This window comes from Chitinilyticum aquatile DSM 21506 (assembly GCF_000430805.1).
Taxonomy (GTDB): domain Bacteria; phylum Pseudomonadota; class Gammaproteobacteria; order Burkholderiales; family Chitinibacteraceae; genus Chitinilyticum; species Chitinilyticum aquatile.
This window is the reverse complement of the sequence record NZ_AUMS01000004.1, coordinates 112168-168168: the sequence shown is the minus strand read 5'-3', so window position 1 is coordinate 168168 and position 56001 is coordinate 112168. Positions and strand designations below refer to the sequence as shown.

The 56001-nt window shown below is 61.1% G+C and carries 54 protein-coding genes (2 of these 54 cut by a window edge); 16 read left to right on the top strand and 38 right to left on the bottom strand.

The features are described 5' to 3' along the window. The 7 genes from H559_RS0103530 to H559_RS0103500 all read right to left on the bottom strand — a co-directional run. On the bottom strand, nucleotides 1-365 hold the 5' end (the start) of the coding sequence (locus H559_RS0103530; protein ID WP_051278888.1) for a CheR family methyltransferase. 469 nt of this gene lie to the left of the window's left edge; the window shows 365 of its 834 coding nt (coding positions 1-365); its start codon is at nucleotides 363-365; its stop codon lies beyond the left edge, outside the window. Continuing rightward, nucleotides 325-903, bottom strand: coding sequence for a chemotaxis protein CheW (locus H559_RS18730; protein WP_051278887.1), 579 nt, complete (start codon nucleotides 901-903; stop codon nucleotides 325-327). The genes H559_RS0103530 and H559_RS18730 overlap by 41 nt, the downstream gene beginning before the upstream one ends. Before the next feature lie 22 nt (nucleotides 904-925). After that, the gene (locus H559_RS18725) at nucleotides 926-3103 is read right to left on the bottom strand and encodes a chemotaxis protein CheA (RefSeq protein WP_051278886.1); all 2178 of its coding nucleotides are present in this window, start codon (nucleotides 3101-3103) and stop codon (nucleotides 926-928) included. A 4-nt stretch (nucleotides 3104-3107) separates the two neighbouring features. Next, on the bottom strand, nucleotides 3108-3386 hold the full coding sequence (locus H559_RS18720; RefSeq protein ID WP_034639578.1) for an STAS domain-containing protein: 279 nt from the start codon (nucleotides 3384-3386) through the stop codon (nucleotides 3108-3110). Nucleotides 3387-3406: 20 nt separating this feature from the next. After that, nucleotides 3407-3775 (bottom strand): response regulator, encoded by a 369-nt coding sequence (locus H559_RS0103510; RefSeq protein WP_028451550.1) that lies wholly within the window; start codon nucleotides 3773-3775, stop codon nucleotides 3407-3409. A gap of 21 nt (nucleotides 3776-3796) precedes the next feature. Further along, complete coding sequence (locus H559_RS0103505) at nucleotides 3797-4912, bottom strand: methyl-accepting chemotaxis protein (protein WP_034639576.1); 1116 nt, start codon at nucleotides 4910-4912, stop codon at nucleotides 3797-3799. A gap of 188 nt (nucleotides 4913-5100) precedes the next feature. Next, nucleotides 5101-5931 carry a MipA/OmpV family protein gene (locus H559_RS0103500; protein WP_051278951.1) on the bottom strand — a complete coding sequence of 277 codons (831 nt, stop codon included), beginning with the start codon at nucleotides 5929-5931 and terminating at the stop codon, nucleotides 5101-5103. 134 nt (nucleotides 5932-6065) lie between these two features. Between H559_RS0103500 and H559_RS0103495 the strand changes: the two genes are divergently transcribed. Further along, nucleotides 6066-6515 carry an anti-virulence regulator CigR family protein gene (locus tag H559_RS0103495; RefSeq protein ID WP_051278885.1) on the top strand — a complete coding sequence of 150 codons (450 nt, stop codon included), beginning with the start codon at nucleotides 6066-6068 and terminating at the stop codon, nucleotides 6513-6515. A 14-nt stretch (nucleotides 6516-6529) separates the two neighbouring features. On the opposite strand, the gene H559_RS0103490 is transcribed toward H559_RS0103495, so the two are convergent. The 8 genes from H559_RS0103490 to H559_RS0103455 all read right to left on the bottom strand — a co-directional run bounded on the left by H559_RS0103490 (nucleotide 6530) and on the right by H559_RS0103455 (nucleotide 15152). After that, entirely contained in the window at nucleotides 6530-7795 is a 1266-nt protein-coding gene (locus tag H559_RS0103490) for an Hsp70 family protein (RefSeq protein WP_028451546.1), read from the bottom strand. Between the two features lie 184 nt (nucleotides 7796-7979). Next, nucleotides 7980-9461, bottom strand: a complete 1482-nt coding sequence (locus H559_RS0103485) for an aminotransferase-like domain-containing protein (protein WP_051278884.1) — start codon at nucleotides 9459-9461, stop codon at nucleotides 7980-7982. 1 nt (nucleotide 9462) lies between these two features. After that, nucleotides 9463-10857 (bottom strand): cytochrome c oxidase accessory protein CcoG, encoded by a 1395-nt coding sequence (ccoG, locus tag H559_RS18715; protein WP_051278883.1) that lies wholly within the window; start codon nucleotides 10855-10857, stop codon nucleotides 9463-9465. A 105-nt stretch (nucleotides 10858-10962) separates the two neighbouring features. Next, nucleotides 10963-11943, bottom strand: coding sequence for a DUF4424 family protein (locus tag H559_RS0103475; protein WP_028451544.1), 981 nt, complete (start codon nucleotides 11941-11943; stop codon nucleotides 10963-10965). A 90-nt stretch (nucleotides 11944-12033) separates the two neighbouring features. Next, nucleotides 12034-12714 carry a hypothetical protein gene (locus tag H559_RS21355; protein ID WP_051278882.1) on the bottom strand — a complete coding sequence of 227 codons (681 nt, stop codon included), beginning with the start codon at nucleotides 12712-12714 and terminating at the stop codon, nucleotides 12034-12036. 309 nt (nucleotides 12715-13023) lie between these two features. Further along, nucleotides 13024-13716: an HAD family hydrolase gene (locus tag H559_RS0103465; RefSeq protein ID WP_028451543.1), complete on the bottom strand. Its 693-nt coding sequence runs from the start codon at nucleotides 13714-13716 to the stop codon at nucleotides 13024-13026. A gap of 179 nt (nucleotides 13717-13895) precedes the next feature. Further along, the gene (locus tag H559_RS0103460; protein WP_028451542.1) at nucleotides 13896-14564 is read right to left on the bottom strand and encodes a hypothetical protein; all 669 of its coding nucleotides are present in this window, start codon (nucleotides 14562-14564) and stop codon (nucleotides 13896-13898) included. 135 nt (nucleotides 14565-14699) lie between these two features. After that, a complete protein-coding gene (locus H559_RS0103455; RefSeq protein WP_028451541.1) occupies nucleotides 14700-15152 on the bottom strand; it encodes a YaiI/YqxD family protein in 453 nt (150 codons plus the stop codon). Between the two features lie 562 nt (nucleotides 15153-15714). On the opposite strand from H559_RS0103455, the gene H559_RS21350 reads away from it, so the two are divergent. After that, nucleotides 15715-17355, top strand: coding sequence for a methyl-accepting chemotaxis protein (locus H559_RS21350; RefSeq protein ID WP_051278881.1), 1641 nt, complete (start codon nucleotides 15715-15717; stop codon nucleotides 17353-17355). Nucleotides 17356-17411: 56 nt separating this feature from the next. On the opposite strand, the gene H559_RS0103445 is transcribed toward H559_RS21350, so the two are convergent. Next, nucleotides 17412-18470 (bottom strand): polysaccharide deacetylase family protein, encoded by a 1059-nt coding sequence (locus tag H559_RS0103445; RefSeq protein WP_028451540.1) that lies wholly within the window; start codon nucleotides 18468-18470, stop codon nucleotides 17412-17414. 116 nt (nucleotides 18471-18586) lie between these two features. Between H559_RS0103445 and H559_RS0103440 the strand changes: the two genes are divergently transcribed. Next, the gene (locus tag H559_RS0103440; protein ID WP_028451539.1) at nucleotides 18587-18787 is read left to right on the top strand and encodes a SlyX family protein; all 201 of its coding nucleotides are present in this window, start codon (nucleotides 18587-18589) and stop codon (nucleotides 18785-18787) included. Nucleotides 18788-18892: 105 nt separating this feature from the next. Here the strand turns inward: H559_RS0103440 and H559_RS0103435 are convergent, their stop codons facing one another. From H559_RS0103435 to H559_RS0103425, 3 genes are all read right to left on the bottom strand, one after another. Continuing rightward, nucleotides 18893-19378 (bottom strand): SixA phosphatase family protein, encoded by a 486-nt coding sequence (locus H559_RS0103435; protein ID WP_028451538.1) that lies wholly within the window; start codon nucleotides 19376-19378, stop codon nucleotides 18893-18895. Between the two features lie 178 nt (nucleotides 19379-19556). Then, nucleotides 19557-21638, bottom strand: a complete 2082-nt coding sequence (gene ppk1, locus H559_RS0103430; protein ID WP_028451537.1) for a polyphosphate kinase 1 — start codon at nucleotides 21636-21638, stop codon at nucleotides 19557-19559. Nucleotides 21639-21748: 110 nt separating this feature from the next. Continuing rightward, nucleotides 21749-22021 (bottom strand): oxidative damage protection protein, encoded by a 273-nt coding sequence (locus tag H559_RS0103425; protein ID WP_028451536.1) that lies wholly within the window; start codon nucleotides 22019-22021, stop codon nucleotides 21749-21751. Nucleotides 22022-22477: 456 nt separating this feature from the next. Between H559_RS0103425 and infA the strand changes: the two genes are divergently transcribed. Then, nucleotides 22478-22738: a translation initiation factor IF-1 gene (gene infA / locus H559_RS0103420; RefSeq protein ID WP_028451535.1), complete on the top strand. Its 261-nt coding sequence runs from the start codon at nucleotides 22478-22480 to the stop codon at nucleotides 22736-22738. A gap of 38 nt (nucleotides 22739-22776) precedes the next feature. Here the strand turns inward: infA and H559_RS22530 are convergent, their stop codons facing one another. From H559_RS22530 to H559_RS21345, 3 genes are all read right to left on the bottom strand, one after another. After that, entirely contained in the window at nucleotides 22777-22914 is a 138-nt protein-coding gene (locus H559_RS22530; RefSeq protein ID WP_155845275.1) for a hypothetical protein, read from the bottom strand. A gap of 131 nt (nucleotides 22915-23045) precedes the next feature. Continuing rightward, complete coding sequence (locus tag H559_RS0103410) at nucleotides 23046-23699, bottom strand: pseudouridine synthase (RefSeq protein WP_028451533.1); 654 nt, start codon at nucleotides 23697-23699, stop codon at nucleotides 23046-23048. A gap of 57 nt (nucleotides 23700-23756) precedes the next feature. After that, on the bottom strand, nucleotides 23757-24506 hold the full coding sequence (locus H559_RS21345; RefSeq protein ID WP_051278880.1) for a substrate-binding periplasmic protein: 750 nt from the start codon (nucleotides 24504-24506) through the stop codon (nucleotides 23757-23759). Between the two features lie 155 nt (nucleotides 24507-24661). Here H559_RS21345 and H559_RS18695 point away from each other — a divergent pair, with 155 nt between their 5' ends. Then, entirely contained in the window at nucleotides 24662-25087 is a 426-nt protein-coding gene (locus tag H559_RS18695; RefSeq protein WP_034639573.1) for a cytochrome c oxidase assembly factor Coa1 family protein, read from the top strand. 156 nt (nucleotides 25088-25243) lie between these two features. Here H559_RS18695 and H559_RS18690 read toward each other — a convergent pair whose 3' ends face one another. Further along, complete coding sequence (locus H559_RS18690; protein ID WP_162143289.1) at nucleotides 25244-26620, bottom strand: carbohydrate-binding protein; 1377 nt, start codon at nucleotides 26618-26620, stop codon at nucleotides 25244-25246. 310 nt (nucleotides 26621-26930) lie between these two features. Here H559_RS18690 and H559_RS0103390 point away from each other — a divergent pair, with 310 nt between their 5' ends. Both H559_RS0103390 and H559_RS0103385 read left to right on the top strand, forming a co-directional pair. After that, nucleotides 26931-27815 carry a helix-turn-helix transcriptional regulator gene (locus H559_RS0103390; protein WP_028451532.1) on the top strand — a complete coding sequence of 295 codons (885 nt, stop codon included), beginning with the start codon at nucleotides 26931-26933 and terminating at the stop codon, nucleotides 27813-27815. 110 nt (nucleotides 27816-27925) lie between these two features. After that, entirely contained in the window at nucleotides 27926-28537 is a 612-nt protein-coding gene (locus H559_RS0103385) for a PH domain-containing protein (RefSeq protein WP_028451531.1), read from the top strand. 93 nt (nucleotides 28538-28630) lie between these two features. On the opposite strand, the gene H559_RS0103380 is transcribed toward H559_RS0103385, so the two are convergent. The 4 genes from H559_RS0103380 to ychF form a co-directional block, all read right to left on the bottom strand. Then, a complete protein-coding gene (locus tag H559_RS0103380) occupies nucleotides 28631-29233 on the bottom strand; it encodes a YiiX family permuted papain-like enzyme (RefSeq protein ID WP_028451530.1) in 603 nt (200 codons plus the stop codon). 162 nt (nucleotides 29234-29395) lie between these two features. After that, nucleotides 29396-31885, bottom strand: a complete 2490-nt coding sequence (locus tag H559_RS0103375) for a S8 family peptidase (protein ID WP_028451529.1) — start codon at nucleotides 31883-31885, stop codon at nucleotides 29396-29398. Nucleotides 31886-31894: 9 nt separating this feature from the next. Continuing rightward, the gene (locus H559_RS0103370; protein ID WP_028451528.1) at nucleotides 31895-32878 is read right to left on the bottom strand and encodes an AAA family ATPase; all 984 of its coding nucleotides are present in this window, start codon (nucleotides 32876-32878) and stop codon (nucleotides 31895-31897) included. A 591-nt stretch (nucleotides 32879-33469) separates the two neighbouring features. Beyond that, the gene (ychF, locus tag H559_RS0103365; RefSeq protein WP_028451527.1) at nucleotides 33470-34561 is read right to left on the bottom strand and encodes a redox-regulated ATPase YchF; all 1092 of its coding nucleotides are present in this window, start codon (nucleotides 34559-34561) and stop codon (nucleotides 33470-33472) included. Nucleotides 34562-34723: 162 nt separating this feature from the next. On the opposite strand from ychF, the gene ltaE reads away from it, so the two are divergent. The 4 genes from ltaE (at nucleotide 34724) to H559_RS0103345 (ending at nucleotide 38909) form a co-directional block, all read left to right on the top strand. After that, entirely contained in the window at nucleotides 34724-35764 is a 1041-nt protein-coding gene (gene ltaE, locus H559_RS18685; protein ID WP_051278878.1) for a low-specificity L-threonine aldolase, read from the top strand. A gap of 153 nt (nucleotides 35765-35917) precedes the next feature. Continuing rightward, the gene (locus H559_RS21340; RefSeq protein WP_028451526.1) at nucleotides 35918-36829 is read left to right on the top strand and encodes a helix-turn-helix domain-containing protein; all 912 of its coding nucleotides are present in this window, start codon (nucleotides 35918-35920) and stop codon (nucleotides 36827-36829) included. Between the two features lie 108 nt (nucleotides 36830-36937). Then, nucleotides 36938-37843 carry a helix-turn-helix domain-containing protein gene (locus H559_RS21335; protein ID WP_028451525.1) on the top strand — a complete coding sequence of 302 codons (906 nt, stop codon included), beginning with the start codon at nucleotides 36938-36940 and terminating at the stop codon, nucleotides 37841-37843. 190 nt (nucleotides 37844-38033) lie between these two features. After that, on the top strand, nucleotides 38034-38909 hold the full coding sequence (locus H559_RS0103345; protein WP_051278877.1) for a methylated-DNA--[protein]-cysteine S-methyltransferase: 876 nt from the start codon (nucleotides 38034-38036) through the stop codon (nucleotides 38907-38909). Nucleotides 38910-39249: 340 nt separating this feature from the next. On the opposite strand, the gene H559_RS0103340 is transcribed toward H559_RS0103345, so the two are convergent. Then, nucleotides 39250-40410: a glycoside hydrolase family 18 protein gene (locus H559_RS0103340; RefSeq protein WP_028451523.1), complete on the bottom strand. Its 1161-nt coding sequence runs from the start codon at nucleotides 40408-40410 to the stop codon at nucleotides 39250-39252. 183 nt (nucleotides 40411-40593) lie between these two features. Further along, nucleotides 40594-41802 carry a nicotinate phosphoribosyltransferase gene (pncB, locus tag H559_RS0103335; RefSeq protein ID WP_028451522.1) on the bottom strand — a complete coding sequence of 403 codons (1209 nt, stop codon included), beginning with the start codon at nucleotides 41800-41802 and terminating at the stop codon, nucleotides 40594-40596. Between the two features lie 1261 nt (nucleotides 41803-43063). Between pncB and H559_RS0103325 the strand changes: the two genes are divergently transcribed. Then, nucleotides 43064-44038, top strand: a complete 975-nt coding sequence (locus H559_RS0103325; protein ID WP_034639570.1) for an ABC transporter substrate-binding protein — start codon at nucleotides 43064-43066, stop codon at nucleotides 44036-44038. Between the two features lie 164 nt (nucleotides 44039-44202). Here the strand turns inward: H559_RS0103325 and H559_RS0103320 are convergent, their stop codons facing one another. From H559_RS0103320 to H559_RS0103315, 3 genes are all read right to left on the bottom strand, one after another. Continuing rightward, a complete protein-coding gene (locus H559_RS0103320) occupies nucleotides 44203-44802 on the bottom strand; it encodes a GNAT family N-acetyltransferase (RefSeq protein WP_162143288.1) in 600 nt (199 codons plus the stop codon). A 194-nt stretch (nucleotides 44803-44996) separates the two neighbouring features. Continuing rightward, entirely contained in the window at nucleotides 44997-45299 is a 303-nt protein-coding gene (locus H559_RS22525) for a hypothetical protein (RefSeq protein WP_155845273.1), read from the bottom strand. A 153-nt stretch (nucleotides 45300-45452) separates the two neighbouring features. Further along, the gene (locus tag H559_RS0103315; protein ID WP_028451519.1) at nucleotides 45453-46247 is read right to left on the bottom strand and encodes a cysteine hydrolase family protein; all 795 of its coding nucleotides are present in this window, start codon (nucleotides 46245-46247) and stop codon (nucleotides 45453-45455) included. A gap of 74 nt (nucleotides 46248-46321) precedes the next feature. On the opposite strand from H559_RS0103315, the gene H559_RS0103310 reads away from it, so the two are divergent. Continuing rightward, nucleotides 46322-46651: a hypothetical protein gene (locus H559_RS0103310; protein ID WP_028451518.1), complete on the top strand. Its 330-nt coding sequence runs from the start codon at nucleotides 46322-46324 to the stop codon at nucleotides 46649-46651. Nucleotides 46652-46740: 89 nt separating this feature from the next. Continuing rightward, nucleotides 46741-47082, top strand: a complete 342-nt coding sequence (locus H559_RS18670; protein WP_155845272.1) for a hypothetical protein — start codon at nucleotides 46741-46743, stop codon at nucleotides 47080-47082. A gap of 61 nt (nucleotides 47083-47143) precedes the next feature. Here the strand turns inward: H559_RS18670 and H559_RS0103300 are convergent, their stop codons facing one another. After that, the gene (locus H559_RS0103300) at nucleotides 47144-48835 is read right to left on the bottom strand and encodes a DUF2813 domain-containing protein (protein ID WP_028451517.1); all 1692 of its coding nucleotides are present in this window, start codon (nucleotides 48833-48835) and stop codon (nucleotides 47144-47146) included. A 164-nt stretch (nucleotides 48836-48999) separates the two neighbouring features. Here H559_RS0103300 and gstA point away from each other — a divergent pair, with 164 nt between their 5' ends. After that, complete coding sequence (gstA, locus tag H559_RS0103295) at nucleotides 49000-49602, top strand: glutathione transferase GstA (protein WP_028451516.1); 603 nt, start codon at nucleotides 49000-49002, stop codon at nucleotides 49600-49602. Between the two features lie 115 nt (nucleotides 49603-49717). Here the strand turns inward: gstA and H559_RS21330 are convergent, their stop codons facing one another. From H559_RS21330 to glmU, 3 genes are all read right to left on the bottom strand, one after another. Beyond that, complete coding sequence (locus tag H559_RS21330) at nucleotides 49718-50326, bottom strand: UPF0149 family protein (protein WP_028451515.1); 609 nt, start codon at nucleotides 50324-50326, stop codon at nucleotides 49718-49720. 100 nt (nucleotides 50327-50426) lie between these two features. Then, nucleotides 50427-50786, bottom strand: a complete 360-nt coding sequence (locus H559_RS0103285; protein ID WP_028451514.1) for a rhodanese-like domain-containing protein — start codon at nucleotides 50784-50786, stop codon at nucleotides 50427-50429. 42 nt (nucleotides 50787-50828) lie between these two features. Then, nucleotides 50829-52232, bottom strand: coding sequence for a bifunctional UDP-N-acetylglucosamine diphosphorylase/glucosamine-1-phosphate N-acetyltransferase GlmU (gene glmU, locus H559_RS0103280; RefSeq protein WP_245579328.1), 1404 nt, complete (start codon nucleotides 52230-52232; stop codon nucleotides 50829-50831). Between the two features lie 131 nt (nucleotides 52233-52363). Here glmU and H559_RS21325 point away from each other — a divergent pair, with 131 nt between their 5' ends. Further along, nucleotides 52364-54685, top strand: a complete 2322-nt coding sequence (locus H559_RS21325) for an extracellular solute-binding protein (RefSeq protein ID WP_211230887.1) — start codon at nucleotides 52364-52366, stop codon at nucleotides 54683-54685. Nucleotides 54686-54762: 77 nt separating this feature from the next. On the opposite strand, the gene H559_RS21320 is transcribed toward H559_RS21325, so the two are convergent. Further along, nucleotides 54763-55575: a transporter substrate-binding domain-containing protein gene (locus H559_RS21320; RefSeq protein WP_028451512.1), complete on the bottom strand. Its 813-nt coding sequence runs from the start codon at nucleotides 55573-55575 to the stop codon at nucleotides 54763-54765. 360 nt (nucleotides 55576-55935) lie between these two features. Then, a protein-coding gene (gene proB / locus H559_RS0103265; RefSeq protein ID WP_028451511.1) for a glutamate 5-kinase crosses the window boundary here: on the bottom strand, nucleotides 55936-56001 show its 3' end. It continues 1065 nt past the right edge of the window; 66 of the gene's 1131 nt are visible here — the last part of the coding sequence; the start codon falls outside the window, past its right edge; the stop codon is at nucleotides 55936-55938.

The following is a 56001-nucleotide window of genomic DNA, read 5'->3' as shown; positions in this document are numbered from 1 at the left end:
TCTTCACCGGTCGAGCAGGCCGCGCTCCAGATGCGCAGCGGCAGCTCGAACTGCCGGCTGTCCAGCATCTGGCGCAGCCAGTCGAAATGCTTGTTTTCGCGGAAGAAGTAGGTCTCGTGCGTGGTGAGCAGATCAATGGCCAGCTCGCGTTCGTGCTGTTCATGCGGGTCCTGCAGCAGGCGCAGATAGGTATCGAAGTCATCGACACCGCGGGCGACCAGACGCTTGTGCAGGCGGTGCTCGAGCAGGGATTGCTTGTTGGCCGCCAGATGCACGCCGGTCTGTTCGCGCAGCCACGCGCTGAAACGCGTGAAGGTGGCCGGCTTAAGCGTCACGCGCTGGTCGGCCGGGATCCGGCTTGTCATTGCAAGATTCATGGGGCGAATAGTCCAGGGTGGCGAGCAGGGTCATTTCTTCAATCGATAGCACATGCCCGATATCGAGCAGCACGATAAAGAGCCCGTCGATCTGCGCCATTCCGGCGATGAAGTCGGTACGCAGGCGCTGGCCGAATTGCGGGGCAGGTTCGATGGCGCTGGCCGGGAGCGCCAGCACGGCGTCGACCTGATCGACCAGCATGCCGACGGGCTGCCCGCCTTCTTCATCGCCGGTGCCGGCTTCGACGATCACGATGCTGCTGCGCTTGCCCAGTGGCAGCGCGCCGCGCCCCAGCCGTGCCGACAGGTCGACGACGGGAACGACGGCTCCGCGCAGGTTCATGACGCCGCGTATGAAGGCCGGCATCAGCGGCACTTCGGTCAGGTGCTGGTATTCGAGAATTTCCAGGATGTTTGCGATATCGAGTCCGAACAGCTCGCCTGCGAGCCGGAAAGTTAGGAACTGGCGATCCGGTTCACGCGGGACGACTGGCCTGCTGGTGGATTGTTTTATGCTCGCATCCATTGGGTATTGGCCTGTAGCCCTTTTATTTTGTTGGTTGTGAGCTTATACCCAGCATGGCAAAGTCGTGGGTTAGGCTGAAGCGTGCGCTGTCGCGCAGCGTGACATGCTGGACGAGCTCGTTCACATCCAGAATCAGCGCGATCTGGCCATTGCCGAGAATGGTTGAACCGCCGATGACCTTGATGTGGCTGAACATCGACCCCAGCGGCTTGATGACCGTCTGGAATTCGCCCAGCAGGCCATCGACCACCAGCCCGACCTTGCGATCTCCCGTGCGCACGACCACGACGTTCTGCCGCGCGTTTTCCGCTGCCGGCACTTCCAGAAAACTGGCCAGCCGCAACAGCGGCAGCAATTCGCCGCGCAGGTTGAGGTGGTCGGCGTGGCTGGCATCGCGCAGGGCTTCGGGCAGCTCGATGCATTCGATCACGGCTTCGAGCGGAATCACATAGGTGGCCTTGCCGATTTCGACGAGGAAGCCGTCGATGATGGCCAGCGTCAGCGGCAGCCGGATGCGGAAGACGGTGCCGACATCGGGGGTGGAATCGATCTGTATCGTGCCGCGCAACTGCTCGATGCTGCGGCGGACAACGTCCATGCCGACACCGCGCCCGGAAATGCTGGTGACCTGTGCGGCGGTGGAAAAACCGGGCTCGAAGATGAGCGCGAAGATTTCCTGCTCGGTCAGCGCGGCATCGGCGGTAATCAGGCCGCGATCAATGGCTTTGGCCAGGATGCGGTCGCGATGCAGGCCGCCGCCATCGTCGCTGACCTCGATGAGAATGCTGCCGGATTCGTGGTAGGCATTCAGCCGCACGGTACCCCGCGCCGGCTTGCCGCGCTCGGTGCGTACCGCCACGGTTTCGATGCCGTGGTCGATGGCGTTGCGGATCAGGTGCATCAGCGGGTCACCCAGCTTGTCGATCATCGACTTGTCGAGTTCGGTGTCGGCGCCGACGATGTCGAGCTGGACATCCTTGCCAAGCTCTTTGGTGACGTCGCGCACGACGCGCGGAAAGCGGTTGAAGATTTCGCCGATCTGCACCATGCGCATCGACAGCGTGCCGGTACGGATCTGCTCGATCAGTGTGCTGATGCCCTGGCTCCATTCCTGCAGCGCCATGGCGCCATGCTGGCGCGCCAGCAGATTGCCCGCCGCGCCGGCAATCACCAGCTCGCCGATCAGATTGATGAGCGCATCAAGCTTTTCCGCCTCGACACGGATGAAGCGCCCTTCGCCGGCTTTCTCGGCCGTTTTGGCTTTCTTCGGGTTGCTGCTGCCGGCAGGGGGTGCCGCCACGGACGCAGCAAGGGGTGCAGCGGATTGGGCGCCACTGTCCGCTGCCTGCTCGGGTTCGTCGGGGCTGGCAGCAACGGCCTCATCGGGCGTCTGCATCCCCAGCGTGAGCCAGTGCGCATGGACTTGCGCCAGTTCGGTGTCGCCCAGCCCGGCTTCGTTGCGCGCCAGTGTGGCGGCGGCGCCAGCGAGCGGGGCGATGAGAATGTGGCTGTCTTCGCGGGCAAATTCGAAAACATCATGCAATGTGGCGAGGGTGGTTTCACCGCGGAAACGCAATGCCAGCTGCAGGTAATTCTGCTCCGGATCATAAGCCGTACCCGCCTGCAGGCCGGGCAGGAGCGGGATGACATGGCTCACTTCACCCAGTGTGGCGAGGTAGCTGAGAAAGCTGGCCGGGTCGAGTCCGTGGCGCAGCACATCGGGCCCGAAACCCAGATACAGCAGCCAGTCCATTGTTGCAGCAGTGTCTGCAGTGGCAGTGGCCGGTTCCGGTTCGCTGGCCGGAGTGCCGCCGGCTGTTGCGGTCAGGGCCGCCAGCTCGGCCAGCAATGCCGCCTGGCTCGCTTCATCCGGCCCATCGCTCTGGTTGACGAGCGCCTGCAGCATGGCTTTGACATGATCGTGGCAACGCAGCAGCAGGCTGGTGAGGTTTTCATTGAGCGTCAGTTCGCCACTGCGCAGGCGGTCGAGCGCATTTTCGACCTGATGGGTAAAGCCGACGATGCCATCCAGTGCGAACAGCCCGGCCGAGCCCTTGATGGTATGGATGGTGCGAAAGAGCGCATTCAGCAGTTCCGGGTCGGATTGCGTGGATTCGGCATCCAGCAGGATGTCTTCCATCTGCTGCAGCAGCTCGAAGGCTTCGTCAAAGAAGGCCTGGATGGCCTGGTCAAGATTCATGAGGCTACTCCGCAGGCGTGTACTGCAGGCGATCATCAAGGCCGAGCTGGCTGGTCAGGCGCAACAGGCTGGCGGACGGGGCGCGCAGCTGCAGGGCGTGATGCCGTTCCCGGCAGGACAGCTGCAGCCACAGCAGCAGCTGGATGAAGGCCGTATCGCATTCTTCAATGGCTGACAGATCCACCACCAGTTCGGCATCACCTTGCAGCGCGGCGCTGAGCTGGGCGTGCGTGGCGGCGGCCTGGTAGATGGTCTGTTCATTGTCCAGTTGCAGGACATTCATGGCATCGGCTCCGGGAATGATCAGGGCAGGACGAGCTTCTGGACGGCCATCAGCATCTGCTGCGGCTGGAAGGGCTTGACCACCCAGGCCTTTACGCCGGCATCGCGGCCTTCGGTTTTCTTTGCTTCGCTTGCCTCGGTGGTGAGCATGATGACGGGGGTGAATTTGTAGGCGGGCAGGTTCTTCATCTGCTTGACGAAGGTAATGCCATCCATGTTCGGCATGTTCACATCGGAAATCACCAGATGGATCTTGCGCCCGTCGAGCTTGGCGAGAGCATCCCTGCCGTCGCAGCCTTCGACGACGTCATAGCCCGCTCCCTTGAGCGCCAGTCCGACGACAGTGCGCAGGCTCGATGAATCATCAACAATCATTATTGTTTTTGCCATGATTACCCCTGTTTCGGCAGATCAGAAGAAGGTGATGGTGGATTCGGCGGGCAGCGCGCTCTTGTGGCGGTCGGCGATGTGCTGTTCCAGCGTGGTGTAGCTGCGGCTGAGTTCTGCCGACCATTGCTGCGGATCCTGCTCTGCGAGCTGGCGGCGCTCGGCAACGCTGCCTAGCTTCTGCATGTCGGCGCTGATGTGCGAGAGGATCTGGCTGACACGGTCCTGGAACTGCAGGTTGACCATCACTTCGCTGATGTCGGATTCGATGGCCTGGCTGGCGCCCCGCAACTCTTCCAGATCCTGAGCAAGCAGAGCCGAGGCTTGCTCGAATGCGCCGATGACGCTGCGGATGGTGTCGCCGCTGTCGCTGATCAGGCGCTGGTCGCGGCTGGCAAAATCCTGGCTCAGGTCCAGCATGGCCTGCATCGAGGTATTAACCGTTTCAACCTTTTCGCGGATGTGTTTGCCCGTTTCACCCGACATTGTGGACAGCTTGCGAACCTCGTCGGCAACGACGGCAAAGCCGCGCCCGGCTTCACCGGCACGCGCGGCTTCGATGGCCGCATTGAGTGCCAGCAGATTGGTCTGTCCGGCAATGTGTGCCACATCGCTGGCCATGCGTTTCAGCTCTTCGGTAAACGATGCCAGGCTGGTGATTTCCTGCTGGAAGCGCTGGCGTTCCTGAGCCGCCTGTTCGAGTGCGGCAAGGATGTCCTGCAGTTGGCGGTCGCTGCTGCTGATGACCTGCAATACCTGGCCCGAGCCCGGCTGGTCACCGTTCAATGCCTGTTTGAGGCGGACCATGATGGCGCTGAAGCGGCTGACCAGATCATCGGCGGCCTGCTCGGTCTGCTGGCGGGCCAGCGATACATTGTGATCCCACAAGGGCAGAATGGCGCTCAGCAGTGCATCGGCCTGCCCGGCCGGTGGTGTTGCTGGCGAGATGTCGGTGCTGTGTGCCGGGTGCCGCGGCCCGGTTTCTGCGGGGCGGCGATCCAGCAGCAGTGCTGCTATGCCAGCGATGAGGCAGGCTGCTGCCAGCAGCCAGGCCCAGATGCCGCTGGCCAGCAGCAGCAGGCCCAGGGTACCGCACAGCAGCGCGACGATGTGCAGAATCGTGGCAGGAATTGGCCGCATGACTCCTCCTGATTATCTGTCTTGAGACCGCTAGGGTCTTGCATGTCGGCTGCCTGAAAAGCACCGGCCAGTCGAATATTCAGGATAGAAAGGAATCAGGCCAATACAAGCGTTATCTGTTATAGCCTTGCGGCATCAGCCAGCAGTTGTTCTGGTTTGGTAAGCGTCCGAGTGAGGCCTGGCGGCGCTTACTGCCAGACATAGCCCGCGCCGACCAGCACGGTGACCTCGCCATTGTGCAGCACGATCGGGCTGTTGCGGATGCCGGAGGAATAGTGCTCGTAGAACACGCCGGCCATGGTCAGCCAGTCCCGGTTGATGCGCCAGGAGGTCAGCAGCGAGGCGCCAAACGAGAGGCTGTTGCCGACGTCGTAGGCGGGCCGGCCCGCTGTCGCCTCGCTGGCGGAGATGCCGCCGAAATAGTAGTTCGCGAGCTTGCTGTCGCGCCACATCAGGCCGGCGCCCGGCATCACCAGCAGCGTGCCGCGCTGGACGGGGAAATCCGCCCACAGCAGGGCTTCGCCGCCCTTGCTGGTGCCGGTGACGTCGGCGGAAGCCCGCGCGGTGAGCAGGGCATACGGGGTGACCAGATTGGCACCGATCCCCGCTTCGAATTCGCCCTTGCGCTTGTTCATGCCGTAGAACGCTGCCGCATCGGCCGGGTCCAGATTGCCGAAGCGTACGCGCCCGTAGGCATAGGTCGCGAGCGGGCCATCCTTGTAGAAGTAATAGCGCGCGCGATCGCCGAGATACATGAAGCGTTCGCCGAAATACACGAAACCCGGAATCGGCAGCACTTTCTGCTCCTGGGCCTCATAGCGCGGCGTGTAGGTCAGCCCGACCGCGCCGACCACCAGTCCCTGCGGGACGGGAGAGTGCTCGCCGGTCTGCTCCAGCATGTTCAGCGAGCCGAAATCGATTTCGGCCCTGGCGGGTATGCTGCTGCAGCCCAGCAAAATCAATAGCCCTGTGGCGATACGGGTGATGGTTCTGGTCGTGTGGCGCTGCAGTCCGGGCATGGTCATCTGTCTGTGGCAAGAGGAAGGATGGTTCAGTTTACGCCATTCGGCAGGCCTGCATTCGTCCGGTTCTGCTGCAGAAACGGGCGGTGTTGCATACGATGGTGTAGTGCAAGCACTCGGGAGACCTCAACATGCCGCTTCTCAAGCATCACCTGCACATTGCCTGCGCGTTGCTGGGCTGCGTGCTGGTCGCCACACCGGCGCAATCCGCTCCGCCTGAGGGCAAGGGCAAGCCGGACAAGGAAACCAAGCACAGCAATCAGCAGGGGAACAAGCAGGGCAACAAATCGGGTGGTGATGCCGAGATTGTCAGTCTCGGCATTTCCGCTACGCAGGCCCGCCAGATCGCCACCGATTACCGCTGCACGGGGTATGCCAGCCTGCCGCCGGGAATCCGCAAGAATCTGGCGCGTGGCAAACCGCTGCCACCCGGAATCGCGAAAAAACAGGTGCCTTCCGCCTGCCTGCAGCATCTGCCCGTGCGTCCCGGCCATGAATGGATCATTGCCGGCAATGATCTGGTGCTGGTCGCAATCAGTACCGGGCTGGTGGTTGATCTGCTGAACGAAGTGTTCCGCTAGGTTTTGCTGCTGCCTCAGTTGCCATAGCGCTGGCGGGCGGTCACGGCAAGGCCGCTGCCCACACTGCCGTAGGCGTCACCTTCCACGGTACGGGCCAGGGGAAAGGCGGCGGCCAGCGCGCGGCGCAGTGCCGGCATCGCCGAGGCGCCGCCGGTGAAGAACAGCGTATCGATGCGGTCCGGCTGCACGCCGCCCAGTTTCAGCGTGGCGTGCGCCGCCGCGCACACGCGCTCGATTTCGGCGGCAACGGCAATGTCGAGCGTGTCGCGGGCGATTTCCAGCGTGAAATTGTCTTCCAGCGCATCGAGTTCGACGTGCGTGCTGGCATGTTCCGAGAGTGCGATCTTGGCACCTTCGACAGCGATGGCGATTTCATGCGCGCGCTGCTGCTGCACCACGCGGGCAAGGCGGTCGTAACGGCGCACGTCGGCAATGTCGCGTGCCATGCCCTGCAGATCGCTCCAGCTCTTGCGCGTGTAGGCCAGGTGGATGGTGTGCCAGGTGGCGAGCTGGAAAAATACGCTGCTGGGAAACGGCTTGCCATCCTTCAGCTGTGCGCCCAGGCCCATTTCCGGCATGACCGCCGCGAGCGAGAGCTGGCGGTCGAAGTCGGTGCCGCCGATGTGCACGCCGCCGTGCGCGAGCAGATCGCTGCTGCGATCCGCCTTGCCGCGTCGTTCGGGCGAGAGGCGCACCAGCGAGAAATCCGACGTACCGCCACCGATGTCGATGACCAGCACCAATTCCTCGCGGGCGATGTCCTGCTCGTAATCGTGCGCGGCGGCCAGCGGTTCGAACTGGAAGCTGATGTCGCGAAAGCCGCAGGTGACGGCGATTTCGCCCAGCGTACGCTCGGCCTGCGCGTCGGCCGCGTCGTCGTCATCGACAAAGCGCACCGGGCGGCCCAGCACCACCTGGCTGAATGATTGCTGCGCCTGCTGCTCGGCGCGGGATTTCACTTCGCCGATGAAACGGCCAAGCAGTTCGCGAAAGCTCAGGTAACGCCCGGCCACTTCGGTGCCCGAATCCATCAGCGAACTGCCCAGCAGGCTTTTCATCGAGCGCATCAACCGGCCTTCATAGCCTTCGAGGTACTCGCCCAGTGCCGCGCGACCGAAGCTGTGGCTGTCTTCGTCCAGATTGAAGAAGATCGCCGAAGGCAGCGTGGCCTTGCCGTCTTCCAGCGGCAGCAGGCGCGCGCGCTCGCCATCGTGGATGGCGGCGGTGGAATTGGAAGTGCCGAAATCGATGCCGCAGGCTGGCAGAAGGGAGCGGGTCATGGGCGGGGAGGGGGAAAAGCGGGAAGGGGCGGAAGGCTACGCGCGCGCGGCGTGCCCGTCAAATCGGCAGGCCGGATGGCTGGCATCGCGCTGGCCGGCAGCTTGCTGCCCGGTCTGACTGCATTGGGTATAAGGCTGAAGCTCTTTTGGAGAAAGAGCTATGGCTCAATAGATACGCTCGTATTCAGAGATCGCCGGCGGTGTTGCCGAGCAGCCTGCCCAGCTGCTGCAGGCGCGGCTCGGCTGCCGCGGTATAGAAGCTGGCATTCAGGCGCAGCGTGTTGCAGGCACTGGCCGCTGTTTCCGGCAGGCACAGACTGCCGGGGGCGAAATGCAGGCCGGCGGCATGGACGCCGGGCAAGAGTGCAGCCAGATCGGAGGCCCGGGGCAGCGTAACCCACAGCAGATAGCCGCCGGCAGGCTCGCTGACCTGCGTGCCGGCCGGAAAGTGCGCCAGCGCGGCCTGGCGCAGCAGCTGGGTGCGCTGCTGCAGTTCGCGGCGCAGTTTCTGCAGCAGGCGCGGTACGGCAGGGCCGGCCAGCAGCTCGGCCAGCGCGAGCTGGCTGGGCAGCGGCGAGCTGAGCGTCGAGCACAGCTTCAGCGCCCGCACGCGATCAAGATAGCGGCCCGGTTCCAGCCAGCCGACGCGGTAGCCGGGGGCGAGTGTCTTGCTGAACGAGCCGCAGTGCAGCACCAGCCCGCAGCGGTCATGGGCCTTGAGCGGCAAGGGCGCCTGCCCGGCGAAGTGCAACTGGCGGTAGGTGTCGTCCTCGATGACCGGTACGTCGAAACGGTGAGCCAGATCGAGCAGCGCTTGCTTGCCGGCGTCGCTCAGGCTCTGGCCGGTGGGATGCTGGAAATTCGGCATCACCAGCAAGGCCGCCAGCGGGCGGCTGGCCAGCAGCGTTTCCTGTTCTGCCGGCGATTCGGGAAGCGCGACGATGGCAACGCCGAGCTGGCGCAGCAGGTTCAGCGCACCGGGAAAGGCCGGCAGCATTACGGCTACGCAGGGCGGGCGGCCATCCTGCAGCACGGCCTGGATGGCGAGTGCCAGCGCTTCCATGCCGCCACAGGTGATCAGCAGCGATTCCCAGTGCAGGTGCACCCCTTCGGCATGGTAATGCCGGCTGATTTGTCTGCGCAGGGTATCGAGCCCAAATACTGGTGAGTGAATGGCTGCAGAGCTATACCCGTGCATGGCACGGCTCAGTTCGCGGTTGAGCACGCGCATGTCGATCAGCGCCGGATTGACGAAGGGCGAGCCCAGCGGGGCGGGCAGGCGGCTGTCGAGCAGCAGGGCCTCCAGCGGCAGGGCGGCATCCGGCAGCGGGTGTGGCGCCGCGCCCGCCAGTACCCGGAAACCGCTGCGCGGCAGGGCTTCGATATACGCCTGCCGTTCCAGTTCGTGAAATGCCTTCTTGGCGGTATTCATGCTCACGCCGTGCGCCTGGCATACCGCGCGCAGCGAAGGCAGGCGGTCGCCCTGCTGGTAATCACCCTGCCTGATGGCCCGGATGAAGGAATCGCACAGCAACTGGAATTTATGCATCGTCACGCCCGGCAGCTCGGAATCAGCCGGCCGCATGCGGGCGGGCAGGCCTGCGAGTGTAATGCAAAGCGGGCCGGCGTCGCAGCCTGCCGGCAGCGTGACCACGCGGCAGGGCACCTCAGTGCCTGTCCGGCAGGCCGATGAAGCGGCTGGGCGTCTGCACCCGCCAGTGCGGGTGGCTGCGGCTTTGCGCGACCAGCGTGATCGGTACGCTGGGCTGGCTGGCGGGCGCCGTGAGCGTGATCGCCCACTGCGTATTGGCACCGGCTTCGATGCGCCTGACCGGTGCATGGCTCAGCAGGCGGATTCCGGCGGGAGCCTGCAGCCGCAGTTCCACATCCTGTGGCACGCCGGCGCTGTTGCCCAGCTGCAGCAGATAGCGGTTTTCCACCTGGCCATCTGCGGTCGCGCGGGCGAGCTGCTGGCGGTCGCGCGCGACATCAAGCTTGAGCGGCTGGCGCTGCGCCAGCGCGATGGCGGTTGCCAGTGTGACGGTCAAGAGCAGGGCGGCGTAGAGGCTGGCACGCGGGCGCAGCCAGTCGCGCAGCGTGAAGGCGGCCGGGCCGGGCTGCTCGCGGTGGGCATCGCTGCTGAAGCGGATCAGCCCGCGCGGCTGGCAAAGCTTGTCCATGACGATGTCGCAGGCGTCGATGCAGGCTGCACAGCCGATGCATTCGTACTGCAGGCCCTGGCGGATGTCGATGCCGACCGGGCAGACCTGCACGCAGATGCCGCAATCGATGCACGCGCCCTGCGCACTGGTGCCCTTGCGGTGTGCGCCGCGCGGCTCGCCGCGCGCGCTGTCGTAGTCCACCACCAGCGTGCGCGCGTCGAACATGCTGCTCTGGAAGCGCGCATACGGGCACATGTGCTTGCACACCTGCTCGCGCAGATGGCCGGCCAGCACATAGGTAAAGACACCGTAGCCGGCGATCCAGCCCCATTCGAGCGCGGAAAGCCCGGCCGGCAGCCGTGCCAGTACCTCGCGCAGTGGCACGAACCAGCCCAGAAAGGTGACGCCGATCCACGCACACAGCAGCAGCATCAGCGCGTGCTTGAGCCCCTTGCGCGCCAGCCACTCCGCGCTGCCACGCCGCGCCGCCAGTCTGGCGCGCGCGACGTGATTGCCCTCGACGAGCCGATCCAGCCACAGCATCAGCGTCGAATACACCGTCTGCGGACAGGCATAGCCGCACCATACCCGCCCGGCCAGTGTGCTGGCCCAGAACAGCAGAAAGGCACAGGCCATCAGCAGCGCGGCCAGATAGATGAAATCCTGCGGCCAGAAACTCAGCCCGAACACGAAGAACTGCTGGCGCGCCACGTCGAACAGCACCGCCTGCCGGCCATCCCAGTTCAGCCAGGGCAGGCCGAAAAACACCGCCTGCGTGAGGACGATCAGCGCCACGCGCCAGTTGTTGAAACGCCCGCGGGTCAGGCGGGGATGCAAAGCGGTGGCAGTACCGGGGACCGGTTGAATGGGGTGGATGGGAATGGTGCGGGTGGCGGGCATGGCGGAGTTCGCTGGGCAAAAACCACCTTATAGCGAAACGCCTGCCCCGCTCACAGGCACAGGGCAGGGGCAATCCATGGGTACAGACGCCCGCGCCAGCGCTGTTCAATCCGGTGTGTAGAACAGAATGTCCAGATCCTGCTGCGGGGTGAAGTCCGTTTTCACGGCTTCATACGCAGTGGGCGAAACCTTGCGGATGCCCTGCCAGCACAGCGAAATCTTCTCTTCGGGCCGGGCGGTTTCGATGCGCAGTCTGAACTGGCGGATGGGGCCGGCCCAGTTGGCGCCGGTTTTCAGGATATAGGCCACATTGCGGTAGGTGGGCGTGTGGCGGTAGCGCTTCTGCTCTTCCGCGCCCATGCAGTAGCGCTTCACATCCTGCTGCCAGCCTTCCTCCCACTCGGGCGCCGGGTCCGGCTTGCCGGGGCGGCGGGCCTCCGGCTGCAGGTAGTTGCTGTTCACCGCGCCACCGGCTGCCGGCTCGTAGCGGTGATGCACGCGCAGATCGCGTCCGGCGGGGAACTGCTGCTGCCACACATACACCCACTGCGTTGACCATTTCGTGCATTCATACTCGGCGCTGGCGAGACCGGCCTTCACCAGTTTTTTCTGCATGGCTGCTGGCAGTTTCGCGTAACCGGCATCCAGCAGCGCCGGGCTCAGCCCCAGTTTCTGCAGCGCCGCGCTGACGTCGCGCTCGCCGATGCGGGCAATGTACTGCGGCCGGCTGGCCACGGCCTTGTCGTCGACGGCAACCCGGAAGCTGTGGCGGTCGAAATCGGCATATTCGCCGTCGTTGCGCTCGCATTCGGCGGGCTCGACCGGCATCGGGAAGGCGATGGTTTCGCTGATGTCCTGCGCGGTTTCATTGCGGAACACATAATCGATCACGATTTCGAAAACGGAATCATCGCGGCCTTCCGGCTTGCTGCGGATGACGAGGTTTTCCTCCGCCATTACGATGGCTGTCGTCTGCTTGAAGCGCAGGCCGCCGGCAGACAGCGTGGCGGTGGAGTCGTTGGCGAGTGCCGGCGTGGCCAGCAGCAGGGCTGCGAGCGGCAGGAGCAATCCGGTCGGTGTGCGCATGATGATCTGATCCCCTGTTTCTTGGAGGGTATGTCGCCGCAGCCATTCATATAGAATGGCTGTGGGTGCATGGATTTAAGGGTATGTGGGCTAGCGGCTGTACACCATTCTGGGCTGGCCATTTCTGGCCGGTACGACCAGCGTAGCGCCCTCGCGCTGCAGTTCCAGTGTCGTAAAGGCGGGTTGCTGCAGATAGGCCGGATCATCAACCGCAAAGGCGGCAATGCGTTCCTGCGCACGTTTGGCCGGCACGTCCAGCCATTGCCAGGCGTCCTGGGTGCCGGCGCGGCGCAGCCCGGCTTTTTGCCAGCGCTGCTTCGGGTCTTTCGGCACGAGGATGGCATCGCCGTTGGCGACCGTCGTGGCCTGCCCGACCTCGCCCTGTGCGGTTGCGAAGCGCACCTCGATGTTGCCGAGCGGCCCCACGCGCGGCACGCCGACGACCGCAATCCAGGTCCCGGTTTCTGCCGGGCGCTTCAGGCGCAGCTCCTCTTCGGCCATGACACGGAATTTCGGCGCCGGCAGCGGCTTGCTGGTCAGCGTGAGGGCCTTGCCCTGTTGCTGCCAGCTGCCGCTGGTGTAGCGGTCCACCGCGCCATAGGTCGTACTCATCTCGAACGTGTGATCACTTTTCAGCAGCAGAACCGAGCCGACTTCACGCACCCCCTTCAGGTAGTAATCCCCGGCAATGTCGTTGTCAGCGGGGCTGGCGGCAAAGGAGGTGGCAGCAATACCGAGGGCAAGGCAGCAGGCAAGGAAGAGCGGGCGCATGGCGAATCCTGGAACTGGTAAAGGCAGCCAGTATCGCCGATCAACTTCGTGAAGGCCATTTGTAAGCTATTGGCGACGGCATCTTTGTGAACCTGCCCACCACTCCGGGCGGCATGGCCATGCTGCTGTGCACTTCTCGGGCTGGCCAGCCGCAGGCATACATGAATTGGTATGTGATTGCGGAATAAATATTTGAAAGGTTGTAGAGGCATACCCTTCCACATCTTGCTTGCACCTGTTCCGGAATGCCGTTTCATGCCTTGGCCGACGCAGGATTGACTGTGCGGCAGGCGGGGCCGAAAGCGTTCCCTAGTGCATGTCCGGCAAATCCAGCGTGTGGCACAGGCGGCGGCACAGCTCGGCCGGGGTCTGCGCGATCACTTCTTCCGGCACGCCATATTTGCGCGTGAGGCGCTGGAAATCCTCGAAGCCATAGGACACGATCAGCGGATGAAAGCCGGCCGCGAGGCTGGCGGTGTAATCCTTGTGCTCGTCCCCGCAGGCAAAGGCGCGGGCCGGGTTGATGCCGAGCTGCTCGCGCGCCTGCTTGAAGTGCCAGGTTTTTTCCATCTTCAGCGGAATGCAGGCGAAGAAATCGAAGGACGCCAGATCCAGATCGTGGCGCGCGAAGAGCTGGCGCAGGGTTTCCTGCGGTTCGTGCGTGATGTTGCGCGTGACCATGCCGACGCGGATGCCCGGCGTGGCCTGCAGCGTGCGGATCAGCCCCACCACGCCGGGGTAGAGCTGTGCCGTTTCGCGATAGACACCGGTCAGCGTGGTGATCAGCCCCTTGCGCTGCTGTGGCGTGGTCTGCTTGACCACGTTCTTCGGAAATTCTTTCAGGCCACCGAAATACTTGAACAGATTGCGGCGTTTCTGGAAGCGGTCGAGGTCGCCGATATCCATGCCGTGCGCGGAAAACGTAGCGGCAATGGCGTCAAAAGCATCGATGATGGTGCCATCGGCATCGAACATCACCAGTCTGTCGCGGCTCGGGTACATGAGTTGCCTCCTGTGGCGTAGCCGCAAGGGGCGCGACTATTGCCGCATTCTGGCGTGCGAATGCTGCATGACGATGATGTGGCGGTTTTGTTGCGCCGAACAAACACTGCCGCGGCGGCACTCTACCGCGAGAATCGAGTGCCGCTGCCTGTCAGCCATTCATGTTCGGGCGCTGGGGCTTACCAGTTCGGGCGCAGCGACTTCAGGGTGTCCTTGGGCAGGAAGCGGCCTTCGGTGCGCAGTTCGCATTCCAGTTCGGATTTTTTCTTGTCGGTGGCATCTTCCGACAGCATCAGCACCAGATAGGGCTTGTTGCCGTCGACCTTGCCTTGTCCGACGATCGCCCAGCCGGCATTCTGCTGCTGGCGGAATACCGTGCAGATGCCGTCTTCGCATTGCCACGGCAGCTTGCCGGCTTTGTCCAGTGCGCTGCGCACCTGCTTGGGCGAGGCCAGCAGGTTCAGTTTCCAGCGGTAGAGTTCTTCCTTGCCATTCTCATGGCTTGTAAAGCTGCGCGTGCTGCGGAAATGGCGTTCGCTGTAATAGTCGGCACCGATGCCTTCGGGGAAGAGGACGGGCGGCTGGAATTCGACATCGCGGGCGAATTCTTCCATGCCCTTGGTCAGTTCTTTCATTCCCTCGGTCTGGTCTTCCATCGGGCCCAGTTTGAAATTCGCCATCCCGTCCTTGCTGACGAGATTCGCGTTTTTCAGCAGTTCTGGATTGCTGCCGAGCAGGCGGTAGAAACTGGCATCGCATTTGGCAAATTCAGCCAGAGGCGAGAGCGCCGGCGCGGCAAATGCGGGCAAAGAGAGGGTGGCAAGCAGGGCAAGGCTGGTTAGTTTCATGACAGGACTGGCGCGATTAGAAATGGGCCGCACAGTATATTGTCATTACAAGTGGGGTCAATTTATGTCGCCTGATGGATTTGCTCCGGTGTGAGGTGTTCCACAGTGTGGCGGCGAGGTGGACTCGGCTGAGGATCAGGCTGCCGGTTTGCGCGCCAGAATGTGGTCGAGCGCGGCGGCGAAATTGCGGCTGTCAGCGGCCGAGAAGCCCGCCGGGCCGCCGGTTTCCACGCCGGCATCACGCAGGCCCTGCATGAAATCGCGCATCGACAGTCGTTCGCGCACATTGGCGAGCGTCAACAGCTCGCCGCGCGGGTCGAGCACGCGCCCGCCCTTTTCGATCACCAGTGCCGCCAGCGGAATATCCGCGCTGATGACCAGATCGCCGGCCGCCACGCGGCGCACGATTTCCGCATCGGCGACGTCGAAGCCTTTCTCGACTTGCAGCGCCCGGATGTGCGGTGACGGTGGCACGCTCAGCAGCTGGTTGGCGACCAGCGTCATCGGTGTTGCGGTGCGGTCCGCGGCGCGGAACAGAATGTCCTTGATGACGCGCGGGCAGGCGTCGGCATCGACCCAGATGTGCATGTGAGCTGGCCTGATGAGGGAATGGCGGAAGTATGCCTGAAATCGGTGCCAAACCCGCCGCAGAGTTTGCGAGGCATTTGGGATGATTGCGATGCTTTTTCGGTGCAGAATGAAGGCGTAACATATTTGTAATAATTTGAATTTTGCGAAGCCATTTTCGATATACTCGTTCGACGTTTAGCCCGATATGACAAGACTTTGATAAGGGTGGCGACGCTGAGAAGCCGCTTGCTTTGATGCGGGACATTGCGGCTCTTCATTAGCTGATTATCTCTCTGTTTCAGACGCGTCATTCCAGCGAAAGGGGGAATCCAGATAGCGGCGTGAAGCCAAGCTCTGCTCTGGATGCCTGCCTACGCGGGCATGACGAAAAAGGGCTTGCTGAAAGAGAGACATAATCAGACTTCATTATTAACAGGGAGTTGAAAAACAGCAGCTCTGCCGGCAAAAAACGCCCGGTTGGCCCGGGATGGCCTGTCTGTTGTTTTTCATGCGTTTTTCCGGCCTTGCCGGAAATGGGAATGCAGTCTGATGCTCAACAGACTGCCGGGGAGCAATAATCATGTTTGGCAAAATATCATCGCGCCTGATCACGGGTTTTTCACTGTTATTGCTGTTCCTGCTGGGTATCGCGGGTTTGGGTTTGTATAGCGTCAACAGCCTGCACTCCGGTACCCGGGAGATTCTGGCGACCGAAGTGGCGATTGGCGATGCGGCACTGGATATCCGCTATGCGATGACCCGTGCGCGGCAGAAGGAAAAGAGCCTGTTCATTTCGATTGGCAGCACGACCGACGATAATCCGCCTGTCAACAAGGCCGAACTGGACGAGATGCTGGTCAATCTCGACGAATCAATTGCCCGTTTCAAGCAATTGCCGCTGGATGCCGACATGGCCGCGCTGGCCAGCAAGATGCCGGATCAGGTCAAGGTATATCGTGAAGCGGTGAATAGCATTTATCAGCAGATTCAGGCGGGAACCATTACTTCGCCGTTTCTGGCTGACGAAGCGCTCAAGCCGTTCAAAAAGCCGATTTACGAACTCAATACGACGGTGAATGACATCGCCAAGCAATCTGCCGAGCGCACGAAAGTCCGCGCCGCAGAGCTGGAGGCCGAGTCCAGCCTGATCGAAAAACAGCTCTGGGCATTGAGCCTGATCGCCGTGCTGATTGCCGCAGCATCCGCCTGGCTGATCGCCCGCTCGATCATCCGCCCGATTCACAGCATGAGTGAAGACATCGCCCGCATTGACCGTGATAATGATCTGAGCAGGGGCATCCGTTATCAGGGCAAGGATGAAATCGGCACGATGGCTGCGGCTACCAACCGGCTGATTGGTACGCTGGCTGGAACGATGAAAGCGCTGCAGCAGCAATCCGTCGAGCTGAAAACCTCCGCACAGCAGTTGGCTGCCGCATCCGATCAGGTGCGTCGTGGTTCGGAGCAGCAAGCCGACGAAAGCACCTCGATGGCCGCCGCGCTGGAGCAGATTTCGACCAGTATCAGCCATATCTCCGGCTTGAGCGACGATGCGCGCGCCCGCTCGATCGAATCCGGGCAGGCCGCCGAAGAAGGCTCGCGCCAGATCAATACCATGGTGGCCGATATCCGCACCATTGCCGACGCCATTCAGCTGGCTGCGCAATCGGCGGAGGAGCTTGATGCCTCGTCTGACCGGATTTCCGGCATCACCTCGGTGATCAAGGATGTTGCCGACCAGACCAATCTGCTGGCGCTGAATGCCGCGATTGAAGCTGCACGCGCCGGTGAACAGGGCAGAGGCTTTGCGGTGGTAGCCGATGAAGTGCGCAAGCTGGCTGAAAAAACCGGCCACTCGGCGCAGGAAATCGCCAGCATGATCAGCAGCATCCAGCAGAGTGCCAAAAACATGGCCGCGCAGATGCGCCGTTCAGTCGATAGCGTAGAAGCGGGCATGCAGGTCACCCAGCATGCCGGCGACGCGATCAACACCATTACCGGCAGCGCCGGTGCGGTGGTGCACATGATCGAAGAGCTGAACAACTCCCTGCGCGAGCAATCGGCGGCAAGCCAGATGCTGGCGAATCGGGTTGAACACATCGTGCAGATGGTTGATGACAACTCGCGCAGCACTAGCACCGTCGCGCATACGGCGCAAGAGCTGGATATGCTGGCTGATCGCCTGCGCAATGATGTCTCCCGCTATCGCGTAAGTGCTTGAGTGCAAACCGGCAAAGCAAAGCCCCGTCATTCTGACGGGGCTTTTTCTTGCGTGACTCAATCGAGTTTCAGCACCCCATCAAGCGGGCTGGCATCGACCAGCCAGCGCTTGTCGCCCGCAGCTTTTACCGCCAGTGTCTTGCCGTTCTGGCTGACCTTTGGCGCAACGCTGGCTGTCAGTGCCAGTGTTACGCGGGTAGCATAGCGCTTGCAGTCCGGGGCCGAGGTATCAAAGCGGATCTCTTTGTCGGTAAGGGTTGCAGGACAATACCTGCGTGTTTCCCGGTAGCGGATGATGTCGGTCGGTGTGGCAACCCACAGTTTGCCGGCGTCGACCTGCTGTTTCAGGTAGTCGGCATAGGCGGTATATTCGGCCAGTGGCACGGCTTCCCAGCTGCCGTCGGCCACACCGTGCATGGTGCGGAAACTCCAGCTGCCGCTGTTGATGGCCGCTTCCGTATGCTGGATCAGAATGCTGCCGGCTGCGCCCGGTTTGTACAGCGACCATTTGCCATCGGTCCAGTACACGTCCCATTTGACGAAATAGGCGTCATCGTCCGGGTAGTTCAATCCGGCCATGCTGCCGTCGTAGATGTGTTTGCCGGCGCGTGCGCCCAGATAGTCGGGCTGCTCTTTGACCAGTTTGCGCGTTTCCGGTGTGGCAAGGTCATAGGGATAACCAATGAAGGTATAGGTGTAGCCGGTCTGTGTTTTCATCAGCGCGTGCGCATCGAGAATTTCGCGCCTGGCATCCCAGCCCGCTACCGGTTTCAGCGTGCCGGCTTCCAGTTCGCCACTGTGCGTCAGCGTGTGGTTGAACGGTTCGTGGCCCTTGGCGATCAGTTCTTTCAGCCGCGCCCAGTCGGCAGGCTTGCACTCTTTCGCAATCACGCCGAGCGCGGCTTTCAGTCCGCGCGCTTCCAGAATCGGCAGGGCGTATTTTTCGATGCCGGCTACACCGGGGCTGCAATAGTCATCGTGGGCAATGGTGTGCGCACCCCTGGCATCCCCGCGCCAGGGCGTGATGCTGACTGCATCAACGGCCGCGCAGGCGCTGCCCGCCCATAGTGCGCCCAGTGCCGCTAGCATGGCCAGCAATATCCGCTTGTGTGTCATTGCTCATCCTCCGGCTCGCCCCTGCGAAGGGCGGGCATATCGTTGTTTTTCGGGTTTTCCCGTGTGAACAAGGTATCCTTGCCGCCAGGTCAGGACAAGTGAATTGGGAGGAGTGTATGGAAGACCGCATCACCGAGCTGGAAATCCGGCTGGCCCTGCAGGACGAGCTGCTCGAATCGCTCAACAGCACGGTGGCCCAGCAGCAGATGCAGCTGGCACGCCTGCAGCAATTGTTTGCGGAAATGCAGGGCCACATCTCCCAGCTTGAGCTGGGCCCGCGTGCGGCCAGCCAGCAGGAGATCCCGCCGCATTACTGATGTCGTGCGCTTACTCTGGCAGGTGGAAAAAAGGCCATGGGTATATGCCCATGGCCTTTTTGCTTAAATGGCTGCAGGCCAATACCTGAGCCTGTATTGCGCGGGCTATTCTTCCATCCCGGCGAGCAGATCCGGCGTGACCATGGCGCGCAGCAGGAAATCGATCCTGCCGTCGCGCTCGCGACGCTGCAGCCACCACACGCCGGCCTTCTTCACGCTGGTTTCCTGTTCGACGCCGGACAGCAGCAGGCTGGCGGCGCGGCCGATCATCGGCTGATGGCCGGCGATGATCACGACCTTGTCGCCGGCCTGCGGCCATTTGCTGACTTCCAGAATGTGTGCCGCCGATGCCAGGCCGGGGTTCAGGCGTTCGTCGATGGTCGCCGGCCAGGGCAGCGCGGCGGCGGTTTCCTGGCTGCGCCGTGCCTGGCTGACCAGCACCGTGATGTCGGCTTCACGCCCGGCGAGCTGGGCTTTCAGCCATTTCGCCATGCGTGCCGCCTGCTTCTTGCCCTTGGGCGTGAGCGCACGGGCGAGGTCGGTGACGGCGCTGTCTTCGGCTTCGGCGTGACGCCAGAGAATCAGATCCATGACGGTTTCTCCGCTTAGCAGGGTGTTGAAAAACACCCTGCGTCTCGTTTTTTCCGGCAAAGCCGGGAAAAATGTATGAAAAACAAACGGCAAGTCGTTGATTTATCAAGATGTCATTTGCGCCGGGCTTTGCCCGGTGCTTGATGTCACTGGAGAAATTGATTTTATCAACAGCCTGTTAAACCGGGATCATCTGCGAGCCCAGCTCGGCCAGCATCATCTGCTGCGCACTGCGGGCCTTGTTGCCGCGTACGGCCTTGCGGCGGTAGCGGCCGTCCGACAGCATTTCCCAGGCCTGCGTGTTGTCGACGAGGAAGGGGCGCAGCGATTCGCGGATCACGCGGCGCTTGATGCGCGCGTTTTTCACCGGGAAGGCGATTTCGATGCGGCGGAACAGGTTGCGGCCCATCCAGTCGGCGCTCGACAGGTAGACGTTTTCCTCGCCGTCATTGAAGAAGTAGAACACACGGTGGTGTTCGAGGAAGCGGCCGATGATCGAGCGCACCTTGATGTTTTCCGAGATGCCCGGCAATCCCGGGCGCAGCGCGCACACACCGCGCACGATCAGGTGAATCGTCACGCCGGCGCTGGACGCTTCATACAGGCGGTCGATCAGCGACGGCTCCAGCAGTGCATTCATCTTGGCGATGATGACCGCCTTGCGGCCCGCCTTGGCATGCTCGATTTCGCGCTCGATCGCGCGCACCAGGCTGGGTTGCAGCGTGAAGGGGGCCTGCCACAGCGCCTGGTGGTCGCCCGCCTGGCCCAGGCCGGTGAGCTGCATGAACACGTCGTTGACATCGTTGGTGATGTCCTCGTCGATGGTCATCAGGCCGAAGTCGGTGTAGAGCTTGGCGGTGCGCGGGTGATAGTTGCCGGTGCCGACGTGTGCGTAGCGGCGCAGACGGCCTTCCTCGCGGCGCACGATCAGCAGCATCTTGGCGTGCGTCTTGTAGCCGTAGACGCCATAGACGACGTGCGCGCCGGCGCGCTCGAGCTTGGCCGCCCAGTTGATGTTGGCTTCTTCGTCAAAGCGCGCCATCAGCTCGACGACAACGGTGACTTCCTTGCCGCGGGCGGCGGCTTCCTGCAGCGCATCCATCAGCGCCGATTCGCTGCCGGTGCGGTAGACCGTCATCTTGATCGCCACCACGTGCGGGTCGCGCGCGGCCTGCAGCAGCAGGTCGACCACCGGCGTGAAGCTCTGGTAGGGGTGATGCAGCAGGACGTCGCTGTGGCGGATGGCGGCGAAGAGATCGGTCTGCTTCTTCAGCTCCGGCGGCAGGCCGGGGAAGAAGGGCGCGAACTTCAGGTCGGGGCGGTCCACCTGGTCGGGCACCTGCATCAGGCGCACCAGATTGACCGGGCCGTTGACGCGATACACGTCCAGATCGTCGAGGCCGAACTGCTCGCGCAGAAAATCCTGCAGATGCTTCGGGCAGTTGTCGGCAACTTCCAGGCGCACCGCGTCGCCAAAGGGACGCTGCGACAGTTCGCCTTCCAGCGCGGCACGCAGATCTTTCACCTCGTCGTCATCGACCGACAGGTCGGAATCGCGCGTCAGGCGGAACTGGTAGCAGCCCAGCGCGTTCATGCCCATGAACAGTTCATCGACATGCGCGTGCAGGATCGATGACAGGAACACGAAGCCGTTGTCGACGCCACTGACTTCCTTGGGCATCTTCACGAAGCGCGGCAGTACGCGCGGCGCCTGTACGATGGCGATGCCGGAATTGCGGCCGAAGGCATCGCGGCCTTCCAGCTCGACGATGAAATTCAGCGACTTGTTCAAGAGCCGCGGGAAGGGGTGCGAGGGATCGAGCCCGATCGGGGTGAGGATGGGCATCAGCTCGCGGAAAAAGAAATCGCGCACCCACTCGCGCTGCGCGTCATTCCACACGCTGCGGCGGAAGAAATGGATGCCTTCCTGTGCCAGTGCCGGGAAAATCACTTCGCGCAGCAGGCGGTACTGGCGCTCGACCAGATCGTGGGCCTCGCGGGCCACGAGATTGAGCACCTGCGGCGTGGTCATGCCTTCGGGCAGGAGGCGCGTCGGATTGTGCCGCATGCTTTCCTTCAGCCAGGCGACACGGACTTCAAAGAACTCGTCGAGGTTGCTCGACACGATGCAGATGAACTTCAGGCGCTCCAGCAGCGGGTTGCTGTCATCCTCGGCTTGCGCCAGCACGCGGCGGTTGAATTCAAGCAGGCCCAGTTCGCGGTTCAGCATCAACTGGTTGTCGGCGGGTTTGTAGGTCATTGGCATCGCTCGTCTAATTCTTTTGCGGATGTGTCAGGGCTGGAACGGCGGGTCCGGATGGCATGATCCAGACGCATCAGGCCGCATGATGCGGCCTGATGATGACAAAATTAGTGGCTCGGTGGCACAAAGCCGGCGATCTGGTCGGCGCCGGCGCCGAAGAAGTAGTTTTCCATCTGCTGCTGCAGATACTGGCGGGCACGGATGTCGGCCAGATTCAGGCGGTTTTCATTGATCAGCATGGTCTGGTGCTTGACCCACGCCTGCCAGGCTTCCTTGGAAACATTGTCGAACAGCTTTTTGCCCAGTTCGCCCGGTACCGGCGCAAAATCCAGACCTTCGGCTTCACGACCCAGCTTCACACAGTGGACAGTACGGCTCATGCAGATGCTCCAATCAATAAGGCAGTGAAATAATGGCGCCTGTCGCGCCACCTGATGCCGCATTGTAAACCGAGGCTGCGGCGGTGGTCAGCCTGCCGGAACGGATTTAGGCGCCCTTTGGTCGGTATTTTGCAAAATAGCTATTCTTTTTTCATGGATTTCCGGTATATTGCGCGGTTGAGCCAAAAGCACTCTGCATTTGGCCGCGCCTGAACCACAGTTCACAAGCCCTTTTGCCGCTTTGGCGTGCCTTTCGACCTCACGCGAAAGCGCCTTCCCTTGATGCCGCCGAGCTTGTTCTGTCTGGCCCCCTCGCCCAGACCGCTGTACACACAGGCGAATCGTGCTTCGCTTGGCCTACCAACTCTCATTCAAAGAACCTGGTTAGTCGATGCTGACGCGCATTGTTTAAATCTGCGTTGCCGTCTGGTATGGCAGCGCTAGCGGAGGTTAATCATGGCCAAAGAAGAAGGCATTGAGTTTGAAGGCACCGTCAGCGAAGTTTTGCCGGAATCGCGTTTCCGCGTGACGCTCGACAACGGCGTGGAAATCCTCGCCTACGCATCGGGCAAGATGAAAACCAACCGAATCCGTGTTCTGCAGGGTGACAAGGTCAAGGTGGAAATGTCCCCCTACGACCTGACCAAGGGTCGCATCACCTTCCGCTATGCCACGGCACCGGTTGGTGGCGCACCCTTCACACCGCGCCGCCGCTAGTATTAATTTGAATAGGTAATACATTGATCATTAAAGAGTTACAGCCGGGTGATTTCATCGCCCAATCCCTGAATGGCCAGACCGTTCGTTTTGAAGTCATTGGCATCAAGCATGCCGGTCGCCAGGTTCAGGTTACGTTCCGCAGCCCGCTGGGCATCAGCAGTGCCGATTACCATGGCAATGCCTACATTGCGGCAACACGCCACTGAGTAGTGCCATCGCCGTGAATCGCGGCGATTGAAATCAAGGGTATTGCCCTGCGGACCTCTGAATCAGAGGGCTTCAGGCCAATACCCTTTTTTTGTGGTCAGAATGGCGCAGCGCGCAGCCATTCCAGCCGCTCGCCACTGACCGGATGCGGCAACGCCAGAAATTCGGCGTGCAGGCACAGGCGTGGTGACTTGGCCAGCCCTGCCGGCGTGGCGTAGAGCGTGTCACCCAGAATCGGGTGGCCGATGGCCAGTAGGTGCACGCGCAGCTGGTGCGAGCGGCCGGTGACGGGCTCCAGCGCGACGCGGCTGGCGTCGAGATCCGCGTCAAAGCCCAGCTTCTCGAAGCGCGTCAGCGAGGGCTTGCCCTCTTCGAAATCGACGCGGTGCTTCGGCCGGTTCGGCCAGTCCACGTTCAGCGGCAGGTCGATGCTACCCGAGTCGTGCGCCAGATTGCCTTCCACCAGCGCCACATAGCGTTTGTCGACGTGGCGATCCATGAAGAGGATGGACAGCGCACGCTGCATCTCCGGCCCGCGGCCGAATACCAGCAGGCCCGAAGTGTCCATGTCGAGACGGTGCACCGTCATCGCATCGGGAAAGTCCTTCGCGACCCGCGCCAGCATGCAATCGGCCTTGTGTTCGCCGCGCCCCGGCACGGAGAGCAGGCCGGCGGGCTTGTTGACGACGACCAGGTGCGCGTCGGCGAAAACCAGATCGAGGCCGGTATCAGGGGGCGGGAGATAGGTCATGGTGCGGTGCTCGGGAAATAGGCGCGCGCAGTCTACCATGCCGCACGCCCCACCGCGTCAGCGCAGGTATTTGCTGTGCAGGGCCCGCAATGCGCCTTCCTTTTCCAGCTCGCGGAAAGCCGTGTCGAAGCGGCGGAACAGCTCGGGGTCGACGGCCGGATTGAAGGCAAAGTAGCAGCCACCGCCTTTCTGCAGCGTATACGCCGACGCCAGTTCGCCTGGCGGCAGGCCGTGCATGCGTGCCTGGTAGGCAAAGCTGAGCTTGATGCCCGAGGCCAGGTCGAAGCGCTCGGCATACAGCATGCGCACCACGCTGGCCGAAGGCGGCGTGCGTTTGATGCGGCTGTCAGGGAAACCCAGCCTGGTCAGTACTTCCGAATCCGCCCCGGCTACGGGGATGCCGATGTTGTAGCGGTAGGCATCGCTGAGCGAGTCGATGCGGATATCCTTGCGTTTTTTCAGCCGTACCAGCTCCAGATTGCAGGCGTCGATCGGGCCGACCCACAGGTAGCTGTTTTCGCGCTGTGGTGTGCGCACGGTCGTGAACAGAATGCTGTTCGGGTCGGCCGCGTTGTCGTTCACGGCACGCTGCCAGGGCAGGAAGGAGAGCTGGATGTCGAGCCCGGCCCGTCCGGCGATCAGCCGCAGCAGCTCGACCGATATGCCGGATTCCTGCTGTTCCTGCAGATTGTTGAAGGGCGGGAAATTTTCGGTATAGGCGCGCAGGTCGGCGGCCTGCAGGCTGCCTGCCAGCAGCGCCATTCCGGCCAGTGCCGCCTGCCAGCGGATGTGCTGTGATCTGCCCATTGCCTGCCTCCTGCAATGCCTTGCCTGCCTTGCAGTATGGGCGAAATGTCACGGCTTTGCCGGTGTGGCCGAAGGGCGGCATGACCGCCGTCATTGCGACTGTGTGCGTTGTGCTACAGTCAGGAACAGGACAGATTCCGGCACAGGGAAGCACGATGACAAGCACACCGCAAACCGCTCCGGGCTGGTGGAGCCGCAACTGGAAATGGGCCGTACCGCTGGGCGGAGTCACGCTGCTGGCGCTGATGCTCGCCTTTGTCGCGCTGCTGCTGATGCTGGTGTTTGGCATGCTGCGCGGCACCGAGCCCTATCAGCATGCCGTCGCGCAGGCAAAGGCCAGCATGGCATTGCGTCAGGCACTGGGCGAGCCGATTGAGGAAGGATTTTTCGTGTCGGGCAATTTCAGCAGCAACAATGCGTCAGGCGATGCGAGCTTCAGCATTCCGCTCTCCGGCCCGCACGGCGCGGCCACGCTGTATGTCGAAGCGAGCAAATCAGCCGGCGTGTGGTCGTACTCCGTACTGCTGGTGCGCATGGATACCAGCGGGAAGGAAATCAACCTGAATCCGCCCGCGCCCTGAAGCAGGCCTGCGCTGGTCAGTCGCGCAAGCCTGCCGCCAGTCATCCGGCACAGTCCGGTAGCCTACTTGATACATGGTTGGGTAGTGGCTTGTGGCTTTTCAGGATATTGGGCTGCATGCAGATACCCATGCTGATGCAGCCCTGTCAGCGCCGCCTTACCAGCTCAGGCCACTGCCATCGAGTACCGTCTGCAACTGCGCGGCGATGCTCTGATGGTCCTGCACCGACGGGTGCCACTGGCAGCCCATGAAGTCGAGCCCGCCAAAGCCGAAGTAGACCACGCGCTGGTCGCCCGCCGCCTTGCGTTCAGAAACGATTTCCTGCACCGACGGGATGAAGTCATCGGCCTGCCACAGCGCGGTAGCGCTGAGGACCAGCAAGGTTTCGTCGCCGTATTGCTGGCGCAGCTTGCCGAGGAAGTCGTGATAGGCCTTCTTGTATTCCGCCTTGCGGGTGACGGTGGTCCACGCCTCGCCGGCCTTGACCGGCGTGTTGTAATCGTTCGCACCCAGCCCGATCACCACCACCTGCGGCTTCCAGTCACCCTTGTTGAGCCATGTGCTGCCGGCATCATTCAGCAGCGCGCGGTCATAGTAAGTGCGGTAGTTGCTCGGGTAGAGATTGCCGTCGTAATTGCGGATCATGCCCAGGCCGGAATAGCCGTTGATCTGGTAATCCGCGCCGTATTTCGCGGCGGTGAGCGCGCCGAAACTCAGGTTGGCGTTGGTCGTGGCAGTGATTTCCGCCTCGGTGCATTCGCGCTTGCCGCTGGTATTGCCCATGCCGACGGTCAGCGAATCGCCGATGAATTCGATCTGTCGGCGCGCTGCCACTGGCGGAGCCAGCAGCTTGCCGCCCGCGCCGGCTTCAAAACCGAGGAAAGCGCCGCTGGTCTGCGTTGATTCGGTGCGCTTGGCGACCCGCACGCTGTGTTCGCCGGCGGGCAGATCCCTGATCCAGACGGTGGTCTTGCCCGGTGCGGCTACTTCCTGCACGCGTTTGCCGTCCACCAGCACATCGAAGTGGTTCACGCTGTCGTCGAATTTCAGGCCGATGCTGCTGCCGCTGAAGCGGGCATCGAAATACACGCCCGGCCAGCTGAAGCGGGCGCTGTCGCCATCGAGCTGAATGCGTCCGCCGCTGTGCACCGCAGCCATGCCGCTGAGTGGCGGCTCGACCGGGCCCAGCAGCAGCCACACGCCACTGGCGCTGCCGGGCGCTTCACCCTGCGTCCACCAGCGGGCCTGATAGCGCATGCCCTTGTATTCTGCCTTCTCGCCGGCCTTGTAGGCGCGCGTGCCTTGCCAGTCGTCGCCGGCGCTGTTGCCGGTTTCCACCCAGGCACCCCAGGCCTTGCCCGGGGCATCGCCCTGGTTCCACCACTGCGCCTGCCAGGTCCTGCCCTGGTAGGTCACGGTGTCATTCTTGTTGTAGACACGGCCGGCTTCCCAGTCCGTGCTTGCTGCGCAGGCAGTCTGCATGCTTATCGTCAGCCCTGCGGCCAGCAGCATTCGGGTCAAAGTCCTGTTCATTTTTCTCATTCCTCCGGTCAGTGGCTGCGATCTGTGCCGCAACCCCGCCTGCCGGCGGTTGCCGGCAGGCAGTGATGACTGTACCGCTGCCCTCCCGGCATGAGAATGACATAAACAGGCGTCCGGCCTTGGCCGAATCGAGCATGTTGCCGTGTATACCCATCTATGTATAAAGATGTGGCCATTATCATATAAGGGTATTCTGAATATACCCGTGCTGTGGCGTGAATGCCGCACGCTGTAAGGCAGGGGCGACAAGGCGGCGGCCGGGTGTCAGAATCTGGCTTACTCAGCCGGAATGGCCTGCTGCATGAGCAATATCTACCTTGAGCGTTTCGACGTTGACCCGGCCAACCGTCAGATCAGCGTCGGCAGCCGCATCTACTTCCATCCCTGCCTGCCTGCCCTGCAGCAGTCCGGCATTCTGCTGCTTGGCGCCTCCGAGATTACCCACCCCTACCGGGTCGAGCGGGACGGGGCACCATTCCATGTCGTGGTGTGCGCCGATGCCGGCGAAGGCTGGGTTCTGGATGGAGACCGGCGCCTTCGCCTGCGCGCCGGCCAGCTGGCCATTCTGCCGGCCGGCGGGCGCAGCGGGCTGGAGCGTGATCCGGCGCAGGCGCTGTGGCGTTTCAGCTGGTTTCTGCTGCCGCAGGACGAGCGCTGGCAGGCGCTGGATCATCCGGCGGTAACCCTGCGCGATTGCCCGGACAGCGCCGCGCTGTTCATGGCCGCCACGCTGCTGGCGTCCGAGGCGCGCCGCCCGCTGCATGCCGCCCCGCAATCCAGTGCGGCCCGTGCGCTGCTGACCGGCCTGCTGCAGCGCACGCTGGCACCGCCGCCGGCCGATCCGCTGCGCGCCAGGCTGGACGTGCTGTTCGCGCCCATTGACAGTGATCCGGCCGCAGACTGGCGGGTCGATCATTTTGCCGCCCTCTGGGGGGTGAGCCATTCGCAGTTCCAGCGCCTGTGCGTGAGCGTACTCGGCCATTCTCCGCGTGATGAAATCGTCGCCCGCCGCATGCGCTGCGCGCGTGAATGGTTGCTGCAGCGGCGCGGCAATGTCAGCGAGGTGGCGGCCATGGTCGGCTATGCCGAGGTCTCCAGTTTCTCCCGCCGCTTCACGCGGCATTTCGGCGAAGCGCCCGGCGCGATCGTCCGCTATCTGGAAACGCAGCCGCTTCAGCTGCCCTGATGTGCGGTCGCCGGATTGTCACCGGCATGCGCTATAACGCAGTGGACTGTCCGGCAGATCCCGTTCCGGCGAGCCCGCCGCCTTCATCCCCTGACGCAAGGAGAGTGACCATGTTTGGCAAACTGGCAGCCGACGCCCTCGGCTTGAGCGATATCGGTTCGGTGATCGGCCCAGCCGATTTCGACAAGGTGGATGCCGATGATTACGTGATGCACGAGGACAGCGAGAAGATCTTCTTCCTCATCAAGTCCAAAACCGACGATTACTGCTTCACCAATCGAGCACTGATCCATCTGGACGGCACCAGCGCCGTCAGCAAGAAGCGCATGCTCTACCGCTACAGTTATCACTCGCACCCGGTCAGCAATGTGAAGCTGGAAACGGCCGGCACGGTCGATATGGATGTCGAAATCAAGTTCGTGCTCGGCGAGCAGGCCTTTTCCATCGACGTGCACAAAAAGCATCTGGAAGAGCTGAAAGACCTCTACAAATCGCTGCTGCGTATTGCCGAAATCCAGCAGGATAATGCGGTGGCCTACGATCAGGCCCGCGCCAGCATCCAGCTTGCCGCTACCACGCTTGGTCGTGGCCAGGTCGGTGGTGCCACGGCCGAAACCTTCGGGCAGCTCAACCAGACGGCCTTCAACTGGCTACGGGAAAGTCACCAGAAATACGTGGTCAAGGACTTTGTCGCGGTATTCCAGCGCTATATCGCCAGCTGATGCCTGGACGCAGCAGGCTCCGCCCCGCATGACAAAGCCCGGCTGCGGCACTGCAGGCCGGGCTTTCTGTTTTCACCTACTGCCCCGGGAGGGCTATTTCGCAGCGGGGGTGGCGACGCTCTGCAGATTCTTGGCGCGGAACATGGCCACCGGCGAAATCACCGTTTCATCCAGCGGCACCGCCTGGCCATAGCGCTCGCGCAGCTTGGCGGCGACCGCCGGATCATCGAGCCGGAAATCGCGCAGGCGCTGCGTTTCGCCGATGCGGATGCCCAGCGCACGCTCGTAGCTTTTCCACACCAGCTCGGAGCAATAGATGCGCTGATCCGACCATTCGAAGGTCAGGTCGTAGGGCTTGCCGAGATAGCGCTCGGCCTCGGTACGCAGCCGCGCGGCCTGCGCCGGGCTTAGCCCGTCAGTCAGCCGCTTCACCTCCAGATGGCCATTGCTGCCGCGCGCCGCCCACTGCGCCAGCGGCGTATAGCGCACCGTGCTTACCGCCTCCAGCACGTAGGGCTGACCGTGCTTCAGAAACACCATGCCCATGTGGCTGTACTTCGACCCCGTCGCCCGCTGCACCGCCAGGCTTTGCGCCGAGCGCGAGGTATGAAACACCAGATCGCCATCCTGCACATCCGGCAAAACTGCGAAGGCTGGTGCAGCCAGCGCGAACAGGAAGAGGGGCAGGCAGCGCATCGTGCATTTCCTTGCTGTAGATACAGGCTGCTGTATAAGGCGGAAGCCATTTGTCTGCAATGGCTGGGTTCACATACACGGATGATTCTTGTGGGTCGCCTATGAAAAAAAAACCGCACAGAGGGCTTGCAAATAGAAGCTCAGATTAGTCTACGGGGCATATTAGACAGCGATTTCAACTTGGGCTTGAACGATATTCTCAATCACGGAATAGATGTCAACCGTCTCATCTGGCACCTCGATGCTGACAATCAAGCTATAGCGAACACTGTTCTGCCAGCGATCTTGAGCTGCGCGGTATTTCCACCAGCCTCCTACCGGGTAAATAGCTATTGTTTGCATATCCGCCAAGTCGGCGGCAGAACCAGTCCAGACATCAGAGTGCAACGAGCCTCGCGTCCGAAGCTGAGGGCCAAATTGCCAACCGTCTGCATCACCTTCTGGACCGATGTAGTCTTCTGCATCTGCAAGCGCATTGATAAATGCTCGGAAATTCTCAAGCGACTGGCCCGGCCGAATGACCTCGAAGCGTAGGCCATGAGACTGGTAGCTATATCTCTGCCTATAGCCTCTACGACCAGGATTTGGCTCAATGAAGTACGAGAGCGTTACCTTCAGCTTCACCTCTAGTTCTGGGGCGAGCTGGCGCAAAATATCCGCCGGCCACGGCAGCTCATATAGTTGCATCTCGTTAAGCTTGGGATCGGTAGAGCCAGAGGCATCCGCGCTCTTGGTGAATGGTTGAAGATGATCCTGTGCGACCAGCGTCAATTCATGACCGGCGCTATAGCGCGCACGCTCAAGGTTGGTAACGCCATATCCAACGCACCTAAGCATCGTATCTTTGGCGACCTTGGGGCTGTGGTGGCCACTGAGAATTCCGAAACGTTCCCACATGCGCTCAGTCCACTCTGCCGAGTGTGCCAGGAGCCCACGAACTGTCTCCGGCCAATAGTCTGGGTATTCATCCATGAGAATAGCCGCTTGGCGTGAAACCAATGCACAGGCGGCACTTGTATCGGCGGATACCTCAAAGAGTTGACCAGCCGCCTTTCCGGATGTTGTCAGAAGAGAAACCGAGTCTGCATCAGATACGCTCGTCCCATCGGGAGACAACAGCCGATTGCCGCCCTCTGCTACAACGTCAGGCTTATAAGGTGCCTGCTTCTTCCAACTCCAATTGACAGATGACCTAGAGGCAGGAGCTGCGTCTCCAGCTCGGGCAAAGGGCGACCACCTGTCAAAGCTCGGGTCATCGTTGGTCGTCTTCTCTGTGTATGCTCCAACCGTCAGGGCATTCCATGCCTGAGCCGGGTCTTCTATCTCGGCAAGATGTAGCTGCTCCCAGTGGTCAACGTTTGGCAGGAGGGAGCGATTGTTACCGGCTGATATCACGAAAAGTCGTTGTTGCCCGTCCTCTGCGCCTGACGAGAATTGATCAATTTCCGCTGACCATGAGGTAGGGATTCCGCCTTCCTTTTCCGAGTCGGCCGTTACTGCCAAGGAATAGACGCGCCGCCATTCAGGTCTCGTTGCTTCCAGTTTGTATGCGGTACCTACAGTAATTGCGCCATAGAGTTCCGGGTCATTCACACCGCGTGGCGGTAAAATACGCCCCGATTCAATGCGATGCTGCAGAGGTATTTCAGACCGACTCACCAGCGCGTCATGCAAATCCCCGAATATCGCCAAACCTGCTTGTCTGGAGCCATGATCATTTACGTCATCGTAATGCGGCCACTGCGGTTGCCATGTTTCCGATTGCGGCTGATTGCAGACAGAAGATAGCAATGGATGGTTGTAGTTTATGCCGGTATCTAGAATGGCTACAGAAACGGATACGCTGTTCGAAACTTTCGCTCGTGCGACCAAGTCATCCACCCATTCGCGTTGTTCTTTGGGCGAAGACTCCACCAAGACGCAGGGAGTTTCCTTAGCGCGCCGCAGTTCCTCAAGGGAGGAGATTAACTCTGGGGCGCGTTCCAGCTGTAGCGTGGAAGCTCTGATCAGAAATACGATGCTATCGAAGAAATTTAACGAGGTATTTCCAAGTCGCCCACCTATTCTTTCTGATAGCTGTGCCGCAATACTTCGCGGGTCTTCGCCATCACGTCGCTTTAGCCAAAGCTCCCACCAAATTTGCTGATTGGTGTCCTGAGGAAAAAGGCTGGGGTCATCCGTCCAAAATGAATGCAGATCCGCCAAGCGTATTTCGGCGATACTGTCGATCAAATTGTGATTGCGAGGGCCACTATTACTATCCTTACCCGGGTCAAGATATTGCGTGACCTTCCTTTGAAACTTTTCACGACGAGCCTCTGGAATAAATACCAGAGCAATCTCATGATCACCAACCTTGCGGCAAGCGTGCAACCTGAAGTCACGGGTATCTAGGCTATCTAGAGGTAACTTGATGCCAGGGGCTCCGACGATCTCTACAAATATCCCAACTTCTTCTGTGATGGGCGACTCGGAATTTTGCCGTTTTTCATCGTACTGCTGCAGTATGTCTATGTATCTGGCTGACAACTGCTGGCCATGTGGAATCCGATCTTGAAGAGGAATAGCTGGGCTTCTACCAGTTCTGCGCGATCTATAATCTTCGTTGGACAGAAAACCTTCGATCAGAATGTGCCGCTTCTGGTTTGGCATAACCACTCCTTATTCTTTGCCAGCTTGACGTTGCTCAATCGCCTTCAATACAAGCGTGGTAGCCAGTTTTTTGTCATGATGCAGAACCGCCTCTTTCGCCGCATCTTCGCAGGCTCGTGTTATTTCCGCAGCGCTCAGACCATGAGCTGCCGTAGTAACCTCATTCCAGACAAGAGATTGGGTTTCGAACATGGCCAGCCGGTTCTCGATAATCTTCTGAATTTGGTTATCGCGTGGCTTTTCAAACCGGATGATGTCATCAAATCTGCGATAAAGCGCCTTGTCTAGAAGCTCGGGATGGTTGGTCGCAGCAACGATAATGCTTTCGGAGTCGTCTTGCTCTACGAAAACAAGAAACGAGTTCAAGACACGTCGAATTTCACCTACATCGTTTTGCGCTCCGCGCTGGGTGCCGATGGCATCGAACTCGTCGAAGAGATAGACCGCCCGAGTTTGCTTGATGTGGTCAAAGACAAGTCGTAACTTTGCTGCGGTTTCCCCCATGAACCGAGTAATCAAACTATCAAGAACAATCGTATAGAGCGGTAGTTTCAGCTCTGTCGCAAGCACAGAGGCAGACATTGTCTTTCCCGTCCCTGGCGGCCCAGTGAACAGAAGCTTACGTCGTGGGAGCAGTCCAAATTGGGAAAGGCGATCTTTTTGTCGTTGCTCAAGTAATACGCGATGGAGGCGTTCTAGAACCTCGGCACCGAGGACCAGCTCGCTAATTCTTACTGCCGAGTTTGTAAGCTCAAGCAATCCCCTTAAGTCGCCTTTGGGTTGCTGAACAAATGGAGTCGGTTTTACCAGTGCGAGCCCCAAGTTGCTATTAACTTGGGATTTTTCAACCATATCCTTGATATCGTTGGCGAGTTTACGATGGCCTTGGCGAGCCTCTTGAGCTGCGACTTGCAAAGCCGTAGCGTAGAAGCGCTGATCGTCCCGATCAGCATGGCTTCTTAAAAGTGCTTTGATTTGCTCGGCTGTGGCCATTTTTCTCACCAATACTCTTATCTCATCATGATTAGGTAGCTAGCTTAGCATTCCGTTTTATCGGCTAAAGTAGGTATCCAGAGCATCACCTGAGCGAGGATTAAAGCTGGATTCCCGCTTGCGCGGGAATGACGAATTGTGCTCAGCTGAGGTAGCCTCCTAATCAGGCATCTCATTATCCTAACGCATCAAGGGCCTTCTGACTCTTTCCTTTCGAGTAGCCGGGAGGCGCGAGATGAGGTTTGGCAACTTCGCCATACGATCTTGCGATTTTTCTATCCTTGTTGCCAGCGTAGGAGCATCGTAAAGACTTACAACTAGATCATCTGTAGTTGGGGGCGCATCCTTTGATGGACAGCACGACCTCTGCTTGGTCTGGGGCCGCGCTGGATCAGTGGATAACAGCATGATCATATACATCTGCTAAGCAGCATGCTATTTGGCAGATACTCCGCCATAGGCACTTTGCGCTGATAAGCTCAGGTTATTGCACGAAGGTTATTGAAATGAAAAACCCCGGAGAATCCGGGGTTCTGCCGCTGTTCCGGGTCTTAGAAGTTCTTTGTAACCTTTAGAAAGAGCTTGATTGGATTAGACGTTGAACAGGAAGTTCAGCACATCGCCGTCCTTCACCACATAGTCCTTGCCTTCAGCGCGCATCTTGCCGGCTTCCTTCGCGCCCTGTTCACCTTTGTACTGGATGAAGTCGTCGAACGCGATGGTTTGCGCGCGGATGAAGCCCTTTTCGAAGTCGGTGTGGATCACGCCGGCGGCCTGCGGGGCGGTGTCGCCCTTGTGGATGGTCCAGGCGCGCACTTCCTTCACGCCGGCGGTGAAGTAGGTCTGCAGGCCCAGCAGGTCGTAACCGGCGCGGATCAGGCGGTTCAGGCCCGGTTCTTCCAGGCCCAGCTCAGAAAGGAATTCGGCCTTGTCGGCTTCGTCCAGCTCGGCGATTTCGGACTCAATAGCCGCGCACACGGCGACCACCGGGGCGCCTTCCTTGGCCGCGTGTTCTGTCACGCGGTCGAGCAGCGGATTGTTCGTAAAGCCGTCTTCCGCCACGTTGGCGACGTACATCGCCGGCTTGATGGTCAACAGGCACAGCGACTTGATCGCCAGCTTGTCGTCGTCCGACAGGCCTGCCGAGCGTGCGGGCAGGCCTTCGTTCAGGTGCGGCAGCAGCTTTTCCAGCACCTTGATCTGGGCCTGTGCTTCCTTGTCGCCGGATTTGGCTTTCTTGCCTTCGCGCTGGATAGCTTTTTCAACGGTTGTCATGTCGGCGAGCGCCAGCTCGGTGCCGATGACGATGATGTCGTCGATCGGGTCGATGCGGCCGGCGACGTGAACGATGTTGTCGTTCTCGAAGCAGCGCACGACGTTCACGATGGCGTCGGTTTCGCGGATGTTGGCGAGGAACTGGTTACCCAGGCCTTCACCCTTGGAGGCGCCGGCGACGAGGCCGGCGATGTCGACGAATTCGACGATGGCGGGCTGGATGCGCTGCGGGTTGATGATCGCGGCGAGCTGGGCGAGGCGCGGATCGGGGACTTCCACGATGCCGACGTTCGGTTCGATGGTGCAGAACGGATAGTTCGCCGCTTCGATGCCGGCCTTGGTCAAGGCGTTGAAGAGGGTGGATTTGCCGACGTTAGGCAGGCCGACGATACCGCATTTCAGACTCATGGAATTCCCCGTGCTCGCCGCTTTGCACACGGCGACAAAATAGCAAAACGCTGATTTTACCCGATTTTCCCTTCCCCTGACGCTTCGGACTAGTACCGCTGCGCGGCGGGCCGGCCACCGCGTATCATGGGCTTTTCCTGATCACCCCCAAACGAGAAGGCCATGAACTGGATCGACCTGCGCAGCGACACCGTTACCCCGCCCACTCCCGCGATGCGTCGCGCCATGGCTGAAGCCGAGGTGGGCGATGACGTCTACGGTGATGACCCCACCGTGCAGCGGCTGGAAGCGCTGGCGAGCGAATTACTGCAGAAGGAAGCCGCGCTGTTCGTGCCCTCCGGCACCTTCGGCAACCAGCTGGCGCTGTTCACGCACTGCCAGCCCGGCGACGAAGTGATCTGCGGCGAGGATGCGCATCTGGTCTGGCACGAGGTCGGTGCGGCAGCGGTGATTGCCGGCGCCAATCTGCGGCCGGTGCCGACGCATGCCGGCGAGCTGGGCGTTGACGCCATCCGCCCGCGCATCCGCCCGACCGGCGACATCCATCTGCCGAAAACCGCGCTGATCGCGCTGGAAAACGCGCATTCCAACGGTCGCGCGCTGCCTCTGGCCGGTATGCAGGCGGTGCGGCGGCTGGCCGCTGAAAAAGGCCTTGCCGTGCATCTGGATGGCGCGCGGCTGTTCAATGCGGCGGTGGCGCTGGGCGAAGACCCGGCGGCGCTGGCGGCCTGCGCCGATTCGGTGATGGTGTGCCTGTCGAAAGGGCTGGCCGCGCCGGTGGGCTCGCTGCTGCTGGGCTCGCGTGACTTTATCGAGATTGCGCGCAAGAAACGGAAATTGCTGGGCGGTGGCCTGCGCCAGGTCGGCATTCTCGCCGCCGCCGGTCTGCTGGGCCTCACCGAAATGCGCGCGCGCCTGGCTGAAGATCATGCCAACGCCACTGCGCTGGCTGACCTGATCGACGGGCAGTGCGGTATCTCAGTGCTGCGCGATCAGCTCGACATCAATCTGGTCTGGTGCCGCGTACCGGAGTCGCTGGATGGCGCACGGCTGGCGGCCGACCTGCTGGCAGAGGGCATCAGGATCAATCCGCCGGAAGACGGCCTGCTGCGGCTGGTGACGCACTGGGCGGTAAGCCGTGCCAATGTCGCGACTGCCGCGCAGGCCTTGCTCGTCGCACTGAAGGCGCAGGACGTGCGGTAAGCCGCCGTGTGGGCTGGGTTTGCGATGCCGCAAGTAGTCAGCCCGCGTTCGCGGTAAGCTTTTCCGCAACCCTGCCTGGCAGGGGAGGGCAGGTTCTCTTGATCCATCTGCAGAACCTGACGCATACCGAGCCTGCCGGAGAACCGCAGCAATATGGACGCGCTCGATCATCGCGAAGCCCGCATTCTGAAGCTGACGGACTTTATCGAATCCAATCTGGCCGAGGGCATTACCCTGCAGGGCATGGCCGAGGCCGCCTGCTATTCGCCGTTTCATCTTGACCGGGTTTTCGGTGACATCGTCGGCCTGACGCCGATGGATTACGTGCGGCAGCGCCGCCTGCTGTGTGCCGGCTTGCGCGTGCGGCACGAGAAAACCGGCCTGCTGCAGCTGGCGAACGAAGTCGGCTTTGGCAGCAACGCCAGTTTTTCCCGCGCGTTCCGGCAGTTTTTCGGCTTCAGCCCCCGCGACTGGCGACACGGCGCCTGGCGTGACTACCTGCGTCAGAGTGGCGCACGGTGGGACGCCATGGTGGCCCGCGAGCCGGAGATCTGGTACCGGCATGCCCGGCAATGGCAGGGCCAGGCCGAGGCCAATCGCCATGATGTGGGTGACCGCGTGCAGTTGCGCTGCCTGCGTGGCACCGCTACATGGGCCACGCGCTCATTCGGGCTGCCGGAAGGCATCTATGCACTCATGCAGCGCAATAATGCCACGATTGCCGAGCTGAACCGGCTGGGCCTCGCCGATGCCGCCTCGCAATGGGTGTATGTGTGGTGGACCGATAACGGCTTTGTCGCGCCCGGGCAATTCATCACCGAACTGTGCCTGGTCGCCAACGGCTCCCCGCCGCCCGGGATGGTTGCGCGCACGCTGCCCGGTGGCTGGTATGCCTGTCTCGATTTCGGTGAACAGAAAATGCTCAGCGCCTGGATTTACGAGGACTGGCTGGAAAAGCAGACCGCCTGGATTGCCGATGCCACACGCCCCATTATGACCATGATGCGCATGGACAATGGCGTGCAGACGTCCGGCAGCTACCTGATTCCGGTAAGGCGCAGCTGATGCTGCTGGCAGCCCTGGCGCAACAAAACGCAAGATCGGTTAAATGCTGCCTGCATACGGCTGGCAAACTTCGGAGTAGATTCAGCCCATTTCCAGCCTGGAAAAATCATGGAACCGCTTGACCACCGCATGTCGCGCATTCTGCAGCTGACGAATTACCTGGACCACAACCTGTCCAGCAGTGTTTCGGTCAACACGCTGGCGGCGCAGGCCTGTTATTCGCCTTTCCATTTCGAGCGCGTGTTCGGCGATGCCGTCGGCACCACGCCGATGGATTACGTGCGTCAGCGCCGCTTGCAGCGGGTGGCGCTGCGCGTGCGCTACGAGAGCAAAACCAGCCTGCTGCAGCTGGCGCATGAATGCGGTTTTGCCAGCAATGCCAGCTTCTCGCGCAGCTTCCGCCAGCAGTTCGGCTTTTCGCCCAGCGACTGGCGCCGTGGTGCGTGGCGCGATTATCTGCAGCAGAACCTGCAGCACATGCGCGAGCTGGAAGCGGCCGACCCCTCGCCGGAAATGAAGGAGTATGTCGAGCACTGGGCCGGCCTGCGCAGCCAGTACTGGGATGTGAGCAGCCGTGTGCAGATCCGGCGACTGGCGCCTTGCGGCATGTGGTATCAGCGCTTTTTCGGCCAGTGGGGGCCGGCGCTGAACCGGCAGGTCGAGGACTTGATCGTCGCCTGCCTGCGCAGCGGGATTGCCGGCGACAATTTCTGGGGCTGCGGGCTGAGCCCCGAGGACTCGGGCATTGTCCGCCCGGAAGATTCGGTCAATGATGTCGGCCTGCTGGCAGAAGGCCCGCCGCCACCGGGATTGCTGGCACGGCAGGTGCCGGGCGGGGTATACGCCATGCTGGAAACCTGCAACGAGCCGGTGACCATGCAGTGGATGCACGAGGACTGGCTGGAGCGCCAGAGCGTGTGGACGGCCGATATGTGCCGCCCCTACATCAGCCAGTGGCGCTGCAGCGCGGAGGGCGTGCGCGTACGCCTTTTCCTGCCGATCCGGCCGGTGTAACTTTTGTCCTGATAAATAGCCGGGTATGTGCTCAAGGCCATTTATTTGAAATGGTCTGATGGCCATACATTGGAATGTATGGTGGTGAGTGGCGGCAAATATGCCGCTGTGTGTGCGACAGCAGGAATCGGGTGGCTGGATGATGGGGCGCTGCCGCATACTGGCAGCCAGCCCTGCCTGAGAATGCCCGATGAATGCCGCTGACTTTTCTCCGCCCGCTCTGCCATCCGACCCGCACTATGCCGTGGTGGCGGACGCCATCCATTATCTCTGCGCCAATGCCGAGCGCCAGCCCGCGCTGCCCGAGCTCGCCCGTGCGGTGCAGCTGAGTGAAGCGCATCTGCAGCGGGTGTTTTCCGAGTGGGCCGGCATCAGCCCCAAGCGTTTCCTGCAATACCTGGCACAGGCGCGCGCCCGCCAGGCGCTGCGTTCGGCCGCTGATGTGCTGGCTGCCGCGCATGCAGCGGGATTGTCCGGCCCCGGACGGCTGCACGATCTGATGATTACCTGCGAAGCGATGACGCCGGGTGAAATCCGCCAGGGTGGCGCTGGTGTGACGCTGCATTATGGCTTCGCCGCCTCGCCTTTCGGCACGGCGTTGCTGGGCTGGACGGCGAGGGGCTTGAGCTATCTGGCCTTCTGCGCTGGCGACGAAGCCGGGCGGCTGGCTGAACTGGTGGCGCAGTGGCCGGCAGCGCAGCGGCTTCTGGATGAGGTGGGTGCGGCCGCCCTGATCGCACGGATTTTCCCGGTCGTACCGCAGCGCGGCACGCTGCATCTGGTGCTGCGCGGCAGCAACTTCCAGCTGCGCGTGTGGGAAGCGCTGCTGCGCACGATGGCGGGCGAACGGCTTTCCTACGGCCAGTTGGCGGAACAGATTGGTGCCCCGCGCGCGGCACGGGCGGTGGGCAGTGCGCTGGCGGCCAACAGCATCGGCTATCTGATCCCCTGCCACCGCGTGATCCGCGAATCGGGCGTACTGGGGCAATACCGCTGGGGCAGCGAGCGCAAGCTGGCGATGCAGCTGTGGGAGGAAGCCGGCTCGGCGCCGGCGGGAGGCGAGTGAAGCTCGCGATCTGGCTGATTCCCTTGCGGGCGAGACGGGCATCCGGATGCAGGGCGAGCGTTCACACGGAAACGCGGATTCCCGCTCGCGCGCCACTGGCGTTCCGGATCGGCAATGCGGCCGATTATTTTCACCTGATTATGTCTCTCTTTCAGAAATCCTTTTTGTCATGCCCGCGAAGGCGGGCATCCAGAGCGAAGCTTGGTTTCACACCCTCATCTGGATTCCCGCGTACGCGGGAATGACGATTCTGAAGCAGAGACATAGTCATATATTTCATTGGGTATATGGCTGCAGCCATTTCATTAAAAGGCATGAAGCCATATACCCATGATGATCCTTACTTTCCGTTTGCCTTGCGCAGCGCATCGAACAGCGTGTGCTGTGCGTCATCCTGCGTGATTTCCCAGATCATCACGCCGCCCAGCTTCTGCGCCTTCACGAATTTCACTTTCTCGGCCAGCGATTCCGGGTCGTCATAGGTCAGCAAATCCTTGCTGGCCGCGTTGTAGAGGTAAGGCGCATTGCCGGCCTCCTTGCTGCGGTAGAGTTTCCAGCCTTCCTTGCCCAGGTAGTTGCCGAGCTCGGCATAGGCAAACGAGCCATCGCCGCCGGCATTTTTCAGGCCGGGGCCGGACATCGGCTGCGCCAGCCCGTCACCCTTCGGGCCGGGGGCGACATTGCCGAGCGCACGGCCGTAGAAGGGCACGCCCAGCACCAGCTGTTCGGGTTTCGCACCCTGCGATTTGTAGTAGTCGATGGCCTTGCTGATCGCCAGTACCTGGCCATCCGGATCGCCCGGCACCGGGTGCAGTGCGGCCTGCAGCGTGGTCGTCTTGCTCCAGCCGCCGGCATAGTCGTAGGCCATCAGGTTCACCCAGTCGAGGCTGGGCAGCGCGCCCTTCAGATCGTAGCCCTGCAGTACCCAGCCACCGTTGAGCGCCGGCACGGCAGCGGTCAGCACGTACTTGCGCTTGTCGGCCTTGCCGGCGGCATCGAGCGCCGTGCGGAATTCGCGCAAGAGGCTGACCCAGTTCTGCAGATCGGCCGGGCTGGCATCCGCCGCGAAATCGCCGCCGGTGACCGGATGCTCCCAGTCCAGATCCAGCCCGCCACACTGCCAGTCACGCATGATGGCAATCGACGAGGCGATCAGCTTCGCGCGGCCGGCTTCCGTGCGCGCCGTCTTCGCGATGTTCTTCGAGCCGGTCCAGCCGCCGATGGCCCACATGCAGGTGAAGTCGGGATTGACCTTTTTCGCAGCAGTAAACTGCGCCTGCCATACCTTGGCTCCCGCCCTGGTGCCGGCGGGAATGAAGGCTTCACCGGCTTCGTTCACCTCGACAAAGGACAGGATGCCATGGCTGAGCTGCGGCAGGCGCTCGCCTGCCTTGGCGATGCTGGCCTCGTCTTTCCAGGTGGGCAGGTAGGAAATCAGCTTGTCGCCAGCCAGTACCGGGCCGGACAGGGCCAGCAGGCCCAGCAGTACCGCATTTCGCATCATCGTCTCCCTTGTGCCGCAGCATGCGGCGTGTCGATGGCTGGACTCTACGCCGCTGGCATGCCGGCAGGAATGGCCGGATTCGCCCCCGGCCTTGTCCGAATCGCGCAAGGCGGGCAAAGGCAGGGTATGTGCCAAAAACCCTTTTAAAGTAAGGGTTGTGCATTAATAGGGTGGTTGGTATTAAGCCTGCTTGCCCGTAATCCGGAACACATCGCACAGGTAGTTGAGGAAATTCACGTCCTCGCACATGCCCTTGCCCGGCGTGTCGCTCACCTTTGCCACCGGCTGGCCGTTGCACGCCACCAGCTTCATCACGATCTGCAGCGGCTCGTGCCCGCAATCGTTGGACAGATCGGTGCCGATGCCAAAACCCAGTTTCGCCCGATCCGCAAAATGGCGATACAGCGCAAACGCGCGCGGCAGATTCAGCCCGTCGCTGAACACCAGCTGCTTGGTCGCCGGATCGATGCGCATCGCCTCGTAATGCGCGATCACCTTCTCGCCCCAGGCAAACGGATCGCCTGAATCGTGGCGCAGCCCGTCGAACAGCTTGCAGAAATACAGATCGAAATCGCGCAGGAAGGCATCGGTGCCCACCACATCGGTCAGTGCGATGCCCAGATCGCCGCGGTATTCGTGCACCCAGTGCTCCAGCGCGTTCTTCTGGAAATCGCGCAGCCGCGAACCGAAGCTCTGGAAAGCCTGCAGGTATTCGTGTGCCATCGTGCCGATGGGCGTGAGGCCGTAGCGCATCGCCAGCAACACGTTGCTGGTGCCGCGAAACGCCGGCTGCGCTTCGGCAGCCAGCGTCGCCACCACCTCGGCATGCCAGTCGCGCGAAAAGCGCCGCCGTGTGCCGAAATCGAAAAACACGAAGGGATGGCGGCGCGGGGTTTCCCTGCCAAAGTCACGCAACTGCGCGAGTTTTTCCGCCAGCTTCGCGCGCCCGGTGGCCAGCGCGGCTTCTTGCGGGAACTGCCGGAAATACACCTCGTTGACGATGGCCAGCACATAAATCTCGAACAGCATGCAATGCAGCATCGGCCCGCGCACGCGGATCGTCAGCTTGCCGTTGTCCGCCACATCCACACGAATAAAGCGTCGCTGCAACTGGAACAGCCGCAGGAAATCGACGAAATCGGACTTGATGAAGCGCAGCCCGCCGAGATACGCCAGCTCGGGTTCGGCAAAACGCAGGCTGCACAAATGATCAAGCTGCGCGTCGATTTCAGTTCGGCAATCAGCGAGCGAATGTTCCGGCACATTGCGGCACTTGAACGCATACTCCGCCTGCGCCTGCGGCTGCTTGTGCAGGATCTCCTGCATCATGGTGAACTTGTACAGATCGGTGTCGAGCAGCGACTCGATGACGGGGAGGAAGGCGGGCATGGGCGGAAAGGCGTCGTGGGGTGAGGGGAGTATGCGCCGGATGAGATGGGCGCCGGAAGTGGGCATGCGGACGATTAGGTTACGCTAATCGTACCTACGCGGGCAGTCCTCGATTTTTCAGCATTTTAATCGCTCGTCCAAAGCCTTGTTCTGCGGATTTTTCAACCCAATGCCATCCTGCTGCTTCATTCGTTTCCAAAAAGCTACAGCCATTTATCAGCATTAATCCATAGTCATATTGGCCATGAGGGTCGCCATATTCAGCTCGTTGATAAATAAATCTCACGTTGCCAGTAATTGTGTTGATTTCCCAGTAATCTCGCTTGTTGCTCTGAATTAGTGCGCAAGCCTCGTTAGATATCCACTTTATATCACCTAGACATAAAGCAACTACGCCTAAAGTTGGTGTGCCTTTTGTTATGCTTGCACGAAATTCCTTGTTTTTTGATTTGTTGACGATGTATGCATTGATTGTGAGGTCTTCACCAAGCGTCCACTCTATTGATATTTTTGATCTTCTGTCTGGAGAGCTTTTTTCTTTCCATTTCGCCTTTATGGTGAAATGGTCTTCGATTATTCTTTGCTCAATAGCATCTAGTGGTGTTGGCTCGATTTCTAGAAATTGTGCAGCATACTTTATTTCGTTGAAAACTTGCTTGGTGAAATTCTCTTGCTAGGCTTCGTTATCTATGCTGGAGAAATTTCCAATGGTGTCGCTGTGAACTGTCAGGGTGTCAAGAAGCTGTGTGGTTTTTCGCTGATCTGAATTTTCTATTACGATTTTCCCAATTCCATTGAATGGAATTTTTAAGTTGCTTATGTGGTGCGACACTATGCTTGTGATTGAGTATGCTCCGATGGGTGTGGAGTCGGCTTGGGTGTGTGGAGTGTGGTAATCAAATAGTCTTTAAATATTTTGACATTTAAATGTTCGCTTTGGGCAGTGAATTTCCAATTGCTTCAATTGGTACCCCCGTTGGGTGCACTTCTTCCGCTGGTTGTTTTTCCTGCTTTTTGAGCCCGCGTAGGTACGATTAGCGCAGCGTAATCGTACGCATGTCAATCGCCACACCAGTCAGCGGGAGCAATTCGCATCAGTACGGCACGGTAGTCTGTTGCGGCACTCAGTTTGCGTCATGCCTTGACTCTAGTCAGCGACCGTGCCCCAAATTACCCGCTAGCCCAGATCAGATTATACTGGCCAGATGCGAGCCGTCAGAAAATTGACAGCCGAACGTTTGCCTTTTTCCGGCCCTTCCTGATGAAAACACGGAATCGATGCCTTGCCGTCTTGTTCTTGCTGCTGGCCTTGCCGGCGCTGGCTTGCCGCGTGCTGGTCATCGAAAGCTATCACCCCGAATTTGCCTGGGATGCGCAGTACAAGGCGGCCCTCGCCACCGCATTGCCGGAGTGCCGGCTGGACAGCTTTGCACTGGATACCAAACGCCAGCCGGAATCCGCCTGGCCAGCCAGGCGGGATAGTGCCCTGGCGTATCTGAAGGCCAATCCGGCCGATCTGGTTGTGCTGGGCGATGATGCGGCGGTGAAACTCCTTGCCGCTCCTCTGGCCGGCACCAGCGTTCCGGTGGTGTATCTGGGGGTGAACAATAACCCGCGCATGTATCCGCTGGGGAGTAACTGTACGGGTGTGCTGGAGCGGCCGCTGGTGCGGCGCAATATCGCCCTGCTACAGGAATTGCTGCCCGGCGTCAGGCAGGTGGTGTTGCTGTTTGACCGTGACCTCACCGCGCAGGTGCTGAAAGAAGAAGTGCTGGGCAAGCAGGATGAGCATGAGGTTGCCGGCATCCGTGTGCGGGTACAGTATCTGGGTACGTTTGCCGAATGGCAGTCCGCCGTGCGTGCCGTACCCGGTGATGGCAGCGCGGCCATCGTCGTGGCGACCTATCAGGCGCTGCGCGATGAAAAGGGCAAGACGCTGGATGGCAATGCGGTTCTGTCCTGGACCAATGCCAATAGCCGGGCACCGCTCTTTGCCTTCTGGGAGCACGCAGTTGGCGCGCAGGGCGCGATCGGCGGGATGGTGGTCAGCGGGCGCGAACAGGGCCGGCAAGCCGGACGCATTGCGCGAAAAATCCTCTTTGAACACGTGAAGCCGCAGGAAATCAATCCGCAGATCGGCAACAGCAGCGATTTTGTCTTCAGCCGAAGCCAGCTGCAGCGCTTCAGTATCATCCTGCCGGAGTGGCTGGCGAAGCAGAGCCGTTATCTGGATTGAGGTTGCCGCGGGTCTTTCAGGCCAGTTGCAGAAAACTCTCTCGTGCGGGAAATGATCTAGCTTGCGCATTAGCCGGATTAGCGTAGCGGTGATTGCTGCGCTTGAGCGTGATCAGTCGCGTTCCTGTGGAACTGGCACGAAAAGAGCCTTGGAAAATTCTTTGGTTATGCTGATTCCTGTGCCTGCTGGAGCAGAACATACAGGGACTGCTCTGCCCCAAAACGGCACAATTTCCTTTCCAGCTTGAAGCCCAGCCGTGTCAGGAGAGTGCGGGAACGGACATTCGCGGTCTGTGTTTCAGCCAGAAGGCTTGAAATACCCAAGTGAGTAAAGGCATGTGAAATAACGGCACAGGAGGCTTCAAAGGCATACCCACTGCCCCAGTGGGCAGGAAGAAATTCGAAGGAATACTCGCTGAACCAGGGGCTGTGCCACGGGCAAATACTGACTATGCCTAGAAAATCAGCAGTCTCACGTTTTCGCACCGTGAGAAAACGTGAAGGAAAAATGCTGTGATTTATTGGCTGCGCCATCTGCTGCAGCCTGATTCTTGCCTGCGACTCCGATAAGCCTCCGCCAAGGTATTTTCGGACATCGGAATCGGCCAGCAGTTCCATCGCCGCGTCAATGTCCTTTTCCGAAAAGGATTCAATACTGCAGTGCCGGCTTTCGAGGACAATGTGAGTTTCACAAATAGTATTGACGCGGGAAGAACGAGCCCGAATTTTCACCGCGATGCTTTCCGATGAAGGAAGAATTCGCATGTGATGGACCATGTTTCCCCATCATCTTCGGTTTCGCGTCCGATCCAGTGGAAAGAATCAGCGGTTATTTCGGTAAAGCACCACTGGCATCGCAAACCAGTTTTCGTGAAATATTCCTGAACAATATCATCCCCCGCTTTCCGGCCGGTCATGCGATTAAATGCTTGCGTGACCGGATTGATCCAGGTGATAGTCTATTCATCCCGATCCGGATCGTAGACACGAAAGGTTGTCCCATATAGATTTTCCGGAGGTAGAGCGGTAAGGCGATCTTTTCTCGCAGGGGCAATCCATACATCCTGAATTGCACGCCCTTCCAACACCCAGTCGAACACAACCTCGCAACTTACTTCGTCGACGCCATTCGGGGAAGGAAACCGGTCAAAACCTTCCCACGCACCAACGAACTGACCATAAAGCATCATCTGTTCGGGATAATCAGAAACAGGGGCGTTTGCATGAAGGGCGGAGAGCATTGGAGATGAAAACGGAGGCATGGGATAGTTATGCGCGGATAAATAACAGTCGATTTTATCGATCCGCTATGAGCTAAGGAATCGCCAGATCATGCACTGATATTGACCGAATCACGCAATATTGGCTTTCTGGGCGCATCCGGAACGATCAAACTGGTTTTCTCTGGAAGTGGCTCAGAGATCCTGGCGAGATGATGTTGCCAGCTTCATTCCCTTACTGGTCAATTCCGCCACAAACGCCTCGCCGAATGCCTCGAAGCCCGGCACCGGGCTGCTGCAATCAGTTAAGAGCATAAAGCGGTCAATGCGATCCGGCAGTTGCGCGGCGAGGTCGCGCACGGTGCTGGCGACGCAGTGCGACAGTGCTTCGCCGGCGATCAGCAAGGTGTCGGCCTGTGCCAGTTGCGCGAGCCACGCGGTGTCGGGGTGCGTGGTGGGATCGTGCGGGTCGGGCACTTCGGCCTGGATGGCGGAGTAATGCTCGGTGTGCGGATTCATGCCCTTACTGACGAAGTTCACCGTCTTGAGCTGGCTGCGACTCCAGTTGTGCAGCGCGGCGAGCACGTCCGGCTGCACGGTGTGGCCGGGGCTGCCGGCTAGGCAGTGCTCGGGCCAGATGACGAGCTGGTATTTGCCGCTGGCGGCCAGTGCGTCGACATACGCTACGCTCGCCGCCTGCTGCGCGGGGTCGCGCGCCAGCCAGATCCCGGCGTGCACCTCATTCGCGGTGATGACGGTGAATGGCGCAGGCGGGTTGCCCGCCGCATCGCGCCACCAGACCGGGTGGGCGATGTCGAGCGGCTGGTGCGTGTCGAGCGTGACGTGAATCGCGCCGAGCCGGTCGCCCAGCCGGGCTATCAGTTGTGCTGCCCGCTGCAGGTCGGCATTGGCGCCGGCCACCGGCAGCGCCGCGCCGGGCATATCGCAGAAGTCGTATTGCGGGTCGATCAGCAGCAGCTGCGTGCGCATGGCATTTCCTTTCAGCGAGTGAAGGGCTAGCTTATCATGATGACGGACAGGTGAAACTGGGGCGGGATATTGCAATGACGCTGGCACTATTACTGATCATGGCTGCGCTGGGGGTTCTGTATGCCGAGCTGTTTCAGCGCGCGCGCCGGCTGGTGCTGCGTTATTACCCGGATTTCGAGCTGGAGAACGAGCGCGAGCTGCGTGAACGGCATTTCAATGATCCGCGCCTGATCGTCAGCCAGTTCAACAGCGAAACTAGCGGGGTGACCGACCTGATTTTCTCGCAGGCCGACCGCCATGCAATTCCGCCAGAGGACCACTGGGTGTTCAATGCGCTGTATCTGGTGATCATCGCCATGCTGGCCGATCTGGGCGCGATGTTTCTCTACGCCTTCCTGTTCTGAAGCGGAACCGGCTCTCCATCGATGCGAGCGCCAGTCCATATGAGCGAGGCTCCAGAATTGGCATTGCCTTTCAGGGCTGATAAGCTTCCTTGCTTACCCATCCAGCCCTCAGTGCGCCATTCATGCCGGAAATCACGCTGACACGCGATAGCGGCTACGCCGACCGCCTGCGCAACTATCAAGTTCTGATCAACGGCAAAACAGTGGGCGCCATTGCCAATGGGAAAACGGTGACATTCACCGTTGAACCGGGCACGCACACGATTCAGGTCTGCCTCGATTGGGCCAAGACACCGGTCATTACCTTCCAGGCAACAGAAGCAGGCAATGTATTCTCGGTGCGCAGCAATCTGCGTGGCTGGAAAATCATGCTCACCATTGCATACATGTTCATCCCTTCGGAATGGATTGTGCTTGAGCAAACCCGGTAATTGCCATGTATGTAGATGCAGGCTCTGATATTAAGGGCCTGTAGGTCTATACCCCGTGAGTCTAGGCGATGTCGCTGGCCAGCTGTTGCACGGTGGCAAACAGCGTCTGCAGCTGCGCGGGGATGGCCGCACGACCCTTGATGTCGGCGGCTTCGGCAATTTCCAGCGCCATGCCGGGCTTGCTGTTGTAGCGCAGCGCACGGTTGATGACTTCTTCGTCGGGCAACGGCTCTTGCCGGGCCAGTGCGGCTTCGTGCCAGGGGTTGCCATTGGTTTTCGGTGCGATGGCCGCGCGGAAGGTGTCGGCGAAGCCGTTGTCCCACAGGAAATGCTCGATGTCGCGGCTCGGCAGCGCGGTGATGTGGCGGGCCGCATCGCGCCCGCGCAGCAGTGCCTGCGTGCGCTGGTAGTACTTCTGCCCGGCATCGTCGCCGTCGCACAGCACATGCCAGCGGATGCCGAGGTGGTCAGCGAATTTGATCAGGGGCGATAGCCCGGTCTGCGCGAATTCGACGCAGCGGATGCCTTCCACCGCGAAATGCACGCCGCAGATGCGCGCGAGTTCGGGCAGCAGCCAGAATTCGGTTTCGCCTTCCACCAGCAGCCACACACGGGCAAACATGCTGCTGGCGCGGTTGCTGCGGATATGGAACGCCACCTTGCGCGCATCAGCCATCGACAGTGCGGTTTCCGCCAGCTGGTACACCTCGATGTGCGCGGGCTGGCGCACCAGCCGGCGCAGCGCGTGCTGCGGAAAGCTCGCCAGCAGGTCGCCGCTGTTGGTGGTGACGACTTTCTGCAGCGGCAGCTGTTCGATCAGCCCCCACATCATCGCCAGCTGGATCGGGTGCAGATGCGTTTCCGGGTCTTCCATCAGCAGGATGGGCTGCGCGTCGGCATGCAGCGGGTGCTCGCCACGCGCAGCCAGCAGCGCGCCGAGCAGCATCAGCAGGGCCACGCGGCGCAGGCTGGAGCCGGAACGCTGCGCGAGTTCGATCAGGCTGTCTTCGCTGCGAAAGCTCAAGGGCGCGGCGGCAATGTCCTCGGCGGTGCGCTGGTCGGGCGCGGTGTGCTGCAGCAGTTGCCGGTGCTCGTGCAGCAGCGTCTGCATGGCGGCCAGCCCCGCGCCGAGTTCTTCCGGGTGCAGCTGGTGCGGCAGCGACAGGATGCGTTCGAACACGCCGCGTACCGCATCGCTGGCCGGGCGCGGCTCGACATCGGGCGGCGGGCGGTTGGCGAGCCGCGGATGCTCCAGCCAGTCGGTGAGCATCATGTCCTTGAAGCGCAAGACCGGATGCAGGCGGATCAGCGTGTCGAGCAGGGTATCGGCATCCGCCACCGCCACTTCGTTGCCGTCGGTATCGAGAAAGCTGCGGCGCGAGCGGCACTCGCCGTGGCCGAAACGCTCGGCGGCAAAGCGCACGACGAGCAGTTGTTCCGACCCGGCCGCCGGCAGGCACAGCGGCGCCAGCCGGGTATCCGGCAGGGTTTCGCCTTCGCGCAAGGCAAAGCTGAGCGTGATGTGCAGGCGTTTGGCAATGCTGGAGCGGTTGTTGGCCACGCGGTGAAAGTCGTCGAGCGTGAACAGCGGCTGCCCGGCTTCCGGTGGCGTGAGGCAGCGCGATAGCGCGACGATCAGGCTGGTCTTGCCCCAGTTGTTTTCGCCGAACAGCGCCGTGGCCGCATCGCTCAGCGTCAGATCGATCTGGCTGATGCCGCGGAAGTTGGCAATCTGGATGCGCTGCAGCTGCATGCTCCAAGTCCGGTGAGAATCAATGGCAAGAGTTTCATCCAGAATGCAGCGGCTGACAATCGGCCGGCCAGCGGCGCTGCAAGCTGTCCCGTATTGTAAACCGCGGCCGGGTGGCGCACGATGCAGTCATTCTTCCCCACTTCGTCAAAGTCAAAGGAGTTGCCATGAAGCTGTATTACGTTCCCGGTGCCTGCTCGCTGTCACCGCATATTGCACTGGCTGAAGCAGGACTCGACTACACGCTGGAGCGCATGGACTTTGCCACCCACACGACGGAAAGCGGCCGCAATTTCTACGACGTGAATCCGATCGGCTGCGTGCCGGCACTGGAATTGCCCGACGGAGAAATCCTCACCGAAGGCCCGGCCATCGTGCAGTACATTGCCGATCTGGTGCCGGAAAAGCATCTGGCCCCGCCCAATGGCACACTGTCGCGCTACCGTCTGCAGGAGTGGCTGAATTTCCTCACCTCCGAAATCCATCAATGCCTCAGCCCCTTCTTCAGCGACGAAGTGCCCGACAAGAGCAAGACACTGCTGCTGGAACGGCTGGCGCTGCGTTTCGCGCGGCTCAACCAGGTGCTCGGCCAGCATGATTATCTGCTGCGCGAATTTTCCGTCGCCGATGGCTACCTGTTCACGCTGCTGGGCTGGTGCGATTACCTGAAAATCGACCTCTCGATGTATCCGGCGCTGACTGCGTTCCACGGCCGCGTTGCCGCGCGCCCGGCGGTACAGAAGGCACTCAGGGAAGAAGGACTGATCTGAGTGGCAGGCATCAGCCGCAGGTAACAAAACAGCCCGGCATTGCCGGGCTGTTTTATTGGGTATGTGCTCACAGCCATTATCAGTAAATGGCTGCAGCCTTATATGCAACAGGGTATTAGTTGCCTTCGGTCTTCAGTTCGGCTTCCAGCTTCGGCAGGCGGGCATTGAGCTCGACGACGAAGATGGCCAGCTCGGCGGCAATCGCTTCCTGCACGTCCACATCCGCCGGCAATTGTTTCTGCAGTTCGGCGGTCGACGCCGGCGCCGACAGCGCCATCACCAGCGACAGCAGCGTCGCGGTGTCTTCCTGTTCGAAATACGGCAGCCAGACTTCTTCCTTGAAGAGCTGCATGCCGATCACGAAACCGGTGCTCCAGCCGCTGCAGTCGGGCTTGCCATCCTCGTCGAAATACAGCACCGGATCATAGGCTTCCGCCGGGTTTTCAGCGGCCAGTGCTGCCGCGATTTCGTTGTAGAAGCGCAGGATCAGCGCGGTAATCAGCTCGGACTCGGCTTGCGACTCGAATTTTGGCGGCGCATCCGGGCCGCTGATGCGCGGCATCCAGTTCTGCGGGTGCAGCTTCACTGGCGAGAGCTGAACGGCGGTGAGATAGCCGTGCAGCATCGACACGTCGAGGCCATCCTGCTCGCTGTGGCGGGCGAGGAAGGCATCCAGCTGGTCAAGTTCGGCTTCGGTAAGGGCGGGGCTGGCGGTAGTGTTCATGCGGGCATTCCTGGGCGGGTGGCAGGGCTGCCACGAATGCCGGACAGCATACCGTCAAAGCGGGGCTGGAGGCCAATTCGCGCGCGGCAGCTGCGGCCTTTCAGTCAGCTCCTGCCGGGTGTGCAAGCTGGGCTTTCAGCTCGTCCATGCCGCCACCATTCACCACCTTGCGGTAGCCTTGCTGTTCCAGTAGCTGCTGTGCCGCAGCAGCACGACGGCCGCTGCGGCAGTACAGCAGGATGGTGCTGTCCTTGTTCAGTGACCTGATGTGCTGCAGGCCACTGGCGATCTGCTCGACCGGAATATTGATGGCACCTTCAATGTGCCCTGCGGCGAATTCGTCCACCGAGCGCACATCGATGATCGCTGCGGGTTTGCTCCCCTGATAAAGCCAGCCCTCGGTTGCCAGTGCGAATCCGGCAAGGCCGCTCAGAAACAGTGCCAGCAGGAATTTTTGCATGAGAGGGGACTCCCGTTGCACGCCCCGCTACGGGGGCATGGTTCATTTGGGCTGTTTTTCCGGCCGCTGCCAGCCCGCCAGCGTGACCTGCCGGGCGCGCGCGACGGTGAGCTGGCCAGCAGGTGCATCCTTGCTGATGACCGAGCCCGCGCCGGTGGTGGCGCCATCGCCGAGTGTCACCGGGGCGACGAGGCAGTTGTTGGAGCCGACGAAGACATTGTCGCCGATGACGGTGCGGAATTTGTTCACGCCGTCGTAATTGCAGGTGATGGTGCCGGCGCCGACGTTGGTATTGCTGCCGATGCTGGCGTCACCGATGTAGCTGAGGTGGTTGACCTTGCTGCCCGGGCCGATGCTGGCCTTCTTCACTTCGACAAAGTTCCCGATGTGTACGCCGTCTGCCAGCTCCGCGCCGGGCCGCAGCCGCGCATAGGGGCCGATCAGGCTGCCGGCACCGATGGTCGCTTCTTCCAGATGGCTGAAGGGGTGGATGACGGCGTTATCGGCGATGCTCACGTTTTTCAACACGCAGTTGGCGCCGATCTGGACATTGTTGCCGAGGGCAACCTGGCCTTCGAACACGCAATTGACGTCGATGCTCACATCCATGCCATGCTCAAGCGTGCCACGCAGATCGAAGCGGGCAGGGTCGAGCAGCGTGACGCCGGCCTTGAGCAGCACCTCGGCCTGATTGCGCTGGTGGATGCGTTCGAGCGTGGCCAGCTGCAGCTTGTTGTTGATCCCTTCGGCTTCCCAGTGGTCAGCCGGATGCACGGTGGCAATCTCGATGCCGTCGCGCACGGCCAGCGCGATCAGGTCGGTGGCGTAATACTCGCCCTGCGCATTGTCGTTCTTCAGCTCGGACAGCCAGCCGGCGAGCCTTGCGGTTGGCAGCGCCAGAATGCCGGTATTCATTTCGCGGATGGCCGCTTCTTCCGGTGTCGCATCCTTCTGCTCGACGATGTGTGTCACAAAACCTTGTGCGTTGCGCACGATGCGGCCGTAGCCGGTGGCATCGTCCAGGATGTCGGTGAGAATGCCGAGCTTGCCGCCGGCACTGGCTGCCAGCAGTTGCTGCAGCGTGGCCAGCCGTGTCAGCGGCACATCGCCGTACAGCATCAGCGTGGTATCACCAGACAGATGCGGCAGCGCCTGCGCCAGTGCATGGCCGGTGCCGAGCTGCTCGGCCTGCAGGGCCCAGGCAAGGTCATTTTGCCCGGCAAAGCATTCCAGCACGGCTTCGCCACCAAACCCGTAAACGACGGTGAGCTTGCGCGGCGCCAGCTGGCGCGCGGTATCAATCACGTGGCCCAGCAGCGGCTTGCCGGCGATGCGGTGCAGCACCTTGGGCAGTGTGGAATACATGCGCGTGCCTTTGCCGGCAGCAAGGATGACGACATCGAGAGTCATGATGGTGCGAAGCCCGGAAACGGAGAATGCGGGCATTCTAGCGCAATTGCCAATGCAGTCCGACACGGCGTATTACCTACAGTTTTCCGGGCATCGATTGGGAATGGGCTGTTTTCCCTCCTACAATGAAGGCCATTAATCCGGCTTTTGTGCAAGAAGGGAAAACCATGACGATCACATTGCGAGTGATACTGACCGCCTGCCTGATTACGGCGGCGGGGCTGCTGGCCGTGCTGCTTGGCAGCAATGCCGGCCTGTTTGCCTGGCTGATTGCCGGTGGCACACTGCTCGTGATGGCAATCGTGCTTGGCCTGCTGCTCAAGCCGGCGCTGGCACCGTATGCCGCGCTGGAGCAGGCGCTGGACGAGCTGGGGCGCGGCAGCAACAACCTTGACATGCGCCTGCCCGTTAGCGGCTCTGGAACGGGTGCCAAGCTGGCACAGGATTTCAATACCTTTCTTGCCGGCACCCAAAGCATCTTCCGTGACGTTCAGCGCGAAATGGAAGGCCTGGCGCTCGGTCTGCACGAGCTGACCGCGGTGACCGGGCAGATGACCAAGGACACGCGTACCCAGTCCGATTACGCCTCGTCGTCGGCAGCCACCATCGAGGAAATTACCGTCAGCATTTCGCACATTGCGAGCAATGCCTCCGACATGGATGCGGTGGTGGGTGAAACCGAGCATCTGTCGAGCGGCAGCGCATCGAGTGTTGGCCGGGTGGCCGAGGAAGTCGAGCGAGTCGCCGATTCGATGCAGAGCCTGGGCCAGACGATGGACGAGCTGTCCCGCAGCTCACAGGAAATCAGCGGAATCGTCGGTGTGATCAAGGACATTGCCGACCAGACCAATCTGCTGGCTTTGAACGCCGCGATCGAAGCGGCCCGGGCTGGCGAGCAGGGGCGCGGGTTTGCCGTGGTGGCCGATGAAGTGCGCAAGCTCGCCGAGCGCACCAGCCAGGCAACCGTCGAAATTGCCCGCCGTATTGATACCGTCGGCAATGAAACGGGTCAGGCCGTGACCAGCATGAAGAAGACTGCCGAACAGGTGACGCAGGGCGTCGAGCGTGCCAACGAGGCACGCGCAGCAATTCTCGGCATTCGCGACCGCATGACGCAGGTGGTGGGGCTGGTGCGGGAAATTGCCGAAGCCACGCGCGAGCAATCTGAGGCAACCACGTCGATTGCCGCGACGGCCGAGCACATCAACACCATGACACAGGCCACCGACGCGGCGCTGAATCATGCCAGCAAGAGCCTGAAGGGGATCGACGAGCGCGCCGGGCGCCTGCTGGAAATCGTCGGCCGCTACAAGCTGGCCGATGTGGAGGTGCTGCACTGGTGGCTGGCATCGAGCGAGGCGCGTGCGGTATCCGAAATCAAGACGCGACTCAATGCCATGGGGCACCACTGGATGGATGTGCATGGCTCCGGTGACCCGATGGCTTCACTGAAACAGCGGGTCGAAAGTGGCAATGCGCCGACGGCGGCGGCAATCGGCGGCGTGAAAATCCAAAACTGGGCGAAGATGGGCGTCTGTGCCGACCTCACGCCGCTGGCGACCGAGCAGCAATGGTCGCGGGTGCTGCCGGCGGTACTCGATAAAATGATGCAGGCCGATGGCCGCTATGTGGCCGTGCCGCTGGGCGTGGCGCGTACCAACATGATGTGGGTGAATGCCGGCCTGGTGAACCGCGTCGGCGTCCGGCAGGCACCGGGTGACTGGAACAGCTTCTTTGCCCTGTGCGAAAAGCTGAAACAGGCCGGCATTCCGGCCATTGCCCACAGCGAGCAAAGCTGGCAGGTCGCCACCGTTTTCGAGGCGCTGGCGCTGGGCCTGGGCGGTGCGCAATTCTATCTGTCGGCCTTCAGCAAGCTGGATCAGTCGGCGCTGACCGGTTCGACCATGATCCGCGCGCTGGAAACGCTGAAGCAGCTCAAGCCCTACTGCACGGTGGATTCGGTAGGCCGGGACTGGAATCTGGCGACCGCTGATGTGATCACCGGCCGGGCCGCCTTCCAGATCATGGGCGACTGGTCCAAGGGCGAGTTTGCGCAGGCGGGCAAGGTGCAGGGGCAGGATTACTACTGCTGGCCGACACCGACCCAGAATGGCGAATACAGTTTCGCTGCCGATACACTGACCATGTTCCGCCAGAACGATCCGCGTTTTGCCGCCGCGCAGCGCGATTTCGTGACCCTGCTGATGAGCAAGGAAGGGCAGGAGGTGTTCAACTATCACAAGGGCAATATCCCGGCGCGTACCGATGTCGACCTGTCGCGCTTCGACGATTACGCCCGCCAGTCGGCCCGCGATTTCGCACAGGCAGCCGACAAGCAGGTACTGGTGCCAAGCTGGGCACACAATATGGCGGTACAGGATGATGTGCGCGGCGCATTCTTCGATGTGATCGGCGAGTACTGGGGATCGAGCATGAGTGCGGCAGATGCGGCCCGCCGTCTTGCCGTGGCAGCCGGCAAGCGCAGTTGAGCGCTCTGCAGACAACGTGAAGCAGGCAGCAAAAAGCCCCGGCAGAAACCGGGGCTTTTTACTGGGGCAGGGCTGGTTTACTCGACGCGGCGCGTGCTGATGCTGAAGGTGCGTGACAGCAGCGGCGTGGCGCTGTTCAGGCCGAACCAGCGATCAAAGATGGCCGCGGCCTCACCGGTTTTTTCCATGTCGGCCAGAGCTTCATTCACCCCCTTCTGCAGATCCTTTTCCCCTTTGCGCAGGCCAATGGCGAAGATGTTCATCCCCAGGCTGAATTCCGAAATTTCAAACTGGCCGCGGGCATTGGCCGGCAGACCGTTGCGCAGGGCCGCCAGCACCGGGCCGTCGCCGGCAGCGCCGTCGACCATGCCGCTCTGCAGCGCCCTGACGATGTCCGGGTTGTCTTCGAACTGGACCAGCTTGGCGTTCGGGAAATCCTTGCGGAGCACCTTGGCGGTGCTGGACGAGGCGAGCACGCCCAGTGTTGCCCCGTTCAGGTTTGCCTCGGACTTGAAGCGGCCTTTCTTGCCCAGGATGCGGTCTTCGGTGACGAAATAACCGACGCTGAAATCGATTTCCTTGTCCCGCTCGATGGTGCGCGTCAGGTCGGCCACCACCAGATCAACCTTGTTCTGTTTCAGTGCGTTGAGACGCTCGTCCGAATCGATGGTGATGAACACGGGCTTCACTTTCAGGCGCCTGGCAACGCCCTGTGCAAATTCGATGTCATAGCCCTTCAGGACGCGTGTTTTCGGGTCCATCTGGGCAAACGGCGGCGAGTTCTCCTTTACCCCGATGCGGATTTCGCCCTTGCCCTGCAGCTCGGCCAGTGTTGCCGCCGAAGTGTTCAGAGCCAGTAGCAGTACGGCTGCAAATAAGCAGGATTTCATTCCCTTTCTCCATGGATGTCCACGTCGTTCGATGCTGTCTGTATAGCCGAAGGCGGCAGCCTTGGCCTGGCTTCATTGAACACCTGGAGACTGGACGGGTGAGGCTTGCCAGGCAGGGCGGCTTCGGTTTTGCGGCGCAGCCCTGCATTCCCTGTGTTCGCATGACGGCCGAGCTTTGTTTACCGGGCACTGCATCACGATGCAAGCTGATGGTAATCATTTTGCCGCGGCAGGAGAATGCGGGTAACAGTGTACGGGCGCCTGTAATGGCAGAGGCCGCACCGCCGGCAGGCAGGGGAGAGGCCGCATGTGGCAGCCCTTGGCTGTGCGGGGTATGAAAGGCGCTGCGCTGTGCAGATATTAGCGGCCTGCCGGCAGCACCATATTGTCGCGGTGAATCAGTTCCGGCTCATCAATGTAGCCGAG

Bases quoted from the DNA above. Each gene is read 5' to 3' on its own strand.
- H559_RS18730 (WP_051278887.1), bottom strand. From the start codon at position 903: ATGGATGCGAGCATAAAACAATCCACCAGCAGGCCAGTCGTCCCGCGT.
- H559_RS18725 (WP_051278886.1), bottom strand. From the start codon at position 3,103: ATGAATCTTGACCAGGCCATCCAGGCCTTCTTTGACGAAGCCTTCGAG.
- H559_RS18720 (WP_034639578.1), bottom strand. From the start codon at position 3,386: ATGAATGTCCTGCAACTGGACAATGAACAGACCATCTACCAGGCCGCC.
- H559_RS0103510 (WP_028451550.1), bottom strand. From the start codon at position 3,775: ATGGCAAAAACAATAATGATTGTTGATGATTCATCGAGCCTGCGCACT.
- H559_RS0103505 (WP_034639576.1), bottom strand. From the start codon at position 4,912: ATGCGGCCAATTCCTGCCACGATTCTGCACATCGTCGCGCTGCTGTGC.
- H559_RS0103500 (WP_051278951.1), bottom strand. From the start codon at position 5,931: ATGCCCGGACTGCAGCGCCACACGACCAGAACCATCACCCGTATCGCC.
- H559_RS0103495 (WP_051278885.1), top strand. From the start codon at position 6,066: ATGCCGCTTCTCAAGCATCACCTGCACATTGCCTGCGCGTTGCTGGGC.
- H559_RS0103490 (WP_028451546.1), bottom strand. From the start codon at position 7,795: ATGACCCGCTCCCTTCTGCCAGCCTGCGGCATCGATTTCGGCACTTCC.
- ccoG (WP_051278883.1), bottom strand. From the start codon at position 10,857: ATGCCCGCCACCCGCACCATTCCCATCCACCCCATTCAACCGGTCCCC.
- H559_RS0103475 (WP_028451544.1), bottom strand. From the start codon at position 11,943: ATGCGCACACCGACCGGATTGCTCCTGCCGCTCGCAGCCCTGCTGCTG.
- H559_RS21355 (WP_051278882.1), bottom strand. From the start codon at position 12,714: ATGCGCCCGCTCTTCCTTGCCTGCTGCCTTGCCCTCGGTATTGCTGCC.
- H559_RS0103465 (WP_028451543.1), bottom strand. From the start codon at position 13,716: ATGTACCCGAGCCGCGACAGACTGGTGATGTTCGATGCCGATGGCACC.
- H559_RS0103460 (WP_028451542.1), bottom strand. From the start codon at position 14,564: ATGAAACTAACCAGCCTTGCCCTGCTTGCCACCCTCTCTTTGCCCGCA.
- H559_RS0103455 (WP_028451541.1), bottom strand. From the start codon at position 15,152: ATGCACATCTGGGTCGATGCCGACGCCTGCCCGCGCGTCATCAAGGAC.
- H559_RS21350 (WP_051278881.1), top strand. From the start codon at position 15,715: ATGTTTGGCAAAATATCATCGCGCCTGATCACGGGTTTTTCACTGTTA.
- H559_RS0103445 (WP_028451540.1), bottom strand. From the start codon at position 18,470: ATGACACACAAGCGGATATTGCTGGCCATGCTAGCGGCACTGGGCGCA.
- H559_RS0103440 (WP_028451539.1), top strand. From the start codon at position 18,587: ATGGAAGACCGCATCACCGAGCTGGAAATCCGGCTGGCCCTGCAGGAC.
- H559_RS0103435 (WP_028451538.1), bottom strand. From the start codon at position 19,378: ATGGATCTGATTCTCTGGCGTCACGCCGAAGCCGAAGACAGCGCCGTC.
- ppk1 (WP_028451537.1), bottom strand. From the start codon at position 21,638: ATGACCTACAAACCCGCCGACAACCAGTTGATGCTGAACCGCGAACTG.
- H559_RS0103425 (WP_028451536.1), bottom strand. From the start codon at position 22,021: ATGAGCCGTACTGTCCACTGTGTGAAGCTGGGTCGTGAAGCCGAAGGT.
- infA (WP_028451535.1), top strand. From the start codon at position 22,478: ATGGCCAAAGAAGAAGGCATTGAGTTTGAAGGCACCGTCAGCGAAGTT.
- H559_RS22530 (WP_155845275.1), bottom strand. From the start codon at position 22,914: ATGGTAATCGGCACTGCTGATGCCCAGCGGGCTGCGGAACGTAACCTG.
- H559_RS0103410 (WP_028451533.1), bottom strand. From the start codon at position 23,699: ATGACCTATCTCCCGCCCCCTGATACCGGCCTCGATCTGGTTTTCGCC.
- H559_RS21345 (WP_051278880.1), bottom strand. From the start codon at position 24,506: ATGGGCAGATCACAGCACATCCGCTGGCAGGCGGCACTGGCCGGAATG.
- H559_RS18695 (WP_034639573.1), top strand. From the start codon at position 24,662: ATGACAAGCACACCGCAAACCGCTCCGGGCTGGTGGAGCCGCAACTGG.
- H559_RS18690 (WP_162143289.1), bottom strand. From the start codon at position 26,620: ATGAACAGGACTTTGACCCGAATGCTGCTGGCCGCAGGGCTGACGATA.
- H559_RS0103390 (WP_028451532.1), top strand. From the start codon at position 26,931: ATGAGCAATATCTACCTTGAGCGTTTCGACGTTGACCCGGCCAACCGT.
- H559_RS0103385 (WP_028451531.1), top strand. From the start codon at position 27,926: ATGTTTGGCAAACTGGCAGCCGACGCCCTCGGCTTGAGCGATATCGGT.
- H559_RS0103380 (WP_028451530.1), bottom strand. From the start codon at position 29,233: ATGCGCTGCCTGCCCCTCTTCCTGTTCGCGCTGGCTGCACCAGCCTTC.
- H559_RS0103375 (WP_028451529.1), bottom strand. From the start codon at position 31,885: ATGCCAAACCAGAAGCGGCACATTCTGATCGAAGGTTTTCTGTCCAAC.
- H559_RS0103370 (WP_028451528.1), bottom strand. From the start codon at position 32,878: ATGGCCACAGCCGAGCAAATCAAAGCACTTTTAAGAAGCCATGCTGAT.
- ychF (WP_028451527.1), bottom strand. From the start codon at position 34,561: ATGAGTCTGAAATGCGGTATCGTCGGCCTGCCTAACGTCGGCAAATCC.
- ltaE (WP_051278878.1), top strand. From the start codon at position 34,724: ATGAACTGGATCGACCTGCGCAGCGACACCGTTACCCCGCCCACTCCC.
- H559_RS21340 (WP_028451526.1), top strand. From the start codon at position 35,918: ATGGACGCGCTCGATCATCGCGAAGCCCGCATTCTGAAGCTGACGGAC.
- H559_RS21335 (WP_028451525.1), top strand. From the start codon at position 36,938: ATGGAACCGCTTGACCACCGCATGTCGCGCATTCTGCAGCTGACGAAT.
- H559_RS0103345 (WP_051278877.1), top strand. From the start codon at position 38,034: ATGAATGCCGCTGACTTTTCTCCGCCCGCTCTGCCATCCGACCCGCAC.
- H559_RS0103340 (WP_028451523.1), bottom strand. From the start codon at position 40,410: ATGCGAAATGCGGTACTGCTGGGCCTGCTGGCCCTGTCCGGCCCGGTA.
- pncB (WP_028451522.1), bottom strand. From the start codon at position 41,802: ATGCCCGCCTTCCTCCCCGTCATCGAGTCGCTGCTCGACACCGATCTG.
- H559_RS0103325 (WP_034639570.1), top strand. From the start codon at position 43,064: ATGAAAACACGGAATCGATGCCTTGCCGTCTTGTTCTTGCTGCTGGCC.
- H559_RS0103320 (WP_162143288.1), bottom strand. From the start codon at position 44,802: ATGCGAATTCTTCCTTCATCGGAAAGCATCGCGGTGAAAATTCGGGCT.
- H559_RS22525 (WP_155845273.1), bottom strand. From the start codon at position 45,299: ATGCCTCCGTTTTCATCTCCAATGCTCTCCGCCCTTCATGCAAACGCC.
- H559_RS0103315 (WP_028451519.1), bottom strand. From the start codon at position 46,247: ATGCGCACGCAGCTGCTGCTGATCGACCCGCAATACGACTTCTGCGAT.
- H559_RS0103310 (WP_028451518.1), top strand. From the start codon at position 46,322: ATGACGCTGGCACTATTACTGATCATGGCTGCGCTGGGGGTTCTGTAT.
- H559_RS0103300 (WP_028451517.1), bottom strand. From the start codon at position 48,835: ATGCAGCTGCAGCGCATCCAGATTGCCAACTTCCGCGGCATCAGCCAG.
- gstA (WP_028451516.1), top strand. From the start codon at position 49,000: ATGAAGCTGTATTACGTTCCCGGTGCCTGCTCGCTGTCACCGCATATT.
- H559_RS21330 (WP_028451515.1), bottom strand. From the start codon at position 50,326: ATGAACACTACCGCCAGCCCCGCCCTTACCGAAGCCGAACTTGACCAG.
- H559_RS0103285 (WP_028451514.1), bottom strand. From the start codon at position 50,786: ATGCAAAAATTCCTGCTGGCACTGTTTCTGAGCGGCCTTGCCGGATTC.
- glmU (WP_245579328.1), bottom strand. From the start codon at position 52,232: ATGCCCGCATTCTCCGTTTCCGGGCTTCGCACCATCATGACTCTCGAT.
- H559_RS21325 (WP_211230887.1), top strand. From the start codon at position 52,364: ATGACGATCACATTGCGAGTGATACTGACCGCCTGCCTGATTACGGCG.
- H559_RS21320 (WP_028451512.1), bottom strand. From the start codon at position 55,575: ATGAAATCCTGCTTATTTGCAGCCGTACTGCTACTGGCTCTGAACACT.